Raw genomic sequence first — 57671 nt, 5'->3', positions numbered from 1 at the left:
TTGGTATTGTAACAAGGATATTTCTCACGATATCCTCTATAAAAAACATTTTAAGAAATCCCTTATTTGCTACGAAGCATTGTTTTCATATTTAGATTTCTATTTCTGCTAAGAATTTCTTTGAATTATCAGCATCGCAAACTTAATAAAATTAAACCCATTTAATGTCAATTAGGGGGTTTTAAAGTCTTTACGAATTAATTTTGAGCCAATAAAACATATGGTAAATAAATTAAATTTTTTGAGTATGTTTTTCTGTATTGTTGACATTTTTTCACTAACATAACAGTACTTTTATCATTTCTCGATACGTCGTATTTTGCACCATTTTGTCGTGTATTTTAACATACTCTTCTCTTTAATGTTGAATCCCTTTTGTATCCCTTTTAGAATTTTATCTTTAGGACACTGACTAAATGTCCTAGAGTTAATATTGGATAATTGAGGATACTGTTTAAAAAACTTGGAATTTGTTCATACTTATACCAATAAAGTTCGAGAGGAGAAATTAAGTATGAAAATGTCGAAAGAAGATGCACAGGTACTGGCAAAAAAAATGATACAGGTAAGCAAGAAATATGGAATTCCTTTAAAAAACAAAAAAAATTCAACAGCTACTAACAAATAAGAAATCTAAAGTTTCGCTTTCAAGTTCACTGTAAATGCGTTACAGCCTTTTCTATAACGACTAAAATTTAAACATAACTATGTGTGTCGCTACTTCCAATGGGAGCAACAAATAAGTCTCTTGATTTGCAAATACTTTAGTGCTTTTACAAAGACTCGAAAATAAGCTATTTCGGATGAGTTCCCCTTGTAACTTAAGTCCAGACAAAGAATTTTATTATTTAAATACACAACCGGGTTGTTCCTTAACAGTGAAGTTTAAAAAGGATGCTCTCTCCCTTTACTTTATTCAAATCATATTTTTCTAGTTTTTATTTAACCCTCTTGATGGATAAGACATTATATCTAATTACATGTTTAAATTGAATTTTCGTTTATTTCAAAAGTAATTAGAGTAATATTTAAAACAAATTTCAAGAATACAATAATTCCCAGTTGGTTGTCCTGATAAGATAAATCTAATAAATAATAAATCCTAATTAGCATACAAAAAAGAAGGAACAATATTTTATTCCTTCTTTTTAGGTACTTAATGTAAAGTTATTCAATACCAAAGTAAATTTTAACTTTTGTTCATTTCTCTTTAAAAGTTAAAAAATTGTTATTCAGCTCATTTAAATTTATTATTACCTTTTCAACATAGTATCAAACGATTCATATAATTACTTATATCTCTGGATTCTAATTATTTAATAGACTACTTCCTATTTGCTAACTCCACTGCTTTTTTTATAAACTGATCGTGAGTAATTTCCCCTTCTGCCTTCTCTCTAATTAATTTTGCTTGTTCTTCAGATAAATATAAACCTTCTATAGCTGCTATGCCCTTTGCATATTCTAACGCTTTTTCGTTTAACATATTGTTATCCAGTATCCACCTTTTATAATTAATTAGTTCGCTGGTTTTAAAATGTATTTATTTATCGTATATTTTCCCATATACGATATTGATTATTACCTTTCAATAAACCAATTAAAACAAAATAGTTATTGGTTATTTATAGACCAAATTCTTTTTTTAACATTTTCTCATAATTTTCATTAATATAATTTCTAATGAATTCATACCTTTTATTTATGTCTTCTTCTTTTCTAAACAAACCAACCTTTTTATATCTCTCATTTTCTGGTTTTGTAGACCACATTTCTAAAGCTTCATTTTCAAGGGCAGTTTCCACCCTCCTTCTTACAACCATTTCTTTAAACCTTGTTTCTTTTTGCTCCTCTGGTGAAGGTAATTTGGGTATTTGCTCTATTATTGAATCATAATGTTTTTTTATTTCTTCAATCTGTGAGGCAGCCATTTGATTAAATGTTTGTTTCAATTCTTCACTCAATTGTTTTTTCAACGTTTCAAAATCACCATCAAATGCTACTGGTCCAACTTCTTCTGCAGGGAAACCCCTTAAATCAAAATGATTTGCTAAATCGTCATATATTGCTGATAAAGACCATTTTTCTTCTCTTCGTTTTTTTATAAATATTGCTATATTTAAATCTAAGTCATCGTATACTTTTTCTTTAGTATCTTCTGTACGCATAACATAATGAATTCTTTTACTCTCAAGAGATTTAAACCATCCATCAATTGTATTCATATGAATTCTTTCATTCTCAAATGATAATTTTATTTGTTCTGTAAAATCACTTATTTTCCAATAATTCATGGAACCAACTCCTTTTTCGCATTATGTAAACTAAATCAAAATTGTTAGCCACTATATTTATGATTTGTATTCTACATATAGATAACACTCCACATTTAAACCACATTTCAAAAAACATTAATTTAATTTTTTGTGCTTTTTTACTTCTTTTACTAAGTTATGATCAATAACATTCTTATGTAATTCATCTACTATTTTACTCAGATTGAATATCATCGATTAAAATTGTAGAATAGTTGTGCCTTAAAGAAAACATGTAGACCACATCTTCCTATTTGTAACTTAACTTTATTCTATAACTACTGCCAAATCGATATTAGTTTGTGTTCCACTTGTGAATAACACATCATTTGTAGAGTACAATCATCAAAAATCTTAAAATTATGAATCACTAGTATCCAACAAATATGGTTTATGTGTTTGAAATTTGTTGTTTATATGTGTTCTACACAACAACGGTGAACCACAGATGAAAATGCTTTGGTTATTTTTAGTGCATATGTAGAGCGAATTTATATTAATTTTACTTTAAAATCACAATTATTCACAGTATAAACTATTATTTGATTAAATAAAAAATCCCCATAAAAAGGGGATTAATCATCGTCGTCGTCATCATCAAAATTCAAAAAGGTTTTCTGAATAAAACTACTTGTGGTTGAGTTTGCTTTGAATGATTTTTGTTCTGGTTCAATATCTTCAGTTTGTTTACTAACAACTTGAGCACCATTTCCATCAAAGGAAATAGGGCTAGTTGATTGATTAACCACTTGGTAAATCAATTGACTTAAAAGTGATTTAGTATAATTTGAATTTATCCATTCCTTCTGTTCTAAAGTTAAATTAGAGGGAAGAGGGATATTAATAGAATCATTCTGACTTGAGATAAATGAATTTTCTATTGAGTTTACAAATAGGGGAGCAATTTCACTGCTGAAATTTCTCCCTAATTCACTTTTTCGTTTATTTAAATGTTCTATGACCGATTTTGGTGTATTTTGTGGCAATCTAAAAGAAATCGTTTTACCTGGTTCATAAAAACCCACGATGCATCACTCACTTGCAGCAGCTGCTTCATTAATAGAAATACCTTTACTATCCGCATACATCATTAAGATTTTGAAGTAAGCTCTTGCAATCATCCATACACTTTCTTCAGCAGATACAAATCGAAGAGGATAATTTTTATCTGCTTGATTTATCTCTGTCAGGTAAGGTTTTAGGACTACTGAACCTCCGCCGATTTGGTAAGCCAAGCGTGTATCTGGAACATTTCTCCATAATTCTTTAATTAATTTATACTCTTCTTTTGCTAAAATTGATAATTCATCATCAACAATTCCTTTAATTGATACTCTATTACCATCAACCCAGATATGATATTGTTCTTCTGAATCAGGGTTAGTTATTATTTCTACTAAAGAACGTCGACTTTTTATAGTATATTTGTGTGTTGAATAAACTCTTTTTATGATGTTATCTAAATAAGTGGATACACCTTTTTTAATTCCATCACTATATTCGTTGTCTACTTCGGCATCTTTTGTGATAATTGCTGAATCGGTTGATAGACCACCAATATCATTAATTAAAATTGTTTTGCCAAGTAATTCTTCATTCTTTGTAGAACCATTGTCATTTGTTGTTAAGTCTACATATGCTGCAAAACCTTCAGTGTTAACTATCACTTGTTCAAATTTAATTCTAACAATTTTATTTTCAAAATTAGGAGTTTTAAGGAACTTCACTTCATGTTGAGCAGTCTTAAGTTTCTTTCTAAACTCTTTTGCTTTACCTTTTTTTGTTTCATCTAATGGTAATCCTGTTGAAAGGTAATATGTTGCTTCAATAATTCCGTCTTCTTCTTTAAATTTACTAATTGCATCGTAAGCTAATGTTGTTAGCAATAATATGATAGGTTGATCACTATCTGACTTGTCCTGTTCTGGCGTTAACTCATCATTATTAGGGTATTTAGACGCCAATTTCCCAACAGCGAACGAGCCATTTTTAATCTTTAATGCAGACGAAGTTATTTCAACATGAAGAGCATTTAATGGTTCTTTCTCCATTTCAACTATGTCACGATCTTTTAAATCTGCTATAACGTTAGGTATGTATATTTTATTTTCTAAATCTCCTAAATAACCTTTTACTGCGTCATTTCCTATGTCAATAGATACAAATCTTGCCATGGATTTCCCTCCTAGTAATAGTACATATTCTATTACTTATTGTATGCAAATTGCATACATATGTCAAAGTTTATTTGTAGATACGCATGCTTTTTGCATACAATATCCGTTAATCAACATTTATTTGCATGCAAAGTGTATGCATCAGTATTTTAGATGGTTATTATTTTTTGGATTCTACATGTATCCTATTTTAGGAATAAAAGTAGTTCATATATGGAGTAATAAATACTTGTGGAGTATAAATATAATAAATATACTTTTCTTTAAAATAAAGTGATTAGTAAGTTAAGTGGAGTAAGCTATCCGATAACTAGAATAGGGTATTTTCTTTGTAATTATTTTTATTCAATAACAAAACTGGATAGAGAGCTTTAATGATTAGTAGGCTTGAAAAGTGAGAGTATTTTTTACTCTCACTTTTCGATCTTTATGTCCTTTATAAGTGATAGAAAAAAAGATCGCATCATAGTTAATTATTTATTTATTGAATTTAAGGGGGAATAGAAAAAGGGGGATATTTTAATTTATTTTTAAAAATCTAAACCAACTTATAATCTTATAAAGAAACTAACAACTATATTCTTGTTTTAATGTTTTAGTATATTGTTTTAATTTATTTATATTGTTTTAAATGTTTTACGATGTCGAATAACGCTGTGATAGCAAGGGTTCTCGATGTTCAAATATCACTAATCTTGCGTGAAAGATCACTAATCTTGCGTAAACTATCACTATTTTTGCGCAAAGAATCACTGATTTTGCGTTCAAATATCACCTACTTTGCGTAAACTATCACTATTTTCGCGTGAAGCATCACGTTTTTTGCGCAATACTATCACTGATTTTGCGTGCACTTTACGCTTACATCCCTTACTATCACTAATTTTGCGGCGGAGTATCACTATTATTTTGAAGCTATTATCTACAAAAGTTATAAATTCAATGAAAGTAGAATTTATAACTTTAATCTAAACTATCACCTATTTTGCGCAACTTACTTTAAATAATAGAATTCCAAAGGAAAAATACGAAAAATGTCGTTTTTCCTTTGGGATATTAAAGATAGACATTCATTATTATCACTAATTTTGCGCAACATACTATTTAACTATCACTAATTTTGCGTTTGAAACATATATATTAACTATCACTAATTTTGCGTAAATATACTTAAATATATTAACTATCACTAATTTTGCGCTTATTTAGATGTAAATATTACTTATTTCTCCAGATCTATATATTTTTTAGACGAAATTGATCTCTTTGGTTAATCCATAACTACTCAATCAAAAGATTTTTTCTTATTAAAAGTGATAGTTTAGAAGTTCTATAGTGATATTTAGCTTAACTATCACCAATTTTGCATGCATTTCTAATAGTAAAATATAGAACGCAAAATTAGTGATAGTTAAGATCTTTCTATTTAATTCATGTTGTTTCAATTGTTAAATTCAATTTGATTCTTTGGTTAGTTTACAATACTATCACCTTATGATAATTTAGTGATAGTATAACTATTTTGGAGGATTCTATGGAAGATTTAATTATTGATAACGAAAATGAACTCGATAGTATCAGTACAAAAAACTGGGTAACCAAATCCAATGAGTTAATTGAAAGTACATATAAATTATCCTTACAAGAGCAGCGTATTCTTCTGGTAATGGCTTCCAAAGTTCAGCCAAGTGATGAGACATTAAAAACATATCGTTTTAGGGCTAGAGATTTTATAGAAATTATCGGAAACTCAAAAAGAACTGGATTCTATTCGTACCTAAGAGAAATTGTAAATGGCCTTCAAACAAAAGTTCTAACGATTAAAAAGGATGGTAAGCAACGAAACTATAGTTGGGTAATCACTTCTATTTATGAGGACAATGAAGGATATATAACGCTCCAATTCCATCCTGAACTAAAAGGTTTTTTTCTAGAATTAAAAGATAAGTTTACATCCTATCAACTTGAGAATGTTGTACGTCTCAATTCTGTATATTCAATTAGGATATATGAGCTGCTTAAACAGTATGAACGAATCAAGAAAAGAAAGTTAACACTAATGGAATTACGCGCCTTTTTAGGAATAGAACCTACGAAATATAAGCAATATGGACATTTTAAAAGCAAAGTTTTATTAGTCGCCCAGAATGAAATAAACAATAATACAGACATTAGTTTCATGTTTAATGAAATTAAGACTGGAAGAAAAGTAACTAGTATAGAATTTATTATTAATAGTAACTCTCATCAATTGATAGAAGTAGTCTTAGATGAATCTAAACAAGTAGAAGATAAGCAACTATCACTTTTTGACGATTTACAAATTCTATTATCTAATTTAGGAATATCTGCAGATAAAATTGAATGGTTAATAAAAGAATTTCCAGAAGATCAGATCAGAAGGAATATAAATTATGTTTTGACCAGAAAAGACATAAAAAAAAGGGCGGGATATGCTATCAAAGCAATACAACTAGATTATGCTCAATCCATTGAAGATGAAATACATGAATTAGAATTGATTATAAATCCAGTAGAACAAGCCATTCAAGAATTTATAAAAGATAATGTTCCTAAGAGAAGGGTTAAGCGTATAGAACATCTGCCAATTTATATGTTAAGACAGCCTGCTATAAAATTTTTCAGTAAATATGTTTCAGAGGAAGAAGCGATTGAGATATGGGATACTCGCCAGGATGAAATATACAATGAAATTAGTCAGCAAAGGAAGAACAAGCTAATTACTACTTAGATTATTCAATCTTAGGTTGGATTTACTTACATAATAATATTAATCTTTAACCCTGAATACTAAATTTTATTCAGGGTGTTTATATTCTATGATTATTTTATTAAGTAAAAGATAAGAAAGTTTCTCAAACAAAGGATCCAACTGTAAGTGAGCGCAAGCAGCTTTGTATTTCTAATATCTCTTCTGAACAAGACCTTACATATGAAACAGTAAAAAAAGCATTTGATGGATTACTAGATAGCTGAGGTACATACTGATTACGGTACACATTATGAAATTGTAGATTAGGCTAAGTTTAACCAAATAGTTACTAGTAAACATACTGAAAAATCAACATATTTCCTATTCCTATAGCGTTATTTAAGGAAAAAATATTTGGACAATTAATCAAGTAGCGTTATCATAAAGGACCAATACTTCTACTTAAACTGAGCGAATATTTTCAAGTTCAACTGAGAACTAACAGGAGAGCAGTAGAAGATGTCCAGCTGATTAAAGGGTCAAGGAAGATGTCCTATCTAAAGGGAATTTTAAATACTACAGCTAAAAGAGTAAGAAACTGTTTACTAATAATTAATAATGTATACTCTTTTATTCCAATTTGCGTAAAGTTGAAAGTTCCTTCTTTAGCACATCGTAATAGAAGAAGAACTTTTATACAAGTTTGCATTGAGAAATACAAATTCAGTCTAAATGGTTCTTGTTTTAGTCAACTTGACGAAAATAAACAAAGAAGGACATTTGCTGATTGCAAAAAAGAAATGGCTGCTAGAATTAAAAATGCAAAAATCCCCTTGAAATGGCGTGGAATGAAGGATATTGAAAGATCTATTAGCAGGATGTTAAATCTGTCTGCTCATACTAAAGTTGTCAATTTATCGAAAAAATTTTGAATTACACTATTTCTTCTGTTGCTGATAAATTTGAGGTACTCCAACTTAATAGTCAGTTGAATTCTATTAAATCTATTGGGGCATATGTAAATATTTGCTTTGCGAAGGTTTTTGAAGACTATCAATAGCTTTATGTACTGTGGAAGAAAAGATTGAAATCATCAAAAATACATAACATAAAATGTATGGTAAATATCCACCGTTTTTAATAAAAAATTAGGGAATAGAAAAAATCAATAATATCACTTGCCTTTTCAAAATATCAATCTGAAAAGGTTTTTTGATATTCTAGATTTTTTTAATTTTAGCAAGACATTAAATATTATTATTTAGTTTTTCATTATTTTATGTTAAAAATATGAACGGATAGTAAAGTAAGATTACTATAACTGTATTTATAAATATCTGAACTAGTTAGAATTGGATTTAAAGAGATGTGGAAATTGAATATTGTATTTTCAAACTTGTGAAAAGGTGAATATTGTATTTAAGAAAATAATAAAATGGCATAGAACCATGGAACACATGGACTCTAGACTTTTTATCGTTTTCCTTATATATTTTGTTTTTTATTATTATATGTATAATTTATCTTAATTGTTTTATATATATTATTCGATATTGATGTGATTAAAAGGTTATAGATAAGGTCTGATACCGGAGGGAACAAAATGTTCTACTATTGTAAGTTTAATCATCTACTTGGATTATTTTAAGTAAATATTCAAGGTTCCATAGTATTTTACTTAGGCTGTATTACAGGTAATATTGATCAAAAGTACTATTAATAATCTGAATGTCTACTCAGCAGATCAGCTATGTAAATGGAGATGTTAGGCTATTGTAACTAGATTTAGTATTAGGTTTTATAGGTCTAATTTACTTTAAATGTTCACAATTTTAACTTTTTTTCGTGAAAAAAGTCATAAATTAGTTGACCTGTGAAATGTTGTTCGATATAATTTGAATAACAATTATATTTCTTTTGTTTTTGTATATACAATTAATCAATTAAATGCATATACAAAAACAAAAAAGAGGCGACCGTATTTAATGATTGGAGTCATTTAATACGATATGGCTCACAATAACAATTGGAGTTGTTAGTGTGAACTGCCCCTTACTGTGTTGTAATGTTACAACAACAAGATTATTATATAGATTTTTCGGGGAATTTTCTACTATTTTTCAGTGGTAAATAAATCTATATTATATTTAGTTGTATATTTTACGATATAGAGGAGCTGTTAAGACTAACTTACAATGTCTTAACAGCTTTTTTGTTTTTGTAAAAAAATTATGGGAGGGTTAATCGTGAGAAAAGAATTTCTGATAGACAGGGAAATGAGCTTAGATGAAATTTTTATGAATGGCCATGAAATACGTTTACTTGATGGATCAATTCGACTGGTAAAAGGGAAATATTGTATTCATCAAACAACAGGTTTAAAACGATATTTAAGTGAAGTATATGACTATATTCGTAACGTAAAAAATAATAATGGCGTTATTATCGCTAAAAGATTAAATGAGCAATCTAAATTATTGTATATGAGTTCTGCATTTAAACCGTTTAAACCACAAAGAAAGAAAATTCAAGTTTCTGTATCTCCTGTAAAGTATGAGAAACATGAAGTGTTAGAAAAAAGGAAAAGGTATTCTAATTTCAAAAGAGTGGGTAAATGTGTTCCAGTGTCGATCAATGTAAAAGATTTAATTGTAAATGATAAAGAAATCTTAAAAAGAGAACTAATCACTGCTGGTGCAAACTCTGTTCGATTTTATGAAAGTGACAAAGGGACATTGGTAGTAGTGGAACCATTACATATTATAGAGAGCTTTAAAAAAAGATAAGTTGATAGGATTTAGACGTTTGTCGTGATGACAAAAAATAATTGAATATTAGGAATAGTCCTTCCTCCATAAACATAGTTGCCATGCAATGTTTATGGGTGAATAAGTTCTTCTTGGTGCGAGTGGTTTTAAACCTGTAGACAGCAAGCAATGGCATTTACATTAGCAGATTCAGTTTAGCTATTTTTTTAAACTGGATACTCGACTGCTATAGAGTTGTGTGAGTAACGACTGCTATAAACTCACAATATATTTTGGACATTTATCATGCTGAACGTGTGAATCTTATTAACTTATCATGAAACGTTGGAGGTTAAAGGGGTGAGAAACGATGATACGATAACAGCAGAAAAACATGATTTTGTTAGAGGACTGACAATAGGAATGTTGTTAAGCATTCCACTATGGCTTTCCTTTTTTGGATGGGTAAAAATCATCATCCGATTATAGATAATTATTCCTGGTATTTAGATGTATGATAGAATGATATTGTCAATAATTAGATAATTGGAGGTACGTTATGAAGAAAAAGATACTTCTTTATAGTTCAATTGCAATAATATTGGGAAGTGGGATAGGTGGTTTTACCTATAATCAAAAAGTGGAAGCCGAAGAAGCAAAACAAGAACAAATAAGAGTAGAAAATAGGGAAGACGCAGAAAAATCCCTTGCGGCTTTATATAGTGAAGATAAAGCCATGTTAACAGATGAAGATTTTGATAGTAAGTGGAAAAAAGCCAAAGCTGCGATTGACAAGGTAGCCGAAGGAAAAGACAAAAAACAGCTTTTGAAGCAATTAAATCAAGCAGAAGAATTGAGTAAGCTGGATTCGGATGTAGAGGACCTAATAAAAGAAGGTGTTGTTGGTAAAAATGCTACCCTAGAGCAGTTGCAGGACCTGACTAAAAGAGTTGCGGAAGTGAAAGATTGGAATGAATCCATCTTTAACAACTTATCAAAGCAGTTAGAGGAAGCTGATAAGCAAATTGCTGCCATCAATGAAGCTACAAAGAAAGTGAAAGAAGCAGAAAATACGTTAAAAGACAAAGACTATAATGCTGCATCTGATCTTGTGGCGAAAGTGAAAAATGAAGAGAAGAAAAACGAATTAACGAAACAGTTAAAAGCAGTAAATGAAAAAGTGGTTGCGAAAGCAGAAGCTGAAGAAGAAGCGAAACGTCAAGAGGAGCAAGCTGTTGCAAAAGCAGCAGAGCAAGCTCAAACGAATACACAAGTAAATCAAAATGCTACTTCTAATAATGTAAACTCAAGCACTGCTTCAACATCTAAAAGCAATAATTCTTCAACTGGTAGTTCAAGCAACTCTAGTAATGCTAACAACTCAGTAAGTTCATCAAGTACGTCTAGTGGTTCATCTTTTTCTTCTAATAAGTCAACTAGTTCAAGCAACAACTCTAGTTCTTCTAGTAAGTCGACTAGTTCAAGCAATAATTCTAGTTCTTCTAACAAGTCTAATAGTTCTAGTAATAATAACTCCAACAGCGGAAAAGTTTCTAATGTGCAGAAAACTGGGGAGGGAGTAATTAACACTAATGGGAGTAATAAAACAGCAGAAGAAGGGTCATCTACCTACGAGAAAGGAACTTTTGAGTGGGGCGGTTGGTGATTTAAATTGAATAAATTTTTAGTAGTCTAGTATTTAAATATACTAGACTTTTATTTTGCCTTTAAATAGAAATTTGAGGTGATTAAGTGGGGAACAAAATTAAGAAATTTAGTTATAAAGTGCTTTCACTATTTGTAATAACAACTTTCATGTTACAAATTCTAGAGTACCCAATGTCTGCTTTAGCAGAGACAATATTGAATGAGTCAATAAACATTGATACAAGAAGTGGAAAATCTGATGATTCAGTGGTTGAAGGTGAAAAATTAGAAGTGGTTAAGGAAACTTCTAGTATAAAAGCAGTTGAGGATTTGACTGGTAGGAAATACGTATCAGGAGATGAACCTATAACAAAACCAACTTTAGAGGAAGTAGTTGGAGAAGATGAAGCGAAAGAAGATATCGAATACCTAACTGTTAACGAAAAAGGGGAATTATTGTATGGCGATGAACCTTTATATGTTGGTGCTGGCAATGAAAAAATTCCTGCAAAACTAGATGACTTGATGAAAGAAGGGGTAAAACAGAAACTTACTGTAGCGTCAGCAGTTAAAAGTGTTGTTTTTGGTAAGTCTGTAAGTGCTGCATCTGCTCCTGACATTGAATATCGGGGACAAATTAGTTATGGTGGTTCAATTGTTGGTGATTTCCGAGTTAATGGGGAACAAGCTTTTTGTATAGAACATGAAAAACCAACTCCAGGAACTGGTGCATTATACAATGAACCAACTCCTTATGACAATGCTAAAGTAGCTAGAGCTTTATACTTTGGTTGGAATGGACCTGAGAATATTTTTGGAAATGATAAAAATAGAGGTATAGTAGTTACATCACTAATATTGTCTAGATTGTATAACGGAGATTATGCAGGAGGACAGAGTATTTCTGGGTATGAGAAACTTTGGGATTTATCACAAAATGGAGAAATACCTGATGACGATGTTTCTATGTATAGAGAAAAGTTGACTGTTAGTTTTTCAAATGGGGTTCAAAAAACTCAAACTACCAAATTTGAAGCTGACAAAGCGAATACATTAACTTTTAAAATACCTGACGAAGTAACATTTGTTAATGAAACAGATAATAACTACACCAAACGAGGCGGGAATGTAACAGTTTCAGGTGGAGATTGGTTCTACTTTGAAGCACCATCCGACTTTGGAGGTAAACTAGATACAGGAAGTATAAAAGGCTCGATGAAGGGTTATCAACCATTAATATCTGTTCCTAGATCTTCTGGATACCAAACACTTGGTTATGGAGATTGGTTTACTGACCCTGCCCAAACCGTTAGAATTCAAGCACAGTTCGAGAAACAAGAAGTAACCATGTGGATAGACCACAAGGATAGAGAAACTGGTGAAAAGATTCTGGGTGAGAAAAAAACCGTTACGATCGGAGATGGCTACACCGCATCTTCTAAAACTGGTCTGGAGTCAGATGGGAAAAAAGCAATCCTAGATGATGATAAAACTAAGAAAGGGACAGTTCCTGACAAAAACTTTACAGTAACTTTCTATTACACAACGGAATGGGATGTTTATGCGGAGTATAAAGATTATCAAACGGGTGAAACCATTAGAAAGACGGATAAAATTGGAACATATAAAGTAGGCGATAAGTACAGTTTTAATGCTAGAACAGATATTACGTATAACGATATTGCATATAAGTTACGAGGTTCTGCCGCTAAATCTGGTACCACGCCAAGAAAAGATACCACCATCACCCTTTATTATGATCCTTATGTGTGGGTGAATGTGTGGGAAAAGAATATGTATCCAGAAAATGATGTGTTTCATCACATCAAAGAAAGATACAAAGTAGGAACAACGAATACATTTACGGCTCCAAACATGCATGAATTGAGTGGAAATAGAATTTATGATTTGTTTGGAAATAATACGGTTTCGATTAAGACTCCGCATAACAATGATGCTTCTCATACCTTCGATTATAAGCTTCGAAGAAGTGTAACCGTTCATTATTTGGATGAAAGAACGGGAGAAGAAGTGGCGAAAGCAAAAACGTATACCATACACGAAAAGGACAAATACTCCGAAAGTCCAATTACAATAAAAGATGGAGAATATACGCTGCGTTATGTAAGGACGGATGGGGATTCCGAAAGTGGAACAATGGGAACAAGCAACCTAGTCATTAACTATTATTATGACAAGCCATTGATCAAAACAGGCTTAGAAAAAGTGCAAATATATACAGCGAAAGCCGAGGAAGGTTTACCCGTACGTATCTATCTTTCTAACGTAATTAATTACAAAGGTGATATTAGTAAAATAAAGGATTATAAAGATACGAATAAAACAATAAACGTTTCTTTGTATCAAGGATCTACCAAGATCACAGAAGAGAAATATACGGCTTCTACTCTTCCAGAGTACCTAGAGTTCAAAATTCCGAAAGATAAGTTAGCCGTAAATGAAAATAAAACCTATACGGTTAAGCTAGAAGGATTTAATCCGAATGATTTTGACGTGATAAAAGGGAAAGAAAGCCTGGAAACAAAGGGGTACACTTCTTTTGAGGGGACAGTTACATTTGATGTAAACAGTAATGCTCAACATGAAGACAGTAAATCTTATGTCGTTATGACAGAGAAAACACCTGAAACTACCATGAAATCTTACTATGAAACGATCCAATATAAGGCGAAGCCTTTAGGAAAGAAACGAACTGGTTATGGGGTAGAAACAGAAATAACGTTTGATTACACCAATGAATTGGGGACCGATTATCAATTTGCAACGAAAGTTGCGGAAAATAATCTTTCTTTCTTTGCTCCAGAGAGTTTGAGAGATTCTTACCTGGATTATCCGACAGAAGATGCTCATATCAAAATGGATTTACTCAATACCGAAACATCGAAACAACAAAATGGCGATTTTGTCCGCACCAATGCGTTTATCTTCCCTCATGTGAATGTGGAAGATTTTACAGGAAATCTCTTCACAGATGAACAAGTCGCGAATAAAAATAGCCAAATTAAAAGAGAGCTAAAGGATGGCGGCCATAAGTTTTATACGCCAATCTGGGGGGATTTAGGCACCTATGATGTTTCTTACCAGTCTTCGGACGTGGGAGCTAACAAAGTTCAGATTCATTTAAAAGATAACCTAAATATCTTTGCTCACTTTAAAGTTCACATGGATTCGGAAACGATCGAACAGGATGCCATTATGTTCGAGCCAATTAATAAGGATGATCCATTTCCTAACGGCATACCAGATGATTGGACAGAAGAAGATGTAAAAAACTTAAATGAACTGTTAAATGAAGAATTAGACACAGGAGATTTGAGTCACTTGTTTAATTTCGGATGGTAAAAAAATAGAAAGATGAAAAGAAGGTACACGAGGTGTTCCTTCTTTTTTATGGGGTGATGATCAATTGAGGGGATTTGTTACAACCATCTTCATCATATGGTTAGGATTTTTCCTTACTATTAATCTGACAAATTACTACGTAGAAGTATTTAAAAAAGATTCCATTGTTTTGGCGATGGTGGAATCAGCTAAGATTGCCAGTATTACGAATGTGGACGATAGTTCGAGAATTTTAGAAGGACATGCAGAAATTGAACAAGAAAGCTTTGAGTCTTCCTTTGAACAGCAATTTAAAAAGAATGTAGATATGAATATAGGTTTTAACGATTTTCAGTACCAATATATCAAAAATGCAGATGAAAAGATCATGGCTGTTGGCGTCAAAGTGACAGATGAAAAGGGAACACAATACAGCACGGTCCTGAAGGATAATACGATTAAGTAAAGGATGAATAAAAGAATGACTTTAATTAGTGAAGAAATTATTAAAGGAATAAAGGATCAACTGAAGGATCAACATCCTGAGGTGTATCTGGAGGCTTTTTTATCCGAGGAAGCACGCGAAGTACTAAAGATATTAATTAAAGACAAGAATAAGATATTGCTCGCAGATGAAGAAAAATTGGAATATGTGATTCAAGAAATTGTAGGTCTGGGTGTCATTGATGAATTATTAAAAAAGCACGAAACCACCACGGATATTTCCTTCAATGGTACCTTTTTAACGATTGAAACACCTGAAGAAAAATGGATACACGAAGAAGAAATCACGGAAAACTATATTAATAAGCTGATAACGAAATTTGCGAATGCAGTTGGTAAAGGATTTTCTCCCAAAGAACCTATTTTAGATGCAGGATTAGGTTATTTACGTATTAATGCCGTGCATAAAGTGCTTAGTCCGTATGGAACAACGATGTCCTTGAGGGTATCGAAACCTAAATTAGCGCTAAACGAAGAAAACTTTGAGGTTTTTGCTCCATTCTATATGTTGGATTTCTTTAAAGCAGCAGTTAAAGCAAGAAGTAATATTGTTATTTCAGGTGATACAGGTACAGGGAAAACAGAATTAGCTAAATTGCTGACCAGTTATATTCATAATGAAAAAATTATTGTTGCGGAAGACACCTTAGAAGGGCACTATAAAGAGCTATTTCCTGATAAAGACATTATGAGTTGGTTGACTTCTCCAGGGTTCACTTATAAGGATCTCATTAAAGCAGCATTACGAAACAATCCAGTATGGATCAATATTGCGGAGACAAGGGGAGAAGAAGCGTATGAGATGATTCAAGCTGTACTATCTGGACATCGCATTATTACGACAGCTCACACAGTAGACGCAAGGGCAACGCCAACACGTTTCGTCAACATGGCGAAAATGGGCTATCAAGTAGAGGAACAATCGTTGAAAGAAGATATCTATCGATACTTTCAATTTGGTTTTCATATTAAGAAAAAGAAAATCAATGGAAAAACCGTTCGGTTTTTATCCGAAATTGTGGAGTATTTAGAGGGAGAAAAAACATTAACTGTTTTTGAAACAGAGGAAGATGGTGATAACTTTATCTATCATGTGGGAAATTATAGTGAAGCATTCTCCAAAAGATTAAGAGAGTTTAGTGTAGATTATCAAGGTTTACCAAAGGAGGCGTTCCTTACTACATGATATTAAAGAAAAAGAGAATCATGACCATTGATGAAATCAATGCTTATCAAATCGCGTATGGAAAACCCATCCAAAGAAAAGAATTACTAACATCCATTTTTAAACCGTTTATTGTTTGTTTCGCTCTCACCTTTATTCTCTTTTGGACCTGGTGGGTGGCATTGATTGGTGGACTAATCGGGATGATTTATGGATATGCCGTGTTAATTCCGCAAAGTGTCAAAAGGGTGTACGAAGAAAAAGCCTTTCGAGAAAGAAATAACTTTATCAATTACATGACGCAAATACTAACCAACAACGATAGAACGATTGTACAAGCCATTCAGAAGGTACGAAAAAGAGCCAGTGGAGAATTCCAAGAAGATCTCTCTAGGTTAGAAGCTGTTTTAATGGATGCCAATGAAAACGAAGCAGTCGACGCCTTTAAAGTTTTGGAAGAAAAGTATAAGAGCGATGTGGTGTTTACTCTGTATCTGGAACAGTTAACGACCGCCCTTATACAAGGAAGAACCAACGTAGATTCTATTAAAGATATCAAACATTATCATAATCAGATAAAAGAAAAACAAGGGGAGTTTCTAAAGGCAAAACAAGGAAAAGCATCGGACTTTCGATTTATGGCTAAAGTCAGCTTTATCTTTATTGCCGCCTTGATCTGGAGCTTTGGGCTAAAAACATTCATCGATGTTTATGCTCATTATCCGATAGGTTGGGCTTCCTCCATTCTATTTTTACTTTTATTAGGATCGATTTATCATTCCTTTGTCAAAAAGATGGGGGATGACAGTATTATGGAGGTGAAAGTTTAATGGAGAACACGGCTAAGGCTCCTAAGGAGCCTTTCTTCTTAAAGTTTCTGGAACCTGACTTAGAATCTATGTTGAAAGAAATGAGATATGGACCAGAAGTTTTAATTCGCTTTCAGAAAAAGCGGGTTTATATGGGGATAGGATATATTGTTTTTGGGTTATGTCTTTCTGTATTTAGTCCCTTCCTTATCTTATTTGGCTTATTATTAGCTGTCATGAATTGGATGAACGCGTATAAAAGAGTGAAAAGAATGTATAATAATGCTTCTTTTCTTAAACAATTTGCTTTTTCGAAGTTCTCGCGTACGTTGCTTCCGTATTTACTCCAATCGAATGCGACTTTGTACAGCGTATTTAACGGCATGTTAGCTGCAAACCGAATTGAAAATGAACATTTAAAAGGTTGCTTAGAAAGATTGATTATTGAAATGAATGACCATCCAGAATCAGAAGAACCTTTTAAACGATTTGCCAGAGAAGCAAGTGGGACAGACAATGCTGAATTGTTTATGACGACGCTTTATGACTTCTCTCAACATACCTTTGACTCTAGTATTCTAGTGGAACTAGGGAAAATGGCAACCGATGATTTATTTAACGGGATTAATCAGGTAACCCAATTTAAGTTAAGAAAATTCGATATGAATCCAACCAAACTAACCATGATTAATCTAGTCTTGATAGCTGGTTATATGGCTTCCTCGGGTCTTCACTTAATATTAGAGTTGTTCCATTCCTTATAAGAAGCTTAGGAAGGAGGAGTTTTATGATTGACGGTAGTATTATGACAACAGGGCGAATATTTATTAGTTTTTTCATGATTGCCCTTATGTTAGGCGTTGCGGTATTTTTATTTCAGCTTCAACAAGTGAACAATTATAAACAATATGTTAATTATCAAATAGAAAGAAATGGTGGTTTAACCGAAACCGCCGTAGAAAACATCAATACGTATAGTGAGGACCACTTTCAAAACGTATTTAGTGTAAGTAGTGCAAAACTGAACGAGAAGGTACCTTATGGGTCTATTGTTGAGTACAAGGTGGAAGGAAACTTTAGCCTTATGTATTGGGACTTAGAACCAATTACATTAAGTAATACAGGGGCCGCACTTTCTCTTGTTAAATAGGTAGGAAAAGGACTAGTTAAAAAACTAGTCCTTTTTATATATTATTAGATGTTTTTAAAGGAGGTGGCAAAGTGGTAGATCAAAATACAGACCGATCAGGTTGGGGAATGTTGGCGTTAGTAGGTTTAGGATTAGCAGGACTAATTGTGAAGACAGCTTATCCAGAAGTGGGGGATATGTTGGTAGATAACATTAAAGCTTTATTTCTAGGTTAATCATAAAAAACAAAAATTAAAGGAGATGGCAAAATGGTAGATCAAAATACGGACCGATCAGGTTGGGGAATGTTGGCATTAGTGGGGTTAGGTTTAGCTGGATTAATCGTGAAGACGGCTTATCCAGAAGTAGGAGATATGTTGGTAGATAATATTAAATCCTTATTTTTAGGTTAATTTTAAAAAAAACGGAAGAATTCTAAAGAATAGGAAGGAGAAAGGATATGTCTATTGGTTTCAATAGTGTCTTTAAAAAAGTAGTAATCAGTTTATTTTTGGCGGTCTTGGTCTTTTTAATGGTCCATATGCCTACTTATGCCGCGGAGAATACGACCACCACCAAAGCGACCATCGTGGTTAATGGAGGTGCCAGAACAATCACCACCAATGATAGTGTGTCACTTCCAGCTGTTCCATTGAGTGGTCACCAACAAATTACTTCCACGGAATTAGATGAATTGAACTTAATCGATGCCAGTGGTACAGGAACGGCTTGGAGAGTAGATGTTTCTTCCACTCCTGTTAAAGCAGGAGAGAAAAGCCTGCATACTGGTTTATTGAAATTGGATAAAGTGCAAAGTGCTGAAAAAGTGGATGTTACATCGTCAGATGTGCCTGTTTCTACCACAACAGGACAAGCCATTGTAGATAGTGGGGCAGTGACGATCTTAAAGGCAGATAGTGGGGATGGAATGGGCTCTTATAAAGCGAACATGGGGAAAGTATACTTAACGGTTCCAGCTAATACGTATGCAGGAACATATAGTGTCGATTTAACTTACTCCCTTGTAACGGCTCCTTAATCATCAATAGTAAGGTGGTTGGGGTTTCCCAACCACTATTTTTTATGGGAGGAAAGAAATGAAAAAGTTGTTCCAAATTATAGGTGCTTCCTTATTGATTTTCCTTAGTTTATTCATGTTAGAGTCCAAGTCATTTGCTTCTAGTTTGGATTTTGATGTTCAACCAGTTGGAAAAGAACATGAAGCATTAGGCTATTTTCAAATGGATACAAAACCTGGATCAACTATTACTGTACCCGTGAAAATAGAAAATGTTTCGGATGAAAAAATCAACGTGAAGGTGTCCTACTTAAATGCATTAACGTCGAATTACGGCAATATCCAGTATGTTGATAAGACGGAATTAGGTAACTCTTCCTTGTTAGATTCTCAATATGGACTGGCTAAATACATAACAGGAGATACGCTTGTCGAATTGGAAAAAGGAGAGTCTAAGACAGTAAAATACAGCATTACGGTGCCATCTACTGTGACGAAAGGAACGATACTTGGTGGTCTTTCCTTTAAAAAGGCGGATCGAACCAGTAATTCCGAGGATGATAAAGGAATCAAGATCAACAATGAGGTAGAAAGAGTAATAGGTATTCAATTAAATCTTGGGGAACCCGAAAAAGTACCAGTTTCCTTACAAGATGATATCGAACTGATCGAAAACTCTTCCCCGCCTTTTATAAATATCGGATTAGAGAATAAGAATCCGAGTATTGTAGATGGGGTTTCCGTGAAGTATACGGTCACAAAAGGGAAAGAAGAAGTATTTCAAGGAGAAGTCCTACCCTTTAAGATGGCTCCAAAAACGAAATTTAAGCTGCCTATCGAGTGGGGAAGCAAGTTTGCTTCAGGGGAATATCAAATAAAAGTTTCCCTAGATGTTAACGGCGAGACAGTGGAAAAGAATTTTTCCCTGAATGTAACCAATAAAGATGTGAGCAGCAGTGAAAATATAATTGATGTAACCCAAAAAGATGGAACGGAAAGTCCTTTATACTTAACCATTATTCCTTTAATAATTGGGTTAATATTAGGGTTTGTTTTGTTCTGGTTCGTTTTATTCTGGAAAAAGAAAAAGAGAAAACGAAAGGAAGAAGAGACCGCAATACATTAAGTAAGTGTTGGGGGTAGGAAGGTTTGAATAGAAGGATAACGATTAGTTGCTTAATTCTGTTTCTGTTATTGTATTTAGTTCCTGGTATAAGTACAAAAACAGAAGCAAGTAATTTAGTTTTAGGAGATCCAAATAATACGAGATACAGCTATTCACAAGGTAGTTCCTACTGGAATACCTCAAACATACGAGAATGGCTGAATAGTAACCAGGAAGTGGTTGGATACACAAGTAATCCACCAAGTGAAAAGAATCTAGGCACGCAAGCTTATGATAAGGAAGCAGGTTTTTTATCTAACTTTACTAGTGAAGAGCAAGATGCCATTGCGGTAACGGAGAGACGTTCCTTTATTAGTGGGTATGATTCAGCAGTAAAGGAGGCTGGTACGAATAATGTAAGTAGAACCGATGCTTACATGACGGGTTATTTCTTGCAGAATATATCGGTTAACTTAGATAAGAATTGGAAGAACATTTATTACAGAACGGTAAAAGATAAAGTATTCAACTTACAAATTAATGAGTTATATGAGTACGTCCAGAAAAGAAATATAGCCTACACGAAAGAACCTACAGCTAAAGTGAGGTCTAAGTACAATGTAAGTGCAGCTTATTATCCTTGGATGTCTAGCCATGTAAGAAGAGATGTGTATGCAGAACAGTTAATCGCAGGCTACGACAATAATACATTGAATAGTGTCAATATCTCTTCCAATTTAGGGGTAGCTCCAGCCTTACATTTAAAACCAGATTACACCTTAAGTAGTGGAAAGAAGGTAAGTAATTTAGAAATAAATGAATTAGTTTCTTTCGGAAACTATGAAGGAGAAGCCATTCAATGGAGAGTGATCAATAAAACTCCAGATGGATATGCACTTCTTTGGTCGGAGAAAGTGTTAACCATTAAACGCTTCGATGCACCAGGAGACGATACATTAGCAGAATCCAACTATATAAACTTTGATAAGACAGATGTTTCCATTGTAAATGACTTAAACTATTACAATAAAAGTGGAGACACAACCGAGCCCGTCATGGAAGTAGTTAATAAAACGGATTTAGACAAAATGCAAAATGGCTCCTGGGATGTGGTATTAAAAGCATCCGATAATTCAGGAATTGAATATATCGAAGAAGTAAATGGGGAGAGAGTGTATGGCGATACCATCACTCGTAAGGTAGATAAAAATGGTTATTACTATTTTCGAGCAAAAGATAAAGGCGGTAACTTCTATGGGTTCTTCCTACCGATAGGGAACGTCAATGTACCCTCCAATGTCTTAATCACTACTTCTGCAGATGGCTGGACAAATAAAGATGTCACCGTAAATATAAAAGCTTCCAATGTTAATGTAGGTTGGAGTATAGATTCATCTACCATTAGTAATATGAGTGGATCAAGCTCACCGAGCTGGCCGACTTATACGACTTATGCGGGAAAGCGAATTAAATTGGCGGGAACGGCAAGACTTATATCTCATAAAGCCGATGTAGGAAATTATGTGACGGCGATTTCTTTAGAAACCAATTATCGTGTCGCAAGTGGAACTAATTATTATTTAAATAGAGATTATCCTATGAGTGCTTCCATTCCATTAAAAGATTTATTAGACGGACAGCCTAAAACGGTGGAGAAAATAATCACGGTACGAGGCGATTATTATAACAATTTGATAACGAAAATTAGATTTAATACCAATCCGATCCAAAATGGGAACTACACGGTAGAATGGACCAATGTTAAGGCTGAACTATTAGATAATGAAGACTTCTCCATTGATAAAATCATTTTACCTGATGGGAAAGAAATAAAAAGTAATGAATATACCGATACCTTAACATCTGATGGAAATTATACGTATCAGGTAATCGATACTAGGGGCATGGTAACGGAGAAAACAGTATCCGTTAAGATTGATAAGGGAAAGCCAGCTATGGATATAACAGGAATTTCTACTAAGACAACAAATAAAGATGTGGATCTACAGGTAACATCCAATGACAGTTTGAGTGGTGTGAAACGAATTCAAAAACCGAATGGGGAATGGGAAAACACCAGCCAGCTAACCTATAAAGTACGACAAAATGGAACGTATACCTTTATAGTCGAAGATAATGCTGGTAATCAAACAAGCAAAAGCGTGACGGTTAATAATATAGATAAAGAAAGCCCCACGTTAAAAGTAGATGTCAAGCCACCAAGTGCGGGTAGAGTTTATGTTGCATATAGTGCAACAGATACATCAGGCATAAAAGAAATAAGAGTGCCGAAGGAACTGAAAAAGGATGAATATACGGATGAGTATTATTTTTCAACAGAAGGTACCTATGCATTTGAGGCGGAAGATCAGGCAGGTAACATCACAACCAAAACCATCGATGTAACAGGGAGTTCTGATTTGTTTTTTGAAGTCAGTAACAGCATTGACGCAAAGGCAGAGTTAACAGGGACTGGATTAGAAGAATATATCAGCGATACAGATTTGGTTCTTCATATAGCAGATAATCGCGGCAAGGGTTATAACTGGAAGTTGAATGTTATCGGGACCCCATTAACCAATGAAAATGGAAAAACGTTAAAAAGTAATTCTCTTCAGATCAAAAAGCCGTATTTAAGCGCCGCAAATGCCTTGTATGAATCAACCGATACACCCGATCTTCTTATCAATAAGTGCTATATAACGGTGGACACCCCGTCACCATTGCGCATTGCCGAAACAGATGCGGAGTCAGGAAAGGCAAATGGTGGCTGGTATATTATCTTTAACTCCCTTTATGAGGAAGAAAAGAAGAATGTGAAGGTGGATTTACCTGCCAATGTGTATAAAGGAACCTATGAATCTACGATTACTTGGCAATTAGTGACTGCCCCGTAATGGTAAAAAAATAAATAAGTAGACGTGTAAAGGAGTGCATCTAAGGATGCACTTATTTTTTTAGGAGGTGATAGCCTAAGGTCAGAAAAAGGTTCATCTAACAGGGGAGCGAGTAAAAATGGAAACTGTACATACAAGGGTAATATTGATCATGTTTATGGCTTGTTTCATTTATGCAGGTATTTGTTTCTTTACACGAGACGTAGATGTTTTGAGGGGCTTGTCTTTAATAGAACAAGTCAAATTTGTCTTTATTTCAGCAGGATGGATTTGGGTAATAGGAATGATTTTACTAACTATACATTTTATATGGGAAGAGCTAAAGTTGAGGAAATCAACGGAATGAATATAAAAACAGGCCAATTGTGCCTGTTTTTTATGTTTATACCTCATCTAACTATTAAAGTCAGGATTTCATGAAAGGAGGGTAGTCATTTGGCAGAAGAAGTACTAAAAATACATGCGACTTCTAAACAAGTAAAAGACTTGAAAAATAACAATAAGATACGAATTCCTTTAGGTGTTCGGTTATCTCGTGGATTATTTATTGATATTACTTGTCTAGCAGAAAATTGTATCAATCAAACAGAACGTTACAAAGTGAAGCGTTACATTATTAAAAAGAATCATATCCATGTGGAACTAATGAACATGGTTTAGGAGTGGATGAAAATGGCTGTTTCAAAAGCAGAAGGTAAAAAAAATAAAGACATGGCAGCACTTATCTTAAAAGCGCAAGGGATGGACTATGAGGAATGGTTAAATGCCAGGCATTTAGAAGTCATTGGAAATAACAATAGTGTGTTAGAAGAAGCTTTAGCTTTTTATATTAAAAATCAATCGTAAAAAGGGGACTTATCTATTATGGAACAATCAATTATTGACATTGGAATCTTTATTATTCGAGCACTACAAGCTGTCGCAGGAACATTTGCGGGTGTAAAACTGGCTATATACGGGATTGGGTATATGAGAAAGAATCAACAAAAGATAGAAGAAGCAAAAGAAGGGATGAAAAACGTCGGCATTGGTTTAGTTGTGGTCATGGGCTGTCAAGCACTGGTCATGTTTTTACAAAATAACGTTTCTTTCTAGGGAGTGTAAGAGATGATTTATGTGGAATTAAAAGTAAATAAAAAGTATAAATCAGCGTTATCTGCCAAAAAGAAATATGCCATTAAGGAAGCTTCCAATGCCTTAGCTCGTTTTGATCGATGGGCTGAAGAGAGAAATGAAACGACGGAAGTGGAATTTATCATCTCAGAAGATGGAGAACGATTATTTAGAGATAACTGTAAAATTGGTGAGGGTTACGCAAGTAACCTTCTTTTATTAGTAAATAGATCCTTAAATACCAATTTTGAAGATGTGTCGAAGGCAGAAAAAGATGCGTTGATTGGAAAATTATCTAATGCGATGCATCAGGAAAACGTGGCTCGTTCAGAACCAGTCAAGAAAGAAAACAAAAGAAGACTTTCATCTTTAGGATTTGGTTGGAAGGGAAAATCAAAAAAGGAAACAGGAAAACAACCGAAATCCGAAGAGCAAGTGGTCTTTCAAGAAGAGCTGGAAAAACAAGAAGAAAAGTATCAAGAGCAACTTCACTTACAAGAAAAGACCCACATAGAAGAGATAAATAAAACAAAAGAAGCACATGAAAAAGCGAGAGTACAAGCTTTAGAAGAAATTAATCGAGAAAAAGATTTAAAGCGACAAGCAATGTTAAAAGAGTTAGAACGAGAGCGTGAGCTTCAGTTAGAACAAGAATTACAGGATAGGGAAAGAAGACACAAGGAAAAACTCCACCAATTACAGGTGGAACAGGAAAAGAAATTAGAAGAAGAATACAACAAACTTGAAGCAGAATTAAAAAGGCAGGAAGAAGCAGCGCGTGAGGCGGAAAGACAAAGGCAGAAGGAGGCAGAGCTAAAACGCCAACAGGAAGAAGCCGAGCGCCAGGCAGAGCTAAAATGCCAACAGGAAGAAGCCGAGCGCCAGGCAGAGCTAAAATGCCAACAGGAAGAAGCCGAGCGCCAGGCAGAGCTAAAACGCCAACAGGAAGAAGCCGAGCGCCAGGCAGAGCTAAAACGCCAACAGGAAGAAGCCGAGCGCCAGGCAGAGCTAAAACGCCAACAGGAAGAAGCTGAGCGCCAGGCGGAGCAAAAACGGCAGCAGGAAGAAGCTGAGCGCCAGGCGGAGCAAAAACGTCAGCAGGAAGAAGCCGAGCGCCAGGCGGAGCAAAAACGTCAGCAGGAAGAAGCCGAGCGCCAGGCGGAGCAAAAACGGCAGCAGGAAGAAGCCGAGCGCCAGGCGGAGCAAAAACGGCAACAAGAAGAAGCCGAACGCCAGGCGGAGCTGAAACGTGAACAGGAAGAAGTCGAGCGCCAGGCAGAGCTAAAACGTGAACAGGAAGAAGTCGAGCGTCAGGCAAAGCTAAAACGTGAACAGGAAGAAGCCGAACGCCAGGCAGAGCAAAAACGGCAACAAGAAGAAGTCGAGCGCCAGGCAGAATTAAAACGCCAACAGGAAGAAGCCGAACGCCAGGCAGCAATGCAACGTGAACAGGAAGAAATAGAACGTCAGGCGGTGCTAACACGCCAACAGGTAGTCAAACAGAAAACGCAAAAGGAACCTTCCCCACTTCCTTCAGCCAATTCTACGGACATACTTTTAAAACAGGCAAAAATGGAGTTTTTAGAGGAATTAAAACAAGATCGATTAGACCAAGAAAAAACGATGAAAAAAGTGTTGAAAGAAAAAGAGAAAGAAAAGAAATCCTTGGAGAAGAAGGAGAAAATTTTAATTAGGGAATTAAAGAAAAGTAAAAAGAATCGAAAGTTACCCTTGCACTCGTGGAAACCAATTGGGATTGTCCTTTGTTTTGTGGTCCTTTTTCAGATTATGAGGACACAACAACCAACGGAATTAATGGATTGGATCGAACGAAGCAAAGGAGAAATTATAGAATTTTTACAACTGTTTAGTTGATGTTGTTGCAAGCTTTTTGCGGAAGGGAACGGTATGAATAAAGAGGAAAAACAATGGAAAAAAATACTGGCGAATAAATATTTACTCTTTACTTTGGAGGTATTCATTCTCGCTGCCACTATTTGTGCGGTGAATTTTGTCTTATCCTTCTTTTTTAATATTCAACTGTTTATTCAAGGTATTAAAGATTACGCCATGAATGGGACTAAAAGTATAACCTCCCTTGTTCAATGGGAATGGTTTTTTACTTTTCATGTTTCTCTTTTCTGGATTTATCTGTTGGTCCTTATTTTTGTTTTGGTGGTATCGCTTATCCGACTGCATGAGATTTATGAGTCGTTTAAAGATATCAATAAACATACGAAAGGATCTTCTCGGTTTACCACGGTTCAAGAGATAAAAGAACAATATACATCGGTAAAAGATGATTCAAAGGGATATGAAGGAAAAGCTGGAATCCCCATCATACATATTGACGATCGGGTGTACATCGATATCAATAGTACCAATGCGATGGTTGTCGCTTCTACTCAATCGGGTAAAACAGAAATGTTTTCTTATCCAACCCATGATTTAGTTATTCGTTCGGAAGAAAAACCATCTGTTATCGTCACCGATCCTAAGGGCGACATGCTGAAAAACACCCGAGCAGAATACGAAAAAAATGGATATGAGGTGTATGTGTTAAACCTTATTAATCCAGATTGGGGTATCGCTTATAATCCACTAGAGTTAATAAAAAGAGCCTATATGAATAAGGAGTTTGCCAAAGCTCAAATGCTTTGTAATACGCTTTCGTATTCTTTGTTTCATAACCCCAATGCCAAAGATCCGATGTGGGAAGAATCTTCTATCGCTTTGGTCAATGCGCTTATATTGGCTGTTTGCGATATTTGTATTAGTTCGGGAAAGCCTGAAAATATTACGATGTATACCCTCACGGTTATGTTGAATGAATTAGGAAGTGATCCAGATGAAAATGGATATACAAAATTAGACCATTTCTTCAGTTCTTTACCTGCTTCTAACCCTGCCAAATTACAATATGGAACGGTTCAGTTTTCGCAAGGGGTGACAAGAAGTGGTATTTACACAGGTACGATGGCGAAGCTGAAGAACTACACGTATGATACGATCGGACGTATGACGTCCAGAAATACGTTTAATATCGAAGATTTGGCTTTTGGGGAAAAACCTATCGCCTTATTTATTGTCTATCCCGATTGGGATGATTCGAATTATACGATTATCTCGACCTTTTTATCGCAATCCAATGCTGTTTTGTCCGAAAGAGCGACTTTGACGAAAAAAGGGTCTTTACCACGAAGAATTTTCCACTTGTTTGAAGAATTCGCCAATATTCCTGCCATTGAAGGAATTAACCGTTCCTTAGCTGTTGGCTTAAGTCGGGGGCTTATTTATTTTATTGTCTTACAGAATAAAGCCCAATTAGCCGAGAAGTACGGAGATAAAATGGCCGAATCGATTGCGGGAAACTGTGGGAATCAAATTTATATTATGTCCGATGAAGTAGCTGACTCGGAAGAGTTCAGTAAAAAATTAGGTCCGAAAACTGTGGTTATTGGGGATAGAAGTGGAGAGTCTTTATCCACGAAGAAATCGTTTGGTGAAAAAGAAGAAGAACGACCATTATTAATGCCTGACGAACTACGAAGATTGAAAAAGGGTGAGTGGGTCGTTATTCGTTCTAAAAAAAGAGAAGATTTAAAAGGAAATCGAATCATTAATTATCCTATTTTCGCCAATATAAAAGAAGGTACACAAATGTTACACCGATATGAATACTTAATGGACCGATTCCATCATCCTATTGCGTTTAAAGATATGGGATTAGAAGGCAGTCATAAGGACATTAATTTGAGTGATCTATTGATTAAGTTTGAGTTATCTAATGAGGCTGATAACGAACAGGAACAAAAAGGTATGAGTCAGGCTACTACTCCTACTGAAGATAGTAAGGATATTGCTTCTAACACAAATGAGGAAGATGCGAATATACCTGTTGAAATGGATATAACCGTTGATATGGAGATAAATGAGCCGATTGACATCGATATTAGTCAGGACTTTTCCTATATGGAAGAGTCAGCAATGGACGATATGTCTGTTGAGTGGAGTGAAAACATGACTCATGAAGAAGGGATAGACGATTTCATGAACCAAATTGAACCAGTTTATGAGGAAAGTACGCCGATTTTAGATGCCATTACGCTAGATAAATATAATTATATAAAATTAATAGCCAAACGCTATTTATCGGAAGACGAATATAGTATGCTAGAAAAATTCCAATATATAGAAGAATTGAGAACGTATTTTGAATCACCAGAAAAGGAAATCATACTAGATAAAATTAAAAATCAGCTCATGTAGGAGGTGGGAATAGTGGATGATAAGGATATTATAAAAATTCTCATTAAGTTTAGGGATTATTTAGACATTGCCGATTGGTTTACAGGTGCCCTGAGAACCGTTGGCTGGGTGATTATTTCGGGACTTTCCTATATGGTCGATCTTTTATCCAAGGGAATCAAAGAAGTATATAAGTTAATGGGATTCCTGAGCAGTGATCAAATGGTGGACTTTTTGTCGGACTATAAAGCTATTACCTTTGCCTTAGCAACTGTCGCAGTTGCTTTTTTAGGTTGGAGAATTATTGTTTTAAAACAAGTAGATTACTCGAAAATCATTACGAATACTTTATTTGCGATCACGATACTCGTTGTGTTGCCTTGGTCGTTAAATCAAGCAGAAGATTTTATCAATGCAGGAAAGTCAGGTAATTCCACGACCATTAGTCAGTCCACCAAAATATATAAAGCCAATATAACCGATCTTTATGCGATAGATGAAGACGGTTGGGAGACGAAGAATCCTGAAAAAAGGAATTATATAAGTGATGATGCCAGCATTGATCTCATCAACATTTTAGAAACGGTTGATACGGGAGGAATATTCAAAAGCAGTCCCTTATCCGATGATGGACAGGATATACTGAATAAAAAGTTAATCAGTGAAAGTGACGAACAGGAAGTAACAGATCTAGAAAATAATCTCTTTATGGATGATGAAGCCTATTATCGTTATGCTTGGCATCCTATTTTTATGATGTTGGAACTTGGTACATTAGCGTTAGTTCTCTTCTTAACGATGTTTAAAACAGCTCAGTTAATTTTAGAGATGGCAGTGGTAAAAGTCTTTTTAACGACAGCTGCTTTAACGGACTTAGAAGAAGGACAACGAAATAAAAAAGCTGTGGAGAAACTAAGAAATATCGTTGTGGTGTTATTTATGATGATGCCATTAATCAGTATTTATCTGTTGTTGACGGATTATGTGAACTCCATGGATATTTCAAGCGCAAGCAAATTAGTTATTTTGTTGGCAGCTGGAGTATTTGTCATTGATGGCCCTAATTTTGTAGAAGAATTATTCGGCGTAGATGCGGGATTAAAGAGTATGAGTCGTTCCTTAATGGGCATGTATGCAGGCGCAAAAGCGACAGGTTCTTTAGCAAAAGGGACAGTAAAAGGCATAAAAAATGTTGGGAAAGCTACGAAAAGTACAGTAAAAGGCATGGGCAATGTTTTTTCTCGAAGAGAAGGCGAACGAGGCTTAGACGGATTTAAGGAAAAGAAAGCAGATAAAGGAAAAGATTCGTCTGATAAAGACAATCATTCTTCAAATGATACAGGAAATGAAAAAAAAAAATCTAAAGAATGGGTAGACAGTGAAAATAGATTAGCCATTCTCGATAATTCTTCTAGCAGTGAAAAAGAAGCAAGTAAGAGTGAAAAGAATCCTAGAAATAAAGAAAAGATGGGTGGATATAGTGAAAAAAATGGGGTGGATGATGAAAATAACAGGCTGGATACGGAAACAGGATTAGGGAGTTTTCAAGGTTCACCAAACAGTAGCCTTGGAGAGTCTGTTGGAGAGAAAACGAATAGTATGTTGCCTAGAAACATGAAAGTAAATACCCCTAAACCTATTGCGGCAGCTAGTAAAAGAATGAAGAAACACATGGAAAAGATGCAAGGTCCGATTGCTTCCTTACCCAATATGTTATCGGGAGAACAACCTAATGGTCCTTCTAATAATGCATTGGGCAGTTTAGCAAGAGATAGCATAAATCCGAGTTCGAATCGAGATACTGGAAGTAGTTACTCTGTAAACGCACCATCTGAAATAACAGAACCAAGTAGAAATATGAATAATACCTTGGGGCAAATGCAAGGTCCAATTCGATCGCCTTTATCCTTTTTTAATGTTCCAGAATTAAAAGGAGAAAACGGGTTAAGCACAAGTGGACGAAGAAACATATCACCAAGTAATTATGTGAAATCGAACCAAGATTATAGCGTAAATACACCTGCCTTTTATCAAAATGCTAGTTCGAGTATGAAAGAGCAGATTGGTAGAATGCAAGGACCGATTCATAGTCTTCCAACTAGGTTAGGGAATGAATCCAACCATACACCGAGTAAACAAACAGGGAGTAGTAGTCAGTTTGCGAGTGGAAATACAGGAAGGGTCTTAAATGCGGTAAATAGGACTAGCACAGCCCCAATGAATAATCCAGGAGTTAGTGGTCCACAAAGGAGTGGAAGCCCAATAGTGGCACCAATGAGTGCTCCGCAAAGGGTGAGCGCAGCCCCGTTGAGTAATCCAGGAGTCAATGTGGGAAGTAGTAGTCCACAAAAGAGTGGAAGATCAATAGTGGCACCAATGAGTGCTCCGCAAAGGGTGAGCACAGCCCCAATGAATAATCCAGGAGTTAATGTGGGAAGTGGCAGTCAGCCAAAGAGTGGAAGCCCAACAGTGGCACCAGTGAGTGCACCAGCAAGGACGATAACAGCGCCGACTAGTACACCAGTAGTAAAGAGTGTAAATGTCAGTTCACAAAAGACTGGAAGTCCAAGAGTGGCACCAGTAAGTGCACCAGCAAGGACGATAACAGTGCCGACTAGTAGTCCAGGAGTTCATGTAGGAAGTGGTAGGCGACAAAGGAGTGAAAGCCCTAGAACGGCTACAGTGAGTGCTCCGAACAGGACTAATGCTGCCCCAATCCGTAATCCTGAAATAAAGGCTGGAAGTAGCAGGCAACCAAAGAGTGAAAGCCCTAGAAATAGTAAAAATAATAACAATAAAAAAAGTTAGGATCTAAATGCTGTTCTTTAAGCATGAAGAATATAAAGGAGAACGGATGGAATCAACTTTTCGAGATACGGGAAAGCCAAACAAGAAATACCTACTAGTCATGAAAATAGCTTTATTGTTCTATTCATGCTGGATTATCACTCTTTCTTTTCTAACTATTATTGCTGTAACTACAGGAAACTTAACTATTTTTCCAACGTACACCCATTATCTAACAACCATAATCGTTTCCTATTTTTTGTATTGCTTTTTGATGATTAAATATACAAAAAATAAAAAAAGAGTAGTGATTCGAATGTTTACTTTTATTGGTCTTTTAATTCTTTTAAAATCAGCAGATATAGTCAGTTGGTTTATGAAATAAATTTAGTTCCAATCCAATTAAGAATAAAAATGAAAGGGATGATAAAAAACAATGAGGAGAATAGTAAGAGTTCCTGAAACCGTTCAAGCAACGCCCCAATGGTCGAAGCTTACTGTACTAGATGGTTTTATTATTATTGCTGGTGCGGCATTTGGTTTCTTCTTAAAATGGTTAGTTCATCCAGTCTTAGCGCTACCTTTTGTAGCGCTTTTTCCTATTTCGTTGTACTTTTTGTTATTGCCGAGTGAATCCCCTGGTAAAAAAGTGTACCAATTGATCATGGCAGTGATAACCAAAGATCGAAAAACGTATCACGCATTAGATGTAAATGATAAACACGAGTTTACGGAGGAGTAAGTACCATGATTAGTTTTGATGCGATAGAAAAAAAGAACACCAAAAAAGAAAAATTGTCTCGGGCAGATAAAAAAATCTTAAAAGCGATTAATAGTATCAATTTGGTCTATCCCATAAACGGTATAACGGAGGAGGGATTTGTCAAAACAAAGCTTAGTATTTATGAATCCTACATAGAAATCTTTGAATTGAAAAAATATGATTTATTCCTAGTGGCAGATACGGAGGAGTTTGATACCGTCACAGGCATGGCTTGGAATTTGGAAAAACTCTATCCCTATCCTAAAAAAGAAGTGTATATGAACTTTCCTGAAGAAAACTCCGAACAACAAGAATACTTTCGCTATAAATTAGAAAAAGCCACATCGGCTGCGGAAATCGAGGCCCTTTCCAATGAATTAGAGAAATTAAAACATATTGAAAAGAATTTTAAACTGCGGGAAGTGTATTTATTTATTTTTGCGGATAACATTCCTGAATTAAACAAACGCATCGAGTTATTAGAAAGGTTCCGACCGGTTTTGGGGCATAAAAAAACCAGTGTAGAAAAGAAAACCAAGATATTAAACAAAATGAATAATCAAATATAGAAAGGAGAAAAAACAGTGAGTCTTCAGCAAGATTTTGACTTTATCAAAGCCACTCAACCAATGGGAGGAATCTCCTTCAAAGATGAATATTATAACCGAAAAGGAGATGGATATGAGGCATGTCTCCATGTGTATAAATATCCGAATGATTTCCATGAATTCTGGTTGAAAGATTTAACGAGTATTGAAAATACCATTGTTACAGTAGACACCTATACCGACCAATCGATTAATTACGGAGAAAAAGTAGGACATTCTGCGGAAGAAATGAATTCGAGAGTAAGAAACGCCATGAAAACGACGGAAATGGATAATGCGGATTATGAACTGAATGCCTTACGGGAGCTGGCTATTGCTTTAAACAAAGAAGGGGAAGTCATTAAACAAATTCATGTGCGTATCTATGTGTATGCACCAACGGTTGAAAAATTAAAAGAATCTGTCTTTGAGATTCAAAAAAAGTTAGATTCAGATGGCTATAAAAGTACGGTATTTTTGGAAGAAAATAAACAACAATGGCAGTCTCTTTTCTTAGATTATGAAAAGCAAAGAAAACTACCAAACAACCGCGTTGGATACGAATTACCTGCAGAAGTGATGGGGCTTGGATTTGCGCATGATCAGACCAGCTTAAAAGACCCTACAGGCGGCTATTATGGCTATACAAGGACGTATGGACCTGTTTATTTAGATATTTTTCATAAGACGACTAAACGGCTATATTACAATGCTTTTATCGGTGGAGATTTAGGTTCGGGAAAATCCACCTTGCTTAAAAAGCTACTCAAAGATAATGTTGCCAAGGGGAATTTTATCAGAAGTTTTGATAAAGCATCCGAACAGGATGGGATTGTTGAATACTTCGGTGGAGTGGTTATCAACCTAGACGGATCAGGCGGAAGAATTAACTTACTACAGGTGTTTCCTACCGTTTCCAATGGAAACAAAATTGATCAAAACGCAAGTTTTCGCCAACATGTATCGAAATTAAATACTTCCTATCGCATGTTGAATCGTAACTGTTCGGATAAGGAGCATCAACAGTTTGATGATCTTATTTATGACTTTTATATAGAGTTGGGGTTATGGGATGAAAAGGGAACGAAAAACATTACCGATTTGCCGATTGATCGATACCCTATTTTATCGGAATTTCATCAATATACGATTCGAAGATATGAAGAAGAAAAGGACGAACGATTTAAAGGGAGAATAGGCGATATCAGTAAATCTATTGGCGCGTTAGTGAATCAATATGGAGATATGTTTAATGGTCCAACGACCATTCCTAACTTAGTAGATCAACAGATTGTGGTCTACGATATCGGCAACTTATCTCAATTAAAACCCGAAATTTTTGATATACAAATCTTTAATGCCTTGACGCAAATATGGGGAGATATGATGCTGATTGGGAAAAGAGAAAAGGAAGCCTTTGAACGGGGAGAAAAGCATTGGTGGGATATCATCCGACTGATTACGATATTGGACGAGTGTCATAACCTCCTTAATATAAACAAAGCTTTCGCAGCTGATTTCTTTGTCACTTTTCAATCGGAAGCACGTAAATTTTTCTCTGGGTTAGTTTTAGCCACGCAAAGAATTGAACGAATGTTTCCGAATGCCAATAATGTCTCGAATGAACAAATGGTTCTGGCGGCCAATAAACTATCGGAAGTTTTTGGATTGACTCAATATAAATTTTTGTTCCGACAAGATAAAACTTCCATGCCTTTAATTCGTAAAATATTTGAAAATCAACTAACAGAAAGTGAATATAACTTAATCCCTAATTTAGAAACAGGTGATTGTGTACTATCCATTTCAGGCGATCAAAATTTAGTCATGCATGTGGAGGTCACAAAAGAAGAATTAGACATGTTCCTGGGAGGAGCTTAAATTGAATAATAGAAAGATAGTTGGGATTATTCTAGGCTTAGTCGTCGTCGGTTTTATTCTGTTTATCGCGATTAAAATGCAGATGGATAAACAACTAGAAAAAGCAGAAAGCTCCTTAATCATGGAGGATTCAACCAGCAAGGTACAGGAGGAAGAGAAGCCGAAATATGAGGAACAAGAAGATAAAACAGTGGAAGAAAGTAAAGCAAGGATACAAAAATTTATAGAAACGTACTATAGCTATGATTATAAAAATCCTTCTCAGCATCTTGAAAAATCGGAAGATTTTCTTACGCCTGACTTTTATAAAGAGTTAAAAATCATGGAAGAAAATGATATGAAACCTCCTGTCTTTGCTTATCGTGATGTAACCAATGTGGAAGTCATGGAAACAAAGAACGAGGAGATCATGGGGCAGTGGACAGCAGAAGTAACGGCAGACTTGTGGAATGAAAAGAAAGAAAAGATGAGTACCGTTCTAGTGGAGTTCACGCTCGATATAAAGAAGGACAAAATAGCCTATTTTACTGTAATCGGAAAGCGAATTGAGCAGTATGAGTAATGCCGTTAGTCAGGTGAATAATGCCGTAAAAAAGTTATTGCTGAAGAAACTTTTAGCAATTTTTTTTTCGTCTACAGGACTTATCGTCCTTCTAATTGCGCTGGTTCTAGTGATGGTTCTTGGTGCGGTTGCCAATCAAAATAAGTTTCCCATTTCGATTGATGGACCTTCCTCCATCAATGTGACTCCAGCCGTAGAAGCATACCGAGGAGTAGTGGATGAGGAATGCGCCAAAACCGAGATACCAAATTGTACGAATGTCATTTTGGCGATCATTATGCAGGAAACAGGAGGAAACCACTTGGATGTGATGCAGGCAAGTGAATCGCTTGGATTACCTCCAAATAGTATTCAAGATCCTGCCTATTCCATTGAAGTCGGAGTGAGTAATTTTGCCGCAACCTATGCGTTAGCGATGAAGGCAGAACAAAACATTTTAGAGACCGCCTTACAAGGTTATAACTATGGTTCTGGCTTTATTAGTTGGGCAATTGAACAGGATGGAGGATGGACCTATGAGAATGCGATTGAGTTTGCCAAAATTTATAGTGATGGCGTTCAAAGAGAGAACGGAACATGGAAATATGGCGATCAAAATTATATCGACAATGTAAAAAGATACATGGTAGCTAATGACGGAAGTGAGGAGGAAGGTACACCTTCCACTGGAGGAAATACCGTTATCGAAAAAGCCATTACGGCAGGTTCTAAGTATATCGGAAACTCTACCTATGTATTTGGTGGAGGGAGAAATAATTTAGATATTTTAAAGGGTTATTTTGATTGTAGTAGCTTTGTTTACTATGCGTTTAATCAAGCTGGTTTGCAGTTAGGGGATTTAACTTCTGTCACCACAGATACCCTTTTAACCAAAGGAACTAGGGTGAATTATTCCTCCATCAAACGGGGAGACTTAGTCTTTTTTGATACGTATAAAACGAATGGTCATGTCGGCATTTATTTGGGGAATGGCGAGTTTTTAGGAGCCCAATCAAGTAACGGAGTATCCATTGTGAAGATGTCTAATCCTTACTGGAAAAGCGTATTTAACGGAGTGGTAGTAAGAGTAACAAATTAAGAAGGTGAGAAGAATTTGTTTAAAATAAAGTTCAAAACACAAGGCGGAAAGTACAAATTGTTCGCGTCTATTTTGGTGGTTGTTTATGTGTTTTTTCTAACCAGTAGGATTACTTTACAGACTCCACAAGAAGAAAAAGACACGCCTTTACGAGAAGTAGTAAATAGCGATAATTATGAAATTGAAATAACCAGTAAAGAATTTTATACCGATCAAAATGTGTTAGAAGTGGACCTCATTATTGAGGAAAAAGCGTCTAATATCCTCAGCGATTTAGAAGTGGAAGTCAAAGAAAAGAGTAATGTGAAAGCAACGTACAAGACGGAATTAAACAAGATAAATAATGAATACTATGTACTCTTTATCAAAGGGTTGCCTTCCAAATGGGAGAGCGTATCCTTAGAGTTTTTCGACAAAAATAATAAAGCTTCTGTCCGTTCTACAGACAAAATGTATGTGGCAAAAGAGAAAGCGAAAGTGTTTGATACGTTCATCCAATATAGTAAAAATGATTACGTGGTAAAGCATACAAATGTACAAATAAGAGATGCAGAGAAAGCGATAAAAGAAGAAGAAAACAATATCAAAAAGGCGAAGAATAATAACTTAAAATATGATGCGCAACGTACGGCATTAGAAGATGAACTTGCCTATCAAACGGATACCGAAAAGGAAGAAACACAGTCTAAAATAAACGGGATAAAATCAAGTGTTAATGCATCAAACAATGCCATAAAAGAGAGTGAAGAATTAATAGAAGAATGGCAAGATAGAATTACTAAATTGAAGGAAAAAAAGGAAAAATTACTTCAAGAAGATGAACAGAAATAGGAAAAGAAATTCTAATAAGTAAATAGAAAAGGAGATTAATAAGATGGAAAATTACAGAGAAAACTTTATACAAGATCATGCTCCTTACATCAATGAAAACAGAGATACGGGTAAAAAAATAACATATTGTTATGCATTTAATTGGCATGGATTCACACATGATGGAGTCAAACATCAAGATTATAACTTTAATGTAGACATTCGTTTTGATACACATTTATTTGAAGAAGACCATACAGAAGATGCTGTTACCGATTTTTTGTCTGTATCTATTGATTTAGAAAAACAAGAGTTGAAAATAGAAAAAGATGATAATCCATTGTTTAAAAAGGTGCAAATTTTTTCTAGTGATTTAAGTCTTAATGGAGGTTTTTATCTTTCATTAAATGAAGAAGAAAGAAACGCACTCATTAAAGAATATTGCAAGCAAGTTAAAGAAAATCAAATAACATATGTAGATTTAACTGGTTCACCAATTGCCTTTTCATATAGGTAAAAGAGAGTGAGGGTACTAATAAAAAAATGGCCAAGCAGAATCACCAAGTTAAAAGAAATAAAGAAAGTATTGTTGCAAAAAGAGCAAGGAAACTAGAAAAATAGAAGCAAATGGAGCGTGGAAAATGTGTGTATTTTTCGCGTATTTTGTGTATTTCTGTAAAAGTGTGTAAAAAACAGTGAATTTTACACGAAAAACGTGTGTAAAAATGGCTAAAATCTGCACATTTGGAAAAAAACCTGTAACCTTAAAAAAACGAGTCGCACTGCGACTCCAACCATGAAATGGTTGCAGTTTTCCCTTATGCTCTTACTTTTTTTTCAGCCCCCAATTTCCAATTGGGGGCTGAAGTCTTTTGCATTCGCAAAAGACTTTCAAAAAAAGAAACGCTTTTTAAGCTAGTGGTCGATCAAAATGTTGTTCATTTATAAAAGAAAGGAGTGTTACTAATGGAATTAACCATTCATTATTTACCTGAAGATGTGAATCTAAAGTTAAAAGAAAAAGCGAAGAAAGCAAAGCTCTCCAAGAATGCTTATATCCTAAAATTATTAGAAACACATGTATTAGTGGATGAAGTGGAGGGGTTAAAAAAGACATATGAAGAAATCTTGCATTCTTCCTTAGCAATCATCGAAGAGAATACAAAGGTTATGGAAAAATTCATTGAGATTAATGAAGGAGGTTAGTATAGGTGACTACATTACATCGTTATAATATTGGACTGAAATCTTCTGAAAAATCACCTTATGGTAATCAATACTTGATGGAACAAATGGACAGGCTTCAATTAGATAAACCATCGGCAGCTATTGAAAAAATTTTTGAAGAACATGCCCTCATGAAACAACAATTGAACCAACAAGAAAATCTGGTGGAAGATATTTATCGAAGGTTAAAAAAAGATTTAGATGTGATTCGAGTGAGAACTGGTTATGCCGATAAAAATGCCAGGATAAATTTAGAGTTATGGAATGGTTACCTGATGGCAAATGATCAAACAGATTACATCACGACAGATGAATATTTAACGACTCCACTTCAGAAGGCACAACAAAAAGTAGAAGATAAGATTGCAGGTTATCAAGCTCAAAGAGTAGAAAGGGAGAAATTAAAAAATGAAAAGCAATGATAAGTTGGGTATTTCCTTTTTTAATCTGACAAGAATATGTCTAGTCCAGGAATTGTATTAGTCTCACAATATGCTTCAGGTTCTTCCGAAAAGTTTTCTAATTACGTGAACTACATCGATAGAAGTGAGGCAGTGAGAACAGAGAAGTTCACCAAATATAATCTGAATCAGTACGATGGTTATAACCAGTATATGGCTAACCCAAATAAGAGTAGGGGAATTTTTACTAAGAATAAAGATTCTTTAAACAGAAAAGAAAAAGAAGAGTTAAAAAAAATATTTGAAACAGCACAAGAAAATGAGTCCGTTATGTGGCAAGACGTCATCAGTTTCGATAATGTGTGGTTAGAAAAAAACGGTCTATATGATTCGAAATCAGGATGGGTACATGAAGGAGCTATCCAAAATGCTGTTAGGGAAGGTATGCAGACCGTTTTAAAAGAAGAAGGCATGGAGGAAAGTGGAGTTTGGTCGGCATCCATCCACTTTAATACCGATAACATTCATGTTCATATAGCGTTAGTAGAGCCGTATCCAACTAGAGAAATGGGAGTCTTCAAGGATAAGGAGACAGGAGAAGAATATACAGCTCGGCGTGGGAATAGAAAGAAAAAAACGTTAGATAAATTTAAAAGTAAAGTAGCGAATACCATACTAGATAGAGACAAGGAACTGGCGAAGATTTCGCATTTAATTCATAAAACGATAGCGCCTAAAGAATTATCTTTTCAACCGAACTTAAATACAAAGATGCTTCGAATGTATAACGACGTGTACAACAAATTACCGAACGATATGCGATTGTGGAAATACAATAACAACGCGTTAAACGACATAAGACCTGAACTAAACCAACTGATTTCTTTGTATATCGAACAGAATCATAAAGAAGATTTTCAAGAATTGGATCAAGCACTAATTGAAGAAATGAATTTTAGAAAAGAAGTATATGGTGCGGGAGATCAGGAGAAAGATAGATACAAAGAGTATCGAGATAATAAAATAAATGAACTGTACGCTAAATTAGGGAATACCATTCTAAGAGAAATGGCGGAAATAAAGAAAGAAGAAAGAGCGTCCAGTTATCCGAAAAATGGAGTTAGCAGGAAAGGCGATTATGGTTATAAAGGGGATAAGCAATATGGCTCCAAACCCATAATCAATCGTTCGGATATATACAAAATAAAGAAAGCCTTAGATGTAGATTATCAGAGTATCAAGAACAAACGAAAATATAGAGAGATGCAGCGACAAATAGAATATGAAAGATAAAGAAGCTTATTACAGATAGGCTTCTTTTTTTATTGGAGGGAGAATATTGGCGTTATTATCGGAAGCTGAAATTAGCCAGGCGGTGGCGGTTGATATTGTAGATTATTGTTTGGAACATGGATACCCACTTCAACAAAAAGGAAATCATTATTGGTTTGGCGTCGAACACGATAGTCTCGTGATTGATCGGTCTAAGAATTACTTCAGTTGGAATAGCCAAGGAATAAAAGGGAATTCTATTAAATTTGTTCAAACGTTTTTTAATCTTAGTTTTCGGGATGCGGTGAAAAGTTTAAATGAAAAAAACTATCAAAAAATGAGTGAAGTGGTGATTGAAAAACCGAAAGAATTTGTTTATGACTTGGAACACGATACGAATACGGCTGCTGTAGAAAACTATTTAGTGGAAGAAAGAAAAATAGATCAAGATATTGTTGAAGCGCTCATTGCAAAAGGGTTAATTAAGCAGGATAAAAAGAAAAACTGTGTCTTTGTTTGGGGAGCAACTGGTAGACGGGTTGGAGCTGACTTACAAGGAACTATTACTTCCAAACACTTAGGAAAACGGATGTCTTTTAAACAAATAAAAAGCAATTCCGAACCGAATTTCGGTTTTAATGTTTCTCTTGGTGTGCCGAAGGCAATCTATTTCTTTGAAGCACCGATTGATCTATTGAGTTATTGGTCCATGAACAAAGATTTAAAGAATTGTAGATTGATATCTATGAATGGTTTAAAAGAAAAAACCATCATGAATATGATAAAGCATACGTACTTAACGCGTGGAACGATGCCCGTACAAGGCATATATCTAGGGATTGATAATGATAAAGCGGCTCATAAGTTTATGGATAAGTTGAGAGAATTGAAATTTCAAGATAAGAATGGCCAGGAATTTCAATTTGAAAACCTAATACCCGATGACAGGTCCATACCGAGAGAATTCATTCCTATTTATCAGGCAGCAGCACAGATTTATGGTTTCGATTGGAAATGGTTGGCTGCCATTCATAAAGCAGAAACGAATCTTTCGGATACGAATGACATTGCCAACAACTATCAATATGGGAAGTTTTTTGGACAGGTGTTAAAGGGTGGGGAGTCTCCAAGTCTTATCGATTTAAAAACGACTATTCATCAATGTGCGCATGCCATTAAAGATAATATTCAAAAAGGAAAGATAGATGTAACCACTTTATTATATGACGAACAAGTTTCCTACACGAATCGAAAGTTAATGGAAAATAAAGTGAACTATTATTATGACGCTTACTCCGATTTAGGATATCTTCCATCTGATTTTATTGCGAAAGATTGGAATGAACGCTTAAAGGAAAATACAGAAAAACAACCAGTAATAGAAAAAGAGCCAGCCAAAAGAAAAGGACTGGAATATTCCAGATAAGGAGATAGAGATGATTCAATTTTTAGAGACGGATATAGTGAAAGTGGAAGCCGACGTTATCGTAAATGCTTCTAATGCCATTGGCTATATGGGTGGATTTGTAGGGAGATGGATTAAATTAAAAGGAGTGGCAGAGTCCATACATTATGTGGATTCTAGTATTGAAATGGCAGCTAAGAAAACCTGCCGTTCCAGAGAAGTAAAAGAAGGACACGTTTTTTTAACCGAAGCAGGGAAGTTGAAGTGTAAATATATTTTTCATGCGGTCACGATGGAAAATCCAGGGCAAAATTCTTCGCTTGAAGTCGTGGAAAAGTGTATCAAGCAAATTATTTCATTTGCAGAAGATTATCATTTTACAACTATTGCGGTTCCGTATTTAGGGTGTGGAACAGGGAGAGTGGATAAAGGAAAAGTTAGGGAGTTATATGAGTACCACTTTAAAAATCATCCTGAGATTACCTTTTTAATCGTCGATAAACCAGTCAAAAAACAAAATAGGTCGTAAATAAAATCCAAGCCACTGTTTTGGATTTTTTATTTTTGTATTCAAAGGGGAGAAGAAAAAGATGAAAACCTTAATTATTGCGGAAAAGCCAAAAGTAGCGCATGCCCTATTACAACTATCCCGTTTACGGGGTTCTCAAAAAGTGGAAGGTTCCATGCCTTATTATGGCTATTACGAAAATGAAGAGTATATTGTTTCTTGGTGTAGAGGGCATTTGTTAGAAGTCATGAATCCAGAAGAACACGATGAAAAATACCGATTATTTAACATTGAACATCTTCCTATCTTCTTAGACTTGAAATATAAGCCTGTAAAGGCTTCTGAGGAACAATTAGAGATATTGGTCCAATTGTTAAGGAGGAACGACGTAGACCACGTAATAAACGCTTGTGATGCAGATAAAGAAGGGGAGCTCATATTCAGGGAGGTATTTTTAGAAGCCAATGTTCAAAAGAGACTATCGAGGATTTTTAAATCTTCTCATGAAAAAGAAGAGCTAGAAGTGGCATTTAATCAACTGTTGCCTGGTGAAGATTTTGAATCTTTATGGCATGCGGCTAAGGCAAGACAGTACCTAGATCATTTATTAGGAATCACCATTACCAGAGGAAGTACCAGTAAATTAGCCAATAACCAGTTCTTATTGGCTTCTGGAAGAGTACAAATTGTTTTATTACAAGAAATTTATAAAAGAGAACAAGAAATTAAGCAATTCAAGGAAGGGAACTTTTATCACTTACTATTAGACTTAGAAAATAAACTGCAGGTGCAACTGAAAACAGAAAACCAGCAGTTAGATCCGAAGCCCTTACTCGATATGGGGAATCGATTGAAAGGGTCAAAGGTTACCATCACTTCCTTTGAGGAAAAAAATAAAAAAGCGAATCCGAAGCATTTATATAACTTATCGGATATATACAAGGAAGCAGAAAGCAAATTTAAAGTAGGGGCAATGGAAGTTAAAAAGCACATACAAACTTTATATGACGAGGGTTTTATTACGTATCCCCGTTCGGATAGTAGGCATTTACCTACTTCTAGGGTGGGAAATGTACTAGATGCCATCGATACACTTCAGCTAAATCCTGCTTATACCAAATTCATGAGTATGGTGGAACGTGAAAAGATAACCAGTAAACATAAGGCTTTTAATGATGAATTAGTAACGAGTCACTATGCGATTACACCGACATCGAAGCGTTATGCAGAGGAAGGCAAAGCACCATTAGAAAAAGACTTGTATGATATGATCGTCCAGCGTTTCTTGGGGGTATTTATGCCTTCTGCCACCTTCTTGGTTAGAAAATTAGTCGCAGAGGATGAATTAGGCAATGAATACGTGGCGAGTGAAAAAATACTAGTGGACCCTGGGTTTTTAGCCTGTTTTAAAGAAGAGATGGAAGATGATGTGCAGAAGGAGTTTACAATTCCTTCTCTCCATAACGGGGATTCTTTTATCATTGATTCTTTTTCTCTTAAAGAAGGAAAAATGAGAAGGCCATCCTTGTATACGGAGGCTTCCCTTTTAACATTTATGGAGAATGCAGGAAAACATATCGATGATGTGAATTTAAAAGAATTAATGAAGGGAAAACGGATCGGAACTCCTGCCACAGTAGAAACCTTTATTCCGAAGTTAGTAGGCAGAAAGTATATTCAAATGGATGGTAAGGGAAGGTTAACCACTACGGAGACTGGCGCGAAGTTTATCACGGTATTTCCATTTGAAAAAATTAAAAATCCAGCATTTACGGCAGAGTTAGAAGGAGAAATAGAATCCATCATCCGAAAAGAACTTTCGTTTGACGATTTAAAACAGAAAACAGATACACTAGCCATTGATATTGTGAAGGAATTAAAACAAGTTCCTCCCCATGTCACAGCGTCTTTTGTAAAGGAATGGAACAAACAAATAGAGATTTTTACGTGTCGCTGTAAGAAAGGGAAAATGGTGGATAAGGGGCGTTTTTATGCTTGTAGTAACTATCCCCAGTGTAAGGAAACGATACCGAAGGTAATAAAAGGGAAAGAACTCTCGGAAACACAATTAAAAAAACTAATGGAAACGGGAGAAACCGATCAGATTAAAGGATTTAAAAATGAAGAGAATACCTTTGATGCCGTTATTTATTTTGCGGAAAATGGGCAATTAAAAATGAAAAAATTCGTATTTGCCCAATGTCCCAAATGCCAGGATGGAGACATCATAAAAAGGGATGGAAACAAGGAGAAAGTCTTTTTTAGTTGCAGTAACTACAAAAATGGATGCACGTTTTCCTTGCCTGCGATGATAAAAGAGAAAAAAATCCCTGACAGTCAAATAAAAAAATTACTCACGAAAAAGAGTACGGATTTCATTTCTGGTTTTGTATCGGATCAGGGAAAAGAATTTACTGCCCGAATCATCCTAAAACCTGATTTCTCCCTACAGATGGCTTTTCCTACGATTGATGATCGAACACTTGGGAAATGCCCATTGTGTGGAGAAAGAGTACTTGTCGGAAAACAATACTATTTATGTGAAAAATATAAAGATACCTGTGATTTTATCTTATCACCAAGCATTTTAGGGAAGAAAATCCCTTCTAGTCAAATAGCAAAACTATTAGATAAGAACATAACAGATACGATTAAAGGGTTTAAAAAGAAAGACAAAGAAGGGGAAACGTTTGATGCTAAATTGTCCTATGACAAAGAAAATAAGCGCGTTGCTTTTGTCTTTGAAAAAAAGAAAGGTTTCCCTAAAAAGACCTCCTAAATGAGTAGAAGGTCTTTTTGTTTGCCCTAAAGGAGGTGATACATTCTTTTTAGTATCATTAATTGACAGATATAGGTTTTAATGATATTTTAAAAGTATCATTAATTATATGTATCAGAATTTAATGATACTTTTAAAGAGGTGAAGATCGTGCAATACTTTTCAACAAATGATGCTTTTGAGATTGTAAAAGCCGAAGGATTACTGTCCAATATTCAAGTGTTCAGAAGGTATTTACAGGATGACCAGATTCCTGGTGCCTTTCAACTTTCCAAAAAGGAAGGGTGGAAAATACCCGAAGATAGTCTTTATCATTTCCTTATTAAGCGAAAAGGGAAAGAAAATATTCAGACTAACTTTATACAAAGAAGCTTTTATCGGCTGAAAGAGGAGTTACCTGAAGAATATGTACAAGATGTTTTAGTACGTCTAGCCCATCATTCTTCAGCTTTAGAAGGGAATTCCATTAGCTTGGCTGATACCGTTTCTATTATTTTGTATGGGAAGGTTCCAAGAGCATTAGACAAACGAGAACTACTTGAAGTGGATAATCATATAGAGGCATGGGAGCTTGTGTTAGATAGCGTCCAAAGAGAAGAACCACTGGATATAAATAAGATATTGGCCATACATGAACGCTTAATGAATAAGCTCTTGCAAGATAAAGGAGCGTTTAAGACATTGGATAATAGGATTGTAGGGGCAGATTTTCAAACGACATCCTTTCAACAAACACCCTATTTTATGAAACAGTGGGTAGACAATGTATCCTGGATGCTTCCTAAAGCAAGCAGCAAAACGGAAATTATCCGTATGGTGGGTAATTTTCATATCCAATTTGAACGAATTCATCCATTTTCCGATGGAAATGGAAGAACAGGGCGCTTATTAATGAATTACTCGTTGGTTCAAAACGGTATTGTTCCACTCATTTTGGAAGGGAACGATCGAGCAACCTATATAGACATTCTTTCTACACAAGATATGGATAATTTCATGGAATTGGCGATGCCATTAATCGAAAAAGAAGAAGCGCGACTAAAGAAGTTCCAACAGAAAGAAAAGATGAAAATAGAGTTAAATGATTCGTAGAAAACTTACAATGGAGTGAATGATTGTTGAAATTACAGACCATCTATGAAAATACGCTAAAGAAAATAGGGAGTAATAAAGAAGAATGGATGAAGTTTTTATCCTTTGCTTCGAGAATACATAAATATCCCTTTGATCAAGCGGTGTTAGTGTACGCCCAAAATGAAGAAACCACGATGCTTGCGTCTAAAGAGATATGGAATAAGTTTAAAAGGCAGGTAAAGCCAGAGTCAAAGGCTGTTCAAGTTATTAAGTATGAAAACGGAAATAAAATGGTGGAACATTTATTTGACCTTTCGCAAACAGATGGTCCCACTCTATCCCTGCCGATATGGGCGATACAAGATTTTGAAAAAGAGTTTATTGCCCAAGGATTATCGAAAGATAATCTATCGATTGAGGATAGCCTAGATACGTACACGCAAAAAATTGTCAGTAACTTATATCTTAGTATTGAAGACCATGTGGAACAGACCTTTCAGGGGGCTGGAGAGCGGGAACAGGCTATTTACCTTCATTCCCTATTCGATTTTGTGGTCAAAAGTACACAATATGCGGTCCGAGAAAAAAGTGGGTTGGAGAATGGTGACTTTGACCATTCTTTCCTCGAAAATATAAATAGCCTATCTAAAATGAGTGTCGTGGGATATTTAATCAATCAAAGCACCAAAAGTGTCATGAGTGAAGTAGCTAATTTGAAAAAGAATTATATTTTGAGAAATGGGAGAGATAACAATGAACTTAAGCTATCAGAAGAAAGAGGACGGGCTTCTTTATCCAAACATCGAACAGAGCAACAACGCAGCACACGACGAGCAGAAATTGGGGAGATACGGGAAACTAGCCATGAATTACCTACAAGAGAAGAATCCGATAAGATTCATGGAGCTACAAATGAACGGAACCTTGATGGAGACCATGCACCTAGTGGATCAACAAGCGAAAGAGAGAATAATCGACTTGATGATGGAATTAGAGAAGCGTCATCCCCTGCCGAAGACAGACGACATTCTTCAGCGAACGAGCCACAAAAACCAATTGAAAAATCAAGCCGAGGAAATCGTTCTTCAGGAGATCGTATATCAAGTGAAGTAAAACAAAATAGCCAAACAGTAGAACCTGTCGCAGAAGAGACAGGTTCTTTTCTTTCTTCCAAACCTGTTTCTAATAACATACAGCTAGATCTTTTTAATGATTGGGATTCTGTAGGGGAAGTGGAAAATACAGTAGATAACCCATTAAAGGAGGCTGCCGAAATAGAAAAGGCTGAAATGGACCGTATTATAGGTAGAGGTTCAGGTTTTCAGTCAGGAAAATATCGGATTGTAGAATTCTTTTCTCATTCACCTTCTAATAAAGAAGCAGAAAAGTTTTTAAAAGAGGAATATGGAATTGGTGGCTGGAGTGATGGTCCTAATTTTGTCCAATATGACACTAAGGGATTAGAAATACGAGGGAAAGAGTCCAGTAAACATTTTACGTGGTCGAAAATGGTGGAACAAATAAAGGAACGGATAAACCAGGATCTTTATTTAACAGACAAGGAAAAAATAGCCTATCAGAATTGGATGGAAGAAAAGAAGAAGGATAAAGAAAAGGAAGAAGCCCCATCCATTGAGAAAAACCAAGTAGAAGAAAACATCCAGGATGTTGAAGTACCTGAAGTCATTTCGGTGCAAAATTATCGTTTTGATCAGTCAACGGATCAATATGTAAACGGAGAGAAGAGTAAATTTAAAAATAATATGGCGGCTATTCGACTGTTAAAACAGTTAGAAAAGAACAAAGCAATTCCTACTCCTGCAGAACAAAAGATTCTAGCGAAGTATGTGGGATGGGGCGGACTAGCCAATGTGTTTTCTCCCGATCATGAGAAATGGAAACTAGAATACAGCGAATTAAAAGCCTTATTAACCGAAAGAGAGTATCAAGAAGCATTAGAAAGTACGATTACAGCTTATTATACCGATCCATTACTCATTGAAACGATGTATGAGGGATTAAAAGGTTTCGGCTTTACTGGTGGTAAAATTTTAGATCCTGCGATGGGAACGGGGAATTTCTTTTCGGTCCTACCAGAAGATATGGCTCCTCAATCCCAATTAACGGGTGTAGAGCTAGATAGTATTACAGGAAGAATCGCCACCTATCTTTATCCGCATGCCGATGTTCAGGTGAAAGGCTATGAAACCACGACTTTTAAAGACAATGAATTTGACGTTGTTTTAGGAAATATCCCTTTTAATAATGTGAAAGTCTTGGATTCTCGGTATGATAAATCCAATTTCTTAATCCATGATTACTTTATTGCGAAGTCATTAGATGTAGTGAAGCCAGGGGGCATTGTAGCCGTTATTACATCGAAGGGAACATTAGATAAGGCAGATTCTCAAGTAAGAGAATACTTATCTGAAAGAAGTGAATTGCTTGGTGCCGTCCGATTACCGAACAATGCGTTTAAATCCATTGCGGGTACGGAAGTCACAACGGATATTCTGTTTTTGAAAAAGAAAGAGAACGGAAAATCAAAGGAGAAAGCTAATTGGTTAGAAAGTAAATGGGACCCAACGGGCTCCTTCCATCTAAATGAGTATTTTATGAAGAATCCACACATGATTTTAGGGGAAATGGTAGTCGATGGTTATTATAATGGAGGGCTACAAACGACTTGTAAACCAAAGGAAGGACAAGACTTATTGCCTGCCTTAAAACAAGCGATTGCTTCGATAGAAGGTTCCTTTTCCGCAGAAAAAGACCTACTAGAGCAAAAAGAAGTGGAAATTGTAACCGAGCAAAAAATACTAGAAGCTCCTGCAGGAATAAAGAATTTCACGTATGTGGTACAAGATAACCAATTGTACTACTGTGAGCATAATAAACTGATTCCCCAACAGTTAAAGCCGAAAGAGACGGATCGAATTGTTGGAATGTCAGATATTCGAGATCAGGTATTAAAAGTAATCGAGATACAATCATCTCCTTATCAAGAAGAAGTATTAAAAGAACAACAACAACAGTTGAATGATATTTACGATCGATTTGTGCAAAAGTATGGCTATATTAACGATCGAGTCAATCAAAGAGCCTTTTTTGAGGATGATCAATTGCCCTTGCTTTTATCCTTAGAGGAAGCAGAAGCCGACAAAAGTTATCGTAAAGCTGCCATTTTTCATAAGGCAACGATTAGACCGCAAATAGAAAAGGAATTTGCGGAAAATGCACAAGAAGCGCTGGAGATGTCTATTAATAAAAACATGGTTGTGGACTTAACCTATATGTCCAACATATCCAATCTGTCAGCAGAACAGTTAATCCAGGAGTTAGGGAGTAAGATCTTTTTAAATCCTCAATCCTATACGGGAGACCTTCAGCAAGGATGGGAAATAAAAGATGACTATTTGACAGGAAACGTCCATGATAAGTTAATTTACGCTAGATTAATGGCGAAAGAATATCCAGAACTCTTTACTCGAAATGTCACGGCATTAGAAGATGTGCAACCAGCAAGGTTGTTGCCTGGGGATATTCATTTTAGAATCGGTTCTCCGTGGATTCCACAAAAGTATTATCAAGAATTTATGTATGAGTTGTTTGGCACTAGGACCTATCTTCAAAATAGAAATCATGGTATCCACTTAAAGTATTTCTCCTTTTCGAATACATGGAAAGTAGAAAATAAGAATGCCGAAATGCAGTCCGTCAAAGTAAATTCTGTGTTTGGTACGAAGCGAAGAAACGCTTATCAAATATACGAAGATTGCTTGAATTTACAAGATAGTACCGTGAGAGATGCGGAAAGGTACCACGATGCGAGTGGTACCGAACAAACCAAGTACGTCGTCAATCCAAAAGAAACGATGATTGCGCGAACCAAGCAGCAACAAGTGCAAGAAGCCTTTTCCAATTGGTTATTTAAAGAGCCTGCCAGATCGGAAGAATTATTAACGATATACAATGAGCGATTTAATGTGATTCGTCCTCGTGTGTATGATGGGGAACATTTAGAGTTTCCAGGTATGAATCAAGAAATGCAGTTAAGAAGTCACCAAAAGAATGTAGTCGCTCGTATTCTTTCCACAGGTAGGGCACTCATGGCTCATGAAGTAGGAGCTGGGAAGACAGCAGCTATGATTGCTTCCGCCATGAAATTAAAACAAATAGGATCTGTCAACAAGCCGATGTTTGTGGTGATGAACCATACGATTGATCAGTGGGCAAACGAGATATTACGTTTTTATCCTGGAGCGAAGGTATTAATCGCTACCAAGAAGGATTTTGAAAAGAAAAACAGGCAAAAGTTTGTGTCCAAAATAGCCACAGGGAACTACGATGCGGTCATTATTGGGCATAGTCAGTTTGAAAAAATACCAATCTCGAAAGAGAGACAAGAACAGAATTTACGAAAAGAAATAAATAGTACCACTTACGCCATCCAGCAGGCGAAAAAAGAGGAAGGAAATAACTGGAGCGTCAAGCAACTCGTCATTTTCCAAAAAAACTTAGAGAATCGATTAACTAAATTAGCAAATGAAAAGAAAAAAGATGATGTCATTGATTTTGAAGATTTGGGTGTTGATTGTTTATTTGTGGATGAAGCGCATGTCTATAAAAATTTGCATACTGTGACTAAATTAAAGAATGTTGCAGGAATAGGGACTTCCAGTAGTCAGCGGGCAACCGATATGAAAATGAAGTGTGAGTATCTACAAGAAAAAAACCAAGGCAGAGGGGTCATATTTGCGACAGGAACGCCTATCACCAATAGTATGTCTGAGTTTTATGTGATGCAACGCTTTTTACAACCCGATCAATTACAACGGGCAGGACTTGAATTCTTTGATAATTGGGCTGGAACATTTGGTGAAGTAGAGTCTACGCTTGAAATGACACCCGAAGGTGGCGGGTACAGAATGCGCTCTCGCTTTGCGAAGTTTCATAATTTGCCTGAGTTAATGACCATGTTTAACAGTGTCGCAGATATTCAGACTGCAGAAATGTTAAACCTTCCTGTACCAGCCTTAAAGGATGGAAAAGCACAGATCATCGTGTCGGAGTGTTCGGATTTCCAAAAACAAATGATGGATGATTTTGTAGTACGGTCTGAAGCAATCCGAGAAGGCTCCGTTGATCCTGTTATCGACAATATGTTGAAACTAACGCATGAAGCAAAATTAATGGCCATTGATCCGAGACTCGTTGACGAATCGGCACCAATTAATGAATTCTCTAAAATCAATAAATGTATCGAGAATGTTCATAGTATATGGGAAGAGACGAAAGAAGCTAAATCGACGCAAATGATCTTTTGTGATTCAGGTACACCGAAACCGAATAAGTTTAATGTGTATGACGAAATTAAAAGTCAGTTAATCCAAAAAGGAATACCTGCAGAAGGGATTGCTTTTATTCATGATGCTAAAACAGATGTACAAAGGGATACGATGTTTGGTAAAATGCGTCGCGGTGAGATACGCGTCTTACTTGGAAGTACTAGCAAAGTAGGAACGGGTACGAATGTTCAAGATAAATTAATAGCAGGTCACCACATTGATTGTCCGTGGAGACCTGCCGATCTCACCCAACGAGATGGACGAATTGTGAGACAAGGAAATGAAAATAAAGAAGTTCAAATCTATCGTTATGTGACGAAAGGCACTTTTGACGGGTACCTTTGGCAAATTCAGGAGCAAAAACTACGTTATATTTCACAAGTCATGACAGGGAAGAATATCTCCCGTTCTTGTGATGATACAGATGAAACGGTATTAACAGCTGCAGAAGTAAAAGCCATTGCCACCGATAATCCGTTATTGTTAGAAAAGATGAACCTCGATAATGAAGTCAATCGCTTGAAACTGGTTAAAAATAGATGGTTGAATGAAAAGACTGTGATGGAAAATAATTTAAATAAGGTACTTCCGTTAAGACTAGAGAATTATAAAGAAAGAATTTCTAACATTCAGGCAGATATAGATACCACGAATCGTTATGAAGAAGGCTTTAAGATGACGTTAAAAGGAGTAACCTTTACCGACGAAAAAGAGGCGGGAATTCAGTTAAAAGAGCTGGTGAAAGTAAGTCCAATCCGTTCGGAGAAAAACGTAGTAATCGGTGCATATAAAGGGTTAGATGTAACAATTCATAAAAATGTTTTCGATGAAATTTTAATTGGCTTGGAAGGAAAAAGTAATCATGAAGTTCGTTTCCTGAAGGATGAGAAAGGAAATATTTTACGACTTACCAATTCCTTGTATGACTATCCGAAGAAAATTGCTGAGTTAGAAAATGACATGAGCACAACTAAAGAGCAAATGGAAGCCATAGCAGCTGAATTACAAGTGCCTTTCCAGTTGGAAGAGGAATTAAGCCAGCTGTTAAACCAACAGACCGAAATAAACTTAAAAATGGAATTTGAAAAAGAACTAAAAGTGGAGGAAGAAAGAGAAAATAGTGAAAGTATTCCTTCCAAAGAGGACACTTTTACCATAGAGATTATCGATTCCCCTACGAAACCGAAATCGAAAAGAGCATTACTTGGTTTAGAAAGATAAAGTCTAAGAAGAGACCTACCTGTGTAGGTTCTCTTTTTTTTAGGGAGGTAAAGAGTAAGTGACTATCTTAAACACGTATGAGAACTTATTGAAAGGGAAGCTGAAACGGTTTCCTAAGGGAACATGGAGTAGCCTTCCAGAAGAAAACAAAGCGCTATTTAAACGCTTAATTCGATTTGCCATACTAGATTATTATAAATGGGATAAAGAAGTGTTTTGTTTGAAATTTTGTTTGAAAGTCATTATTACATTAAAATTAAATACAGGATTTTGTAAGACATACAATCGTAATATTTTTCCTATGATTGAAGAATGTTTTCCAGAGTTTCACATACAACCTTGGGATTTAACTATTGTACATGCCCCAAAGCATTATTGGACGCGGGAAAAAGCAATACTAGCTACAAAATGGTTAATTGATAAGGAGTTGAAGTGGGATTTAGAAAAGGTGAATAACGAAATAACCAATCTACACTTTATACAACATAATCTGGGAGGGTTATTAAAGTGCCTAGATGTAGGCGCTAAAATGTTAGTAAAGGAAACCTATCCTACTTATCATTGGAACAGAAAAGAGTAGATGTGGATCTACTCTTTAATATTGCCTGTATAGACTAATCATCTTACCTAAAATTTCTATTTTATTCTTGGCAAAATAGTCCACCTTCTCAATGGAAGGTTGAAGAGAAATATGACTTCGATTTCTACTCGTTAGTTTTCTACAATATTCCTGATCGTTTACCTTTAGCATGAACATATCTCCAGCCTCAGGGCGAGTAGATGTACTTATTAATATGACATCTCCATAGCAAACCCCTAAGTGAACTAAATTTGTTTCTTCTACTTTATGTAAGGTTAATGAATCTAAAGGATAATTATATTTGATATGTCGAGGAAGTGGATAATATTCATTGGAATTGTTTAATACCAAGGACTCTCCTACATTATTATTATTATCATCTTCTTTTTTTACACCAATTAAATCATAGGACTTTTGTTTTAACTCGATTGTTCTCATGGTAGAAGGGCTTTGTTGAATATATCCCTTCTCTATTAAATAGTATAATTGCTTGTGAATACTTGCTGGAGCTACTATTCCTATTTGATAGCCAATTTCTTTTTGTGTAGGTGGATATCCATTTTCACAAGAGTAGTCATAAATATACTGTATAACTTTTTTTATGCTTTTTTCGTCTAAATAAAACAAACTATCTCCAACCTTCTATATATGTGTAAAAATGTAAAAAAAATAAAACAATATACCTATATTGTTTATATAAAAGAAAACATTAATCAATAATATTAGATTAAGTCTACGTATTCAATGTTTTTATCTTCATATTATCACAATTTCTTTTGAAATATTAAAGTAATAAAAAACACTGTGTGTAGAGCGTTTTTTGTTAGTTGAATTTCCTTCAGGCAGTACATTTTTTAATATTTGTTTCCTTTGAGATAGGGGAAAACCCATAACTTTTACATTACTGCTAATTTCGCAGAGTTAGCTTTAACAGAAGGAATGGCTCGTATCGCATATGTATATGTATATGAACCGAATATGAATACTTGGAAGCGTGGGATCAAGAGGCAAAAGACGAGAAATTGAATATTTGGAGCGTAGATAGCTACGTAAGAGAGAAAGGTTTTGATATGTCCGTCATGCAATAAAGAAAGTTAGGAAGAGTCAAAAATACAAAGTAGAAACTAATTAGATAGTTGCTTCTATTCTTATTAAAATTAGCAGTGGCTTTCTAACTACAGAATGTTGAAGTATAAATATTCTACCAAAGCAAGAATAGCCATGGATTGTCCATAAGGCATGCCAGTTATAGGAATTTCTTTATAGTAATTGAGTGTTTCGCCCATCGCTGTTCCGGAAGATACATGCTGTAGTTCGCCTTTGTATAAATAACATTCATCTTCTATATTAGTAGCTATGTTACTTATTAAATAGCCTCCTTAAAGGTGTACCAAGACCCTGGTGCACCTGTTTTTGCATAGAAAGAATACTTATAAGAGAAGCATGCGGCTACATATATTGGATATCTAAAAGTGAAATCCCCATCAAATAATGATGGGTTTATTTAATCCTATAAATAAGAAAATTTTGTCTAACAAGGAATATTGAATTTGTATAAGGATCTACTATTTCTAATAAGCCATTCTCATGATTAAAGAGCTTATTGGCTGTTGATATATATCTATTTTTAATTTTTCCTAGTCCTCCTTTACTTGTTATAAAGGGAAGTTGATTAAGAAAGTCTAAAAGGCTCCCAGATATAGTAACGTAAATATAAGCTAAACATAAGATGGAATTTGCTCGTAAGTAAATCATATTAAACTTATCAGTAGATAAGTATTTAGGAGCAAAAAATCTAAATCTTGTTTATTTTAAATACAAGATGATGATTATTTATTTTTGTTTTGCTCTGGCACTAACTTGGCAGTGTACTTTAATAAATATATAGTAAATAAAACAATGTATTAAAAAACAAGGATCAGATAATCAAATTACACGAAATTGTGTTCCGTTCTGACAAGATAACATATAATCCCCACTAGTATGCTAGTGGGGATTATATAAGTCATATTAATAAGATCAAGTATCTTCGTGGTTAAAAACTATCTCTAACAAGTTATGTGCAGGTTGTAAGAGAGTATCATTTTTTCTTGTACATAAAGAGATCGGGTTTTTTAATTTAATCCCATCTATATTAACTTTTGCTACTTCTCCACGTTCTATATACTCCTTTACTTCAAGAGAGGAAACAAATGATACTCCGTAACCTTCAATCACCGTTCTAATGGTTTCATTTAATCCATTAATCTGTAATCCAATGATTGGTTCCTGTATATTGTTCATTTTACATAGCGACACTAACTGTTCTCTTGAAAAGCTTCCTTCTTCTCTAAAGACAAAAGGCTCTTTTACAATTTCAGCTAATGTAATGTTTTTGGATGCAAACTTATGATCTTTATGTACTACAAACAACATATCATCTTCAAATAACTCTGTACTACTAATGAGTAGATTAAACTCTTTTCTTCCACCAATGAAAGCAACTTCTGCTTCATAATTGATTAGTTGCTCTATTGCTCTTCGTGAATTAGTAGTCGTTAATTCCACTTCAACATCAGGATATTTTTGTTTATAACGGCCAATCCATTTTGGCAATACAAAATTTGCGGGAAGATAAGTTGCTACAATACGTAGCTTTCCAATAGAACCATTTTTATAATGATCAATAAAATCTTCCACTTCTTCTTCAAGTGAAAACAATCTTTTTGCTTGCTTAGAAAGATGACGGCCAGCCTCGGTTAATAAGATACCTCTCCCCTTGGGAGCTAATAACAATAACCCGATCTCTTGTTCAAATTTTTTTATTTGAGCTGTTACAGCAGGCTGACTTATATTTAGTTCTTCAGCAGCACGGGTAACATTTCCTTTTTCGGCAACCATATGGAATAGTCGAAATGCATGAAGATTCATTCTTTCATCACTCCATTCATAAATTTAAGCTATGAATACTAAAAAAATATATATTAGATTTATTAGAAACTTTTCTCTATTCTAAAATTGTAAAAGATAATTATCAAGAAATTTATTTTTAGAGAGGTGAGAGGGCATTAAGAGCCCTGAAAATAATGAGATTAGTATGTATTGATTGTGGTGAAAAATTATTATCCGGTATTTTAAAATATAATTGTAAGTGTGGTGGATTATTTGATGTAGTACACGATTTTAATAAATATGATACCGAATTATTGAAAAGATTGTTTACGGAACGGCTTTCAGAACGGATGACTCCTTTTGCTAGTGGAGTGTGGAGATACAAAGAACTAATTGCCCCTGAATTACCAAATGACTGTATCGTTACAAAATATGAAGGGAATACAGGACTCTACTCTTCTGAATTATTACAAAAGTATACCGGGGTAAGAAAATTATATGTAAAAGCACAAAGTGAGAACCCTAGTGGTTCATTTAAAGATAATGGGATGACTGTAGCTGTTTCTCATGGTAAATCATTAGGATATAAGAAGTTCACATGTACCTCAACTGGAAATACCTCATCTTCATTGGCTATGTATGCTTCCATTACTGGTGCAGATTCCTATGTATTTGTTCCTAATAAAGACGTTTCCTTAAATAAAGTACTACAGACCTTGGCATATGGCGCAAAAGTATTTAGAGTGGAAGGAAATTATGATGATGGGATTCAGTTTTTAGAGAAGTATAGTAGTGATCTGGGTCTATATATTTGTAACTCTGTTAATCCATTCCGAATTGAAGGACAAAAAAGTATTATTTATGAAGTAGCTCAATATTTAAACTGGAAGTTACCAGAATGGATTATCGTACCCGGAGGTGCTTTAAGTAACGCAACAGCATTAGGTAAAGGATTGCAGGATTTGTTTACGCTTGGATTTATAGATAAAATGCCGAAAGTGGCAGTTGTTCAGGCGGAGGGAGCAAGTCCATTTCATAAAATGTTCATTCAAAAAAAACATGAACTTACCCCTGAGCGTTTCCCATACACTCGTGCTTCTGCCTTAAATATTGGTAACCCACCTAGTTGGAAAAAAGCTCTAAAAACGTTAACACAAACAAAAGGAGTTTCCATTTCAGTAACAGATGAAGAAATTCTTGACGCAAAAGCTGTAATTGACAAATGTGGCATTGGGTGTGAACCCGCGTCAGCAGCAACTATTGCAGGACTTCGTAATTTAATTTCACAGAAAGTGATAGATAAAGACGAATCGATACTATGTATTTTAACGGGAAATATTTTAAAGGATACAGAGGTCTTGAATTATTATCATTCCAGTGAAAGTGCTACTTCAACTTTTAAAAACACGTTACAGGATGTTGTTTTATCATATAATAATATTAAAGATTTTGTTGTATAGTGTATTCATAAATAATTGAAAGACCTTTTCTTATTAAACAACCGTGGCAGTATTCCTGAAATAAAGAGTAGTTTATATTTAAGGAGCATTCCATGAAGGGGGTAAATGCTTTTTTCTGTGGCACTAAC

Annotated in this window: 45 protein-coding genes; 39 read left to right on the top strand and 6 right to left on the bottom strand. The window is 35.1% G+C overall.

Annotation, left to right across the window (positions count from 1 at the left end):
• Window positions 1–1324 precede the first annotated feature (1324 nt).
• From LXM54_RS24900 to LXM54_RS24885, 4 genes are all read right to left on the bottom strand, one after another.
• On the bottom strand, window positions 1325–1486 hold the full coding sequence (locus LXM54_RS24900) for a hypothetical protein (RefSeq protein WP_233318634.1): 162 nt from the start codon (window positions 1484–1486) through the stop codon (window positions 1325–1327).
• Window positions 1487–1625: 139 nt separating this feature from the next.
• Entirely contained in the window at window positions 1626–2294 is a 669-nt protein-coding gene (locus tag LXM54_RS24895; RefSeq protein WP_233318633.1) for a MerR family transcriptional regulator, read from the bottom strand.
• A 596-nt stretch (window positions 2295–2890) separates the two neighbouring features.
• Complete coding sequence (locus tag LXM54_RS24890) at window positions 2891–3340, bottom strand: hypothetical protein (protein ID WP_233318631.1); 450 nt, start codon at window positions 3338–3340, stop codon at window positions 2891–2893.
• Between the two features lie 6 nt (window positions 3341–3346).
• Complete coding sequence (locus LXM54_RS24885) at window positions 3347–4489, bottom strand: ParM/StbA family protein (protein WP_233318630.1); 1143 nt, start codon at window positions 4487–4489, stop codon at window positions 3347–3349.
• Window positions 4490–6026: 1537 nt separating this feature from the next.
• On the opposite strand from LXM54_RS24885, the gene LXM54_RS24880 reads away from it, so the two are divergent.
• The 38 genes from LXM54_RS24880 to LXM54_RS24695 all read left to right on the top strand — a co-directional run bounded on the left by LXM54_RS24880 (window position 6027) and on the right by LXM54_RS24695 (window position 53212).
• Window positions 6027–7244 (top strand): replication initiation protein, encoded by a 1218-nt coding sequence (locus LXM54_RS24880; RefSeq protein WP_233318628.1) that lies wholly within the window; start codon window positions 6027–6029, stop codon window positions 7242–7244.
• 509 nt (window positions 7245–7753) lie between these two features.
• Complete coding sequence (locus LXM54_RS24875; protein ID WP_233318626.1) at window positions 7754–8137, top strand: hypothetical protein; 384 nt, start codon at window positions 7754–7756, stop codon at window positions 8135–8137.
• A 1314-nt stretch (window positions 8138–9451) separates the two neighbouring features.
• A complete protein-coding gene (locus LXM54_RS24870) occupies window positions 9452–9991 on the top strand; it encodes a hypothetical protein (RefSeq protein WP_233318624.1) in 540 nt (179 codons plus the stop codon).
• 321 nt (window positions 9992–10312) lie between these two features.
• Window positions 10313–10441 (top strand): hypothetical protein, encoded by a 129-nt coding sequence (locus LXM54_RS28125; protein WP_267913487.1) that lies wholly within the window; start codon window positions 10313–10315, stop codon window positions 10439–10441.
• Between the two features lie 70 nt (window positions 10442–10511).
• Window positions 10512–11618, top strand: coding sequence for a hypothetical protein (locus LXM54_RS24865; protein WP_233318623.1), 1107 nt, complete (start codon window positions 10512–10514; stop codon window positions 11616–11618).
• A gap of 86 nt (window positions 11619–11704) precedes the next feature.
• Window positions 11705–14962 (top strand): MucBP domain-containing protein, encoded by a 3258-nt coding sequence (locus LXM54_RS24860; protein ID WP_233318620.1) that lies wholly within the window; start codon window positions 11705–11707, stop codon window positions 14960–14962.
• 64 nt (window positions 14963–15026) lie between these two features.
• Window positions 15027–15407 (top strand): hypothetical protein, encoded by a 381-nt coding sequence (locus LXM54_RS24855; protein ID WP_233318619.1) that lies wholly within the window; start codon window positions 15027–15029, stop codon window positions 15405–15407.
• 15 nt (window positions 15408–15422) lie between these two features.
• Entirely contained in the window at window positions 15423–16631 is a 1209-nt protein-coding gene (locus tag LXM54_RS24850) for a CpaF/VirB11 family protein (protein WP_233318617.1), read from the top strand.
• Complete coding sequence (locus LXM54_RS24845) at window positions 16628–17440, top strand: hypothetical protein (RefSeq protein ID WP_233318615.1); 813 nt, start codon at window positions 16628–16630, stop codon at window positions 17438–17440. Before LXM54_RS24850 ends, LXM54_RS24845 begins: the two co-directional genes overlap by 4 nt.
• Window positions 17440–18183, top strand: coding sequence for a hypothetical protein (locus LXM54_RS24840; RefSeq protein WP_233318612.1), 744 nt, complete (start codon window positions 17440–17442; stop codon window positions 18181–18183). Before LXM54_RS24845 ends, LXM54_RS24840 begins: the two co-directional genes overlap by 1 nt.
• A gap of 23 nt (window positions 18184–18206) precedes the next feature.
• Window positions 18207–18569, top strand: coding sequence for a hypothetical protein (locus LXM54_RS24835; protein WP_233318610.1), 363 nt, complete (start codon window positions 18207–18209; stop codon window positions 18567–18569).
• Between the two features lie 71 nt (window positions 18570–18640).
• Window positions 18641–18784 carry a hypothetical protein gene (locus LXM54_RS24830; protein WP_233318608.1) on the top strand — a complete coding sequence of 48 codons (144 nt, stop codon included), beginning with the start codon at window positions 18641–18643 and terminating at the stop codon, window positions 18782–18784.
• A gap of 33 nt (window positions 18785–18817) precedes the next feature.
• Window positions 18818–18961 (top strand): hypothetical protein, encoded by a 144-nt coding sequence (locus tag LXM54_RS24825; RefSeq protein ID WP_233318606.1) that lies wholly within the window; start codon window positions 18818–18820, stop codon window positions 18959–18961.
• A 119-nt stretch (window positions 18962–19080) separates the two neighbouring features.
• Entirely contained in the window at window positions 19081–19587 is a 507-nt protein-coding gene (locus tag LXM54_RS24820; RefSeq protein ID WP_233318603.1) for a WxL domain-containing protein, read from the top strand.
• 58 nt (window positions 19588–19645) lie between these two features.
• Window positions 19646–20692, top strand: coding sequence for a WxL protein peptidoglycan domain-containing protein (locus LXM54_RS24815; RefSeq protein ID WP_233318601.1), 1047 nt, complete (start codon window positions 19646–19648; stop codon window positions 20690–20692).
• Between the two features lie 23 nt (window positions 20693–20715).
• Window positions 20716–23568 (top strand): WxL domain-containing protein, encoded by a 2853-nt coding sequence (locus tag LXM54_RS24810; protein WP_233318599.1) that lies wholly within the window; start codon window positions 20716–20718, stop codon window positions 23566–23568.
• Window positions 23569–24003: 435 nt separating this feature from the next.
• Window positions 24004–24228: a hypothetical protein gene (locus LXM54_RS24805; protein ID WP_233318597.1), complete on the top strand. Its 225-nt coding sequence runs from the start codon at window positions 24004–24006 to the stop codon at window positions 24226–24228.
• 12 nt (window positions 24229–24240) lie between these two features.
• A complete protein-coding gene (locus LXM54_RS24800; protein ID WP_233318595.1) occupies window positions 24241–24414 on the top strand; it encodes a hypothetical protein in 174 nt (57 codons plus the stop codon).
• An 18-nt stretch (window positions 24415–24432) separates the two neighbouring features.
• Complete coding sequence (locus tag LXM54_RS24795) at window positions 24433–24663, top strand: pilin (protein ID WP_233318593.1); 231 nt, start codon at window positions 24433–24435, stop codon at window positions 24661–24663.
• 12 nt (window positions 24664–24675) lie between these two features.
• On the top strand, window positions 24676–26556 hold the full coding sequence (locus LXM54_RS24790) for a hypothetical protein (RefSeq protein ID WP_233318591.1): 1881 nt from the start codon (window positions 24676–24678) through the stop codon (window positions 26554–26556).
• A gap of 33 nt (window positions 26557–26589) precedes the next feature.
• Window positions 26590–28950: a VirD4-like conjugal transfer protein, CD1115 family gene (locus LXM54_RS24785; RefSeq protein ID WP_233318588.1), complete on the top strand. Its 2361-nt coding sequence runs from the start codon at window positions 26590–26592 to the stop codon at window positions 28948–28950.
• A gap of 12 nt (window positions 28951–28962) precedes the next feature.
• Window positions 28963–31737, top strand: a complete 2775-nt coding sequence (locus LXM54_RS24780) for a pLS20_p028 family conjugation system transmembrane protein (RefSeq protein ID WP_233318587.1) — start codon at window positions 28963–28965, stop codon at window positions 31735–31737.
• Window positions 31738–32152: 415 nt separating this feature from the next.
• Window positions 32153–32458 carry a DUF5592 family protein gene (locus tag LXM54_RS24775; RefSeq protein WP_233318585.1) on the top strand — a complete coding sequence of 102 codons (306 nt, stop codon included), beginning with the start codon at window positions 32153–32155 and terminating at the stop codon, window positions 32456–32458.
• 5 nt (window positions 32459–32463) lie between these two features.
• Window positions 32464–33048, top strand: a complete 585-nt coding sequence (locus LXM54_RS24770; RefSeq protein ID WP_233318583.1) for a hypothetical protein — start codon at window positions 32464–32466, stop codon at window positions 33046–33048.
• A 15-nt stretch (window positions 33049–33063) separates the two neighbouring features.
• A complete protein-coding gene (locus LXM54_RS24765; RefSeq protein ID WP_233318581.1) occupies window positions 33064–34947 on the top strand; it encodes a VirB4 family type IV secretion system protein in 1884 nt (627 codons plus the stop codon).
• Between the two features lies 1 nt (window position 34948).
• On the top strand, window positions 34949–35509 hold the full coding sequence (locus tag LXM54_RS24760) for a hypothetical protein (protein ID WP_233318579.1): 561 nt from the start codon (window positions 34949–34951) through the stop codon (window positions 35507–35509).
• Window positions 35502–36587: a bifunctional lytic transglycosylase/C40 family peptidase gene (locus LXM54_RS28360; RefSeq protein WP_325169596.1), complete on the top strand. Its 1086-nt coding sequence runs from the start codon at window positions 35502–35504 to the stop codon at window positions 36585–36587. Before LXM54_RS24760 ends, LXM54_RS28360 begins: the two co-directional genes overlap by 8 nt.
• Window positions 36588–36602: 15 nt before the next feature.
• Window positions 36603–37418, top strand: a complete 816-nt coding sequence (locus tag LXM54_RS24745; RefSeq protein WP_233318576.1) for a hypothetical protein — start codon at window positions 36603–36605, stop codon at window positions 37416–37418.
• A 43-nt stretch (window positions 37419–37461) separates the two neighbouring features.
• Window positions 37462–37914, top strand: coding sequence for a hypothetical protein (locus LXM54_RS24740; protein ID WP_233318574.1), 453 nt, complete (start codon window positions 37462–37464; stop codon window positions 37912–37914).
• 449 nt (window positions 37915–38363) lie between these two features.
• Window positions 38364–38603: a hypothetical protein gene (locus tag LXM54_RS24735; protein WP_233318571.1), complete on the top strand. Its 240-nt coding sequence runs from the start codon at window positions 38364–38366 to the stop codon at window positions 38601–38603.
• 5 nt (window positions 38604–38608) lie between these two features.
• Window positions 38609–39046, top strand: a complete 438-nt coding sequence (locus LXM54_RS24730) for a hypothetical protein (RefSeq protein ID WP_233318570.1) — start codon at window positions 38609–38611, stop codon at window positions 39044–39046.
• Window positions 39047–39082: 36 nt separating this feature from the next.
• Window positions 39083–40318: a MobP2 family relaxase gene (gene mobP2 / locus LXM54_RS24725; RefSeq protein ID WP_233318567.1), complete on the top strand. Its 1236-nt coding sequence runs from the start codon at window positions 39083–39085 to the stop codon at window positions 40316–40318.
• A gap of 46 nt (window positions 40319–40364) precedes the next feature.
• A complete protein-coding gene (locus LXM54_RS24720; protein WP_233318565.1) occupies window positions 40365–41723 on the top strand; it encodes a DUF3991 and TOPRIM domain-containing protein in 1359 nt (452 codons plus the stop codon).
• Between the two features lie 10 nt (window positions 41724–41733).
• A complete protein-coding gene (locus LXM54_RS24715; RefSeq protein WP_233318563.1) occupies window positions 41734–42231 on the top strand; it encodes a macro domain-containing protein in 498 nt (165 codons plus the stop codon).
• A 61-nt stretch (window positions 42232–42292) separates the two neighbouring features.
• Window positions 42293–44989, top strand: coding sequence for a type IA DNA topoisomerase (locus LXM54_RS24710; protein ID WP_233318561.1), 2697 nt, complete (start codon window positions 42293–42295; stop codon window positions 44987–44989).
• 150 nt (window positions 44990–45139) lie between these two features.
• Window positions 45140–46081, top strand: coding sequence for a Fic family protein (locus tag LXM54_RS28355; RefSeq protein WP_233318560.1), 942 nt, complete (start codon window positions 45140–45142; stop codon window positions 46079–46081).
• Between the two features lie 23 nt (window positions 46082–46104).
• Entirely contained in the window at window positions 46105–52632 is a 6528-nt protein-coding gene (locus tag LXM54_RS24700; protein WP_233318557.1) for an SNF2-related protein, read from the top strand.
• A gap of 58 nt (window positions 52633–52690) precedes the next feature.
• Window positions 52691–53212, top strand: a complete 522-nt coding sequence (locus LXM54_RS24695; protein WP_233318556.1) for a DUF4046 domain-containing protein — start codon at window positions 52691–52693, stop codon at window positions 53210–53212.
• Window positions 53213–53227: 15 nt separating this feature from the next.
• On the opposite strand, the gene LXM54_RS24690 is transcribed toward LXM54_RS24695, so the two are convergent.
• The gene (locus LXM54_RS24690) at window positions 53228–53839 is read right to left on the bottom strand and encodes a S24 family peptidase (RefSeq protein WP_233318554.1); all 612 of its coding nucleotides are present in this window, start codon (window positions 53837–53839) and stop codon (window positions 53228–53230) included.
• Window positions 53840–55231: 1392 nt separating this feature from the next.
• Window positions 55232–56122, bottom strand: coding sequence for a LysR family transcriptional regulator (locus LXM54_RS24685; RefSeq protein ID WP_233318552.1), 891 nt, complete (start codon window positions 56120–56122; stop codon window positions 55232–55234).
• A gap of 155 nt (window positions 56123–56277) precedes the next feature.
• On the opposite strand from LXM54_RS24685, the gene thrC reads away from it, so the two are divergent.
• Complete coding sequence (gene thrC / locus LXM54_RS24680) at window positions 56278–57543, top strand: threonine synthase (RefSeq protein ID WP_233318550.1); 1266 nt, start codon at window positions 56278–56280, stop codon at window positions 57541–57543.
• Window positions 57544–57671: the final 128 nt, after the last annotated feature.

Source organism: Bacillus sp. Au-Bac7 (genome assembly GCF_021341655.1).
Taxonomy (GTDB): Bacteria; Bacillota; Bacilli; order Bacillales; family Cytobacillaceae; genus Niallia.
Note: the sequence above shows the minus strand (reverse complement) of the source record. Positions and strands in the feature narration are given on the sequence as shown.

Excerpts from the sequence above, each read along its gene's own strand:
- LXM54_RS24900 (WP_233318634.1), bottom strand. The coding sequence starts at position 1,486 with ATGTTAAACGAAAAAGCGTTAGAATATGCAAAGGGCATAGCAGCTATA.
- LXM54_RS24895 (WP_233318633.1), bottom strand. The coding sequence starts at position 2,294 with ATGAATTATTGGAAAATAAGTGATTTTACAGAACAAATAAAATTATCA.
- LXM54_RS24885 (WP_233318630.1), bottom strand. The coding sequence starts at position 4,489 with ATGGCAAGATTTGTATCTATTGACATAGGAAATGACGCAGTAAAAGGT.
- LXM54_RS24880 (WP_233318628.1), top strand. The coding sequence starts at position 6,027 with ATGGAAGATTTAATTATTGATAACGAAAATGAACTCGATAGTATCAGT.
- LXM54_RS24875 (WP_233318626.1), top strand. The coding sequence starts at position 7,754 with ATGTCCTATCTAAAGGGAATTTTAAATACTACAGCTAAAAGAGTAAGA.
- LXM54_RS24865 (WP_233318623.1), top strand. The coding sequence starts at position 10,512 with ATGAAGAAAAAGATACTTCTTTATAGTTCAATTGCAATAATATTGGGA.
- LXM54_RS24850 (WP_233318617.1), top strand. The coding sequence starts at position 15,423 with ATGACTTTAATTAGTGAAGAAATTATTAAAGGAATAAAGGATCAACTG.
- LXM54_RS24845 (WP_233318615.1), top strand. The coding sequence starts at position 16,628 with ATGATATTAAAGAAAAAGAGAATCATGACCATTGATGAAATCAATGCT.
- LXM54_RS24840 (WP_233318612.1), top strand. The coding sequence starts at position 17,440 with ATGGAGAACACGGCTAAGGCTCCTAAGGAGCCTTTCTTCTTAAAGTTT.
- LXM54_RS24835 (WP_233318610.1), top strand. The coding sequence starts at position 18,207 with ATGATTGACGGTAGTATTATGACAACAGGGCGAATATTTATTAGTTTT.
- LXM54_RS24825 (WP_233318606.1), top strand. The coding sequence starts at position 18,818 with ATGGTAGATCAAAATACGGACCGATCAGGTTGGGGAATGTTGGCATTA.
- LXM54_RS24820 (WP_233318603.1), top strand. The coding sequence starts at position 19,081 with ATGGTCCATATGCCTACTTATGCCGCGGAGAATACGACCACCACCAAA.
- LXM54_RS24815 (WP_233318601.1), top strand. The coding sequence starts at position 19,646 with ATGAAAAAGTTGTTCCAAATTATAGGTGCTTCCTTATTGATTTTCCTT.
- LXM54_RS24800 (WP_233318595.1), top strand. The coding sequence starts at position 24,241 with ATGGCTGTTTCAAAAGCAGAAGGTAAAAAAAATAAAGACATGGCAGCA.
- LXM54_RS24795 (WP_233318593.1), top strand. The coding sequence starts at position 24,433 with ATGGAACAATCAATTATTGACATTGGAATCTTTATTATTCGAGCACTA.
- LXM54_RS24790 (WP_233318591.1), top strand. The coding sequence starts at position 24,676 with ATGATTTATGTGGAATTAAAAGTAAATAAAAAGTATAAATCAGCGTTA.
- LXM54_RS24785 (WP_233318588.1), top strand. The coding sequence starts at position 26,590 with ATGAATAAAGAGGAAAAACAATGGAAAAAAATACTGGCGAATAAATAT.
- LXM54_RS24775 (WP_233318585.1), top strand. The coding sequence starts at position 32,153 with ATGAGGAGAATAGTAAGAGTTCCTGAAACCGTTCAAGCAACGCCCCAA.
- LXM54_RS24770 (WP_233318583.1), top strand. The coding sequence starts at position 32,464 with ATGATTAGTTTTGATGCGATAGAAAAAAAGAACACCAAAAAAGAAAAA.
- LXM54_RS28360 (WP_325169596.1), top strand. The coding sequence starts at position 35,502 with ATGAGTAATGCCGTTAGTCAGGTGAATAATGCCGTAAAAAAGTTATTG.
- LXM54_RS24740 (WP_233318574.1), top strand. The coding sequence starts at position 37,462 with ATGGAAAATTACAGAGAAAACTTTATACAAGATCATGCTCCTTACATC.
- LXM54_RS24735 (WP_233318571.1), top strand. The coding sequence starts at position 38,364 with ATGGAATTAACCATTCATTATTTACCTGAAGATGTGAATCTAAAGTTA.
- mobP2 (WP_233318567.1), top strand. The coding sequence starts at position 39,083 with ATGTCTAGTCCAGGAATTGTATTAGTCTCACAATATGCTTCAGGTTCT.
- LXM54_RS24715 (WP_233318563.1), top strand. The coding sequence starts at position 41,734 with ATGATTCAATTTTTAGAGACGGATATAGTGAAAGTGGAAGCCGACGTT.
- LXM54_RS24710 (WP_233318561.1), top strand. The coding sequence starts at position 42,293 with ATGAAAACCTTAATTATTGCGGAAAAGCCAAAAGTAGCGCATGCCCTA.
- LXM54_RS24685 (WP_233318552.1), bottom strand. The coding sequence starts at position 56,122 with ATGAATCTTCATGCATTTCGACTATTCCATATGGTTGCCGAAAAAGGA.
- thrC (WP_233318550.1), top strand. The coding sequence starts at position 56,278 with ATGAGATTAGTATGTATTGATTGTGGTGAAAAATTATTATCCGGTATT.